The 55639-nt window shown below is 58.8% G+C and carries 59 protein-coding genes, 1 tRNA gene and 1 pseudogene (1 of these 61 only partly in view); 23 read left to right on the top strand and 38 right to left on the bottom strand.

Features of this window, described 5'->3' with window-relative positions; all coding sequences use genetic code 11:
- Both AACY19_RS20735 and AACY19_RS20730 read left to right on the top strand, forming a co-directional pair.
- On the top strand, nt 1-13 hold the end of the coding sequence (locus tag AACY19_RS20735) for a methyl-accepting chemotaxis protein (protein WP_445262318.1). 1760 nt of this gene lie to the left of the window's left edge; only the last 13 of its 1773 coding nucleotides appear in the window; the start codon falls outside the window, past its left edge; it ends in the stop codon at nt 11-13.
- Between the two features lie 85 nt (nt 14-98).
- Nucleotides 99-1007 carry a DMT family transporter gene (locus AACY19_RS20730; RefSeq protein WP_339453477.1) on the top strand — a complete coding sequence of 303 codons (909 nt, stop codon included), beginning with the start codon at nt 99-101 and terminating at the stop codon, nt 1005-1007.
- Between the two features lie 118 nt (nt 1008-1125).
- On the opposite strand, the gene AACY19_RS20725 is transcribed toward AACY19_RS20730, so the two are convergent.
- From AACY19_RS20725 to cysK, 4 genes are all read right to left on the bottom strand, one after another.
- Nucleotides 1126-1989, bottom strand: coding sequence for a DMT family transporter (locus tag AACY19_RS20725; RefSeq protein WP_339453475.1), 864 nt, complete (start codon nt 1987-1989; stop codon nt 1126-1128).
- A 95-nt stretch (nt 1990-2084) separates the two neighbouring features.
- On the bottom strand, nt 2085-2249 hold the full coding sequence (locus AACY19_RS20720) for a hypothetical protein (RefSeq protein WP_339453473.1): 165 nt from the start codon (nt 2247-2249) through the stop codon (nt 2085-2087).
- 573 nt (nt 2250-2822) lie between these two features.
- Entirely contained in the window at nt 2823-3761 is a 939-nt protein-coding gene (locus tag AACY19_RS20715) for an aspartyl/asparaginyl beta-hydroxylase domain-containing protein (protein WP_220558283.1), read from the bottom strand.
- A gap of 185 nt (nt 3762-3946) precedes the next feature.
- On the bottom strand, nt 3947-4921 hold the full coding sequence (gene cysK / locus AACY19_RS20710) for a cysteine synthase A (RefSeq protein ID WP_339453469.1): 975 nt from the start codon (nt 4919-4921) through the stop codon (nt 3947-3949).
- Nucleotides 4922-5048: 127 nt separating this feature from the next.
- Here cysK and AACY19_RS20705 point away from each other — a divergent pair, with 127 nt between their 5' ends.
- The 3 genes from AACY19_RS20705 to AACY19_RS20695 all read left to right on the top strand — a co-directional run bounded on the left by AACY19_RS20705 (nt 5049) and on the right by AACY19_RS20695 (nt 8367).
- Nucleotides 5049-6125: a DUF748 domain-containing protein gene (locus AACY19_RS20705; RefSeq protein WP_339453467.1), complete on the top strand. Its 1077-nt coding sequence runs from the start codon at nt 5049-5051 to the stop codon at nt 6123-6125.
- 205 nt (nt 6126-6330) lie between these two features.
- Nucleotides 6331-7176, top strand: a complete 846-nt coding sequence (locus tag AACY19_RS20700) for an AAA family ATPase (RefSeq protein WP_180699195.1) — start codon at nt 6331-6333, stop codon at nt 7174-7176.
- A gap of 12 nt (nt 7177-7188) precedes the next feature.
- On the top strand, nt 7189-8367 hold the full coding sequence (locus AACY19_RS20695; protein ID WP_007956512.1) for a vWA domain-containing protein: 1179 nt from the start codon (nt 7189-7191) through the stop codon (nt 8365-8367).
- 110 nt (nt 8368-8477) lie between these two features.
- On the opposite strand, the gene AACY19_RS20690 is transcribed toward AACY19_RS20695, so the two are convergent.
- From AACY19_RS20690 to AACY19_RS20675, 4 genes are all read right to left on the bottom strand, one after another.
- Nucleotides 8478-9398, bottom strand: coding sequence for a 5-oxoprolinase subunit C family protein (locus tag AACY19_RS20690; protein WP_339453461.1), 921 nt, complete (start codon nt 9396-9398; stop codon nt 8478-8480).
- Nucleotides 9395-10099 carry a 5-oxoprolinase subunit PxpB gene (gene pxpB, locus AACY19_RS20685; protein ID WP_339453459.1) on the bottom strand — a complete coding sequence of 235 codons (705 nt, stop codon included), beginning with the start codon at nt 10097-10099 and terminating at the stop codon, nt 9395-9397. The genes AACY19_RS20690 and pxpB overlap by 4 nt, the downstream gene beginning before the upstream one ends.
- On the bottom strand, nt 10096-10848 hold the full coding sequence (locus AACY19_RS20680) for a 5-oxoprolinase subunit PxpA (RefSeq protein WP_339453457.1): 753 nt from the start codon (nt 10846-10848) through the stop codon (nt 10096-10098). Before AACY19_RS20680 ends, pxpB begins: the two co-directional genes overlap by 4 nt.
- Before the next feature lie 62 nt (nt 10849-10910).
- Complete coding sequence (locus AACY19_RS20675; RefSeq protein WP_339453455.1) at nt 10911-12197, bottom strand: MFS transporter; 1287 nt, start codon at nt 12195-12197, stop codon at nt 10911-10913.
- Nucleotides 12198-12356: 159 nt separating this feature from the next.
- On the opposite strand from AACY19_RS20675, the gene AACY19_RS20670 reads away from it, so the two are divergent.
- The gene (locus AACY19_RS20670) at nt 12357-13271 is read left to right on the top strand and encodes a LysR family transcriptional regulator (protein ID WP_339453453.1); all 915 of its coding nucleotides are present in this window, start codon (nt 12357-12359) and stop codon (nt 13269-13271) included.
- Between the two features lie 51 nt (nt 13272-13322).
- On the opposite strand, the gene AACY19_RS20665 is transcribed toward AACY19_RS20670, so the two are convergent.
- The 3 genes from AACY19_RS20665 to AACY19_RS20655 are packed head-to-tail and all read right to left on the bottom strand — an operon-like array spanning nt 13323 to nt 15167.
- Complete coding sequence (locus AACY19_RS20665; protein ID WP_277761087.1) at nt 13323-13865, bottom strand: DUF2937 family protein; 543 nt, start codon at nt 13863-13865, stop codon at nt 13323-13325.
- A 12-nt stretch (nt 13866-13877) separates the two neighbouring features.
- A complete protein-coding gene (locus AACY19_RS20660) occupies nt 13878-14654 on the bottom strand; it encodes a class II glutamine amidotransferase (RefSeq protein WP_339453448.1) in 777 nt (258 codons plus the stop codon).
- A gap of 15 nt (nt 14655-14669) precedes the next feature.
- Nucleotides 14670-15167 carry an MFS transporter gene (locus tag AACY19_RS20655; RefSeq protein ID WP_339453446.1) on the bottom strand — a complete coding sequence of 166 codons (498 nt, stop codon included), beginning with the start codon at nt 15165-15167 and terminating at the stop codon, nt 14670-14672.
- Between the two features lie 226 nt (nt 15168-15393).
- Between AACY19_RS20655 and AACY19_RS20650 the strand changes: the two genes are divergently transcribed.
- Both AACY19_RS20650 and AACY19_RS20645 read left to right on the top strand, forming a co-directional pair.
- Entirely contained in the window at nt 15394-17448 is a 2055-nt protein-coding gene (locus tag AACY19_RS20650) for a S9 family peptidase (protein ID WP_339453444.1), read from the top strand.
- 120 nt (nt 17449-17568) lie between these two features.
- Nucleotides 17569-18042 (top strand): Crp/Fnr family transcriptional regulator, encoded by a 474-nt coding sequence (locus AACY19_RS20645; protein ID WP_339453442.1) that lies wholly within the window; start codon nt 17569-17571, stop codon nt 18040-18042.
- On the opposite strand, the gene AACY19_RS20640 is transcribed toward AACY19_RS20645, so the two are convergent.
- Nucleotides 18039-18323: a hypothetical protein gene (locus AACY19_RS20640; protein WP_316917809.1), complete on the bottom strand. Its 285-nt coding sequence runs from the start codon at nt 18321-18323 to the stop codon at nt 18039-18041. The two genes, AACY19_RS20645 and AACY19_RS20640, sit on opposite strands and share 4 nt — an antisense overlap.
- An 81-nt stretch (nt 18324-18404) precedes the next feature.
- Here AACY19_RS20640 and AACY19_RS20635 point away from each other — a divergent pair, with 81 nt between their 5' ends.
- The 4 genes from AACY19_RS20635 (at nt 18405) to AACY19_RS20620 (ending at nt 20613) form a co-directional block, all read left to right on the top strand.
- Nucleotides 18405-19091: a spermidine synthase gene (locus AACY19_RS20635; RefSeq protein ID WP_339453438.1), complete on the top strand. Its 687-nt coding sequence runs from the start codon at nt 18405-18407 to the stop codon at nt 19089-19091.
- 48 nt (nt 19092-19139) lie between these two features.
- Complete coding sequence (locus AACY19_RS20630; protein ID WP_003222612.1) at nt 19140-19511, top strand: YajD family HNH nuclease; 372 nt, start codon at nt 19140-19142, stop codon at nt 19509-19511.
- Between the two features lie 173 nt (nt 19512-19684).
- Nucleotides 19685-20155, top strand: a complete 471-nt coding sequence (locus AACY19_RS20625; RefSeq protein ID WP_007911337.1) for an RNA methyltransferase — start codon at nt 19685-19687, stop codon at nt 20153-20155.
- 80 nt (nt 20156-20235) lie between these two features.
- Entirely contained in the window at nt 20236-20613 is a 378-nt protein-coding gene (locus AACY19_RS20620) for a YgaP family membrane protein (protein ID WP_339453436.1), read from the top strand.
- A 129-nt stretch (nt 20614-20742) separates the two neighbouring features.
- Here the strand turns inward: AACY19_RS20620 and AACY19_RS20615 are convergent, their stop codons facing one another.
- From AACY19_RS20615 to AACY19_RS20590, 6 genes are all read right to left on the bottom strand, one after another.
- Nucleotides 20743-21972 carry a hypothetical protein gene (locus AACY19_RS20615; RefSeq protein ID WP_339453434.1) on the bottom strand — a complete coding sequence of 410 codons (1230 nt, stop codon included), beginning with the start codon at nt 21970-21972 and terminating at the stop codon, nt 20743-20745.
- Between the two features lie 35 nt (nt 21973-22007).
- Nucleotides 22008-22457, bottom strand: a complete 450-nt coding sequence (locus AACY19_RS20610) for a YcgN family cysteine cluster protein (protein ID WP_047292311.1) — start codon at nt 22455-22457, stop codon at nt 22008-22010.
- 148 nt (nt 22458-22605) lie between these two features.
- Nucleotides 22606-23538: a D-2-hydroxyacid dehydrogenase gene (locus tag AACY19_RS20605; protein ID WP_339453431.1), complete on the bottom strand. Its 933-nt coding sequence runs from the start codon at nt 23536-23538 to the stop codon at nt 22606-22608.
- Nucleotides 23539-23643: 105 nt separating this feature from the next.
- Nucleotides 23644-23937 (bottom strand): YcgL domain-containing protein, encoded by a 294-nt coding sequence (locus AACY19_RS20600; protein WP_007911350.1) that lies wholly within the window; start codon nt 23935-23937, stop codon nt 23644-23646.
- On the bottom strand, nt 23934-25067 hold the full coding sequence (gene rnd, locus AACY19_RS20595; protein ID WP_339453429.1) for a ribonuclease D: 1134 nt from the start codon (nt 25065-25067) through the stop codon (nt 23934-23936). Before rnd ends, AACY19_RS20600 begins: the two co-directional genes overlap by 4 nt.
- A 174-nt stretch (nt 25068-25241) precedes the next feature.
- The gene (locus AACY19_RS20590; RefSeq protein WP_339453427.1) at nt 25242-26891 is read right to left on the bottom strand and encodes a phosphoethanolamine transferase; all 1650 of its coding nucleotides are present in this window, start codon (nt 26889-26891) and stop codon (nt 25242-25244) included.
- A gap of 374 nt (nt 26892-27265) precedes the next feature.
- Here AACY19_RS20590 and AACY19_RS20585 point away from each other — a divergent pair, with 374 nt between their 5' ends.
- Nucleotides 27266-28459 carry a cyanate transporter gene (locus AACY19_RS20585; RefSeq protein ID WP_339453425.1) on the top strand — a complete coding sequence of 398 codons (1194 nt, stop codon included), beginning with the start codon at nt 27266-27268 and terminating at the stop codon, nt 28457-28459.
- A gap of 177 nt (nt 28460-28636) precedes the next feature.
- Entirely contained in the window at nt 28637-29572 is a 936-nt protein-coding gene (locus AACY19_RS20580) for a LysR family transcriptional regulator (RefSeq protein ID WP_339453423.1), read from the top strand.
- A gap of 3 nt (nt 29573-29575) precedes the next feature.
- Here AACY19_RS20580 and AACY19_RS20575 read toward each other — a convergent pair whose 3' ends face one another.
- The 6 genes from AACY19_RS20575 to AACY19_RS20550 all read right to left on the bottom strand — a co-directional run bounded on the left by AACY19_RS20575 (nt 29576) and on the right by AACY19_RS20550 (nt 35216).
- Nucleotides 29576-29941 (bottom strand): 5-carboxymethyl-2-hydroxymuconate Delta-isomerase, encoded by a 366-nt coding sequence (locus tag AACY19_RS20575; protein ID WP_339453422.1) that lies wholly within the window; start codon nt 29939-29941, stop codon nt 29576-29578.
- A gap of 112 nt (nt 29942-30053) precedes the next feature.
- A complete protein-coding gene (locus AACY19_RS20570; protein ID WP_339453420.1) occupies nt 30054-30974 on the bottom strand; it encodes a LysR family transcriptional regulator in 921 nt (306 codons plus the stop codon).
- An 86-nt stretch (nt 30975-31060) separates the two neighbouring features.
- Nucleotides 31061-33157 carry a DUF6311 domain-containing protein gene (locus tag AACY19_RS20565; RefSeq protein ID WP_339453418.1) on the bottom strand — a complete coding sequence of 699 codons (2097 nt, stop codon included), beginning with the start codon at nt 33155-33157 and terminating at the stop codon, nt 31061-31063.
- The gene (locus AACY19_RS20560) at nt 33154-33540 is read right to left on the bottom strand and encodes a GtrA family protein (RefSeq protein WP_339453416.1); all 387 of its coding nucleotides are present in this window, start codon (nt 33538-33540) and stop codon (nt 33154-33156) included. Before AACY19_RS20560 ends, AACY19_RS20565 begins: the two co-directional genes overlap by 4 nt.
- Complete coding sequence (locus AACY19_RS20555; RefSeq protein WP_339453414.1) at nt 33537-34247, bottom strand: class I SAM-dependent methyltransferase; 711 nt, start codon at nt 34245-34247, stop codon at nt 33537-33539. The genes AACY19_RS20560 and AACY19_RS20555 overlap by 4 nt, the downstream gene beginning before the upstream one ends.
- 3 nt (nt 34248-34250) lie before the next feature.
- Nucleotides 34251-35216, bottom strand: a complete 966-nt coding sequence (locus AACY19_RS20550) for a glycosyltransferase family 2 protein (protein WP_339453412.1) — start codon at nt 35214-35216, stop codon at nt 34251-34253.
- 277 nt (nt 35217-35493) lie between these two features.
- On the opposite strand from AACY19_RS20550, the gene AACY19_RS20545 reads away from it, so the two are divergent.
- Complete coding sequence (locus AACY19_RS20545; RefSeq protein ID WP_339453410.1) at nt 35494-35685, top strand: YegP family protein; 192 nt, start codon at nt 35494-35496, stop codon at nt 35683-35685.
- A 362-nt stretch (nt 35686-36047) separates the two neighbouring features.
- Here the strand turns inward: AACY19_RS20545 and AACY19_RS20540 are convergent, their stop codons facing one another.
- Nucleotides 36048-37067: a DUF4238 domain-containing protein gene (locus AACY19_RS20540; RefSeq protein ID WP_339453408.1), complete on the bottom strand. Its 1020-nt coding sequence runs from the start codon at nt 37065-37067 to the stop codon at nt 36048-36050.
- Nucleotides 37068-37584: 517 nt separating this feature from the next.
- Between AACY19_RS20540 and AACY19_RS20535 the strand changes: the two genes are divergently transcribed.
- The 4 genes and pseudogenes from AACY19_RS20535 (at nt 37585) to AACY19_RS20520 (ending at nt 40603) form a co-directional block, all read left to right on the top strand.
- Entirely contained in the window at nt 37585-38130 is a 546-nt protein-coding gene (locus tag AACY19_RS20535; protein WP_339453406.1) for a PAAR domain-containing protein, read from the top strand.
- 10 nt (nt 38131-38140) lie between these two features.
- Nucleotides 38141-38923, top strand: a complete 783-nt coding sequence (locus AACY19_RS20530) for a hypothetical protein (RefSeq protein ID WP_339453404.1) — start codon at nt 38141-38143, stop codon at nt 38921-38923.
- A complete protein-coding gene (locus AACY19_RS20525) occupies nt 38908-39270 on the top strand; it encodes a DUF7079 family protein (RefSeq protein ID WP_339453402.1) in 363 nt (120 codons plus the stop codon). Before AACY19_RS20530 ends, AACY19_RS20525 begins: the two co-directional genes overlap by 16 nt.
- 173 nt (nt 39271-39443) lie before the next feature.
- A pseudogene (locus AACY19_RS20520) lies at nt 39444-40603 on the top strand (IS3 family transposase).
- 141 nt (nt 40604-40744) lie between these two features.
- Here the strand turns inward: AACY19_RS20520 and AACY19_RS20515 are convergent.
- The 5 genes from AACY19_RS20515 to dapA all read right to left on the bottom strand — a co-directional run bounded on the left by AACY19_RS20515 (nt 40745) and on the right by dapA (nt 44439).
- Nucleotides 40745-40834: transfer RNA gene (locus AACY19_RS20515), tRNA-Ser, on the bottom strand.
- Nucleotides 40835-40917: 83 nt separating this feature from the next.
- The gene (purC, locus tag AACY19_RS20510) at nt 40918-41631 is read right to left on the bottom strand and encodes a phosphoribosylaminoimidazolesuccinocarboxamide synthase (RefSeq protein WP_339453400.1); all 714 of its coding nucleotides are present in this window, start codon (nt 41629-41631) and stop codon (nt 40918-40920) included.
- A gap of 28 nt (nt 41632-41659) precedes the next feature.
- Complete coding sequence (locus AACY19_RS20505; RefSeq protein WP_339453398.1) at nt 41660-42421, bottom strand: MBL fold metallo-hydrolase; 762 nt, start codon at nt 42419-42421, stop codon at nt 41660-41662.
- A 6-nt stretch (nt 42422-42427) separates the two neighbouring features.
- Nucleotides 42428-43543 (bottom strand): outer membrane protein assembly factor BamC, encoded by a 1116-nt coding sequence (gene bamC, locus AACY19_RS20500; protein ID WP_339453396.1) that lies wholly within the window; start codon nt 43541-43543, stop codon nt 42428-42430.
- Nucleotides 43544-43560: 17 nt separating this feature from the next.
- The gene (dapA, locus tag AACY19_RS20495; RefSeq protein ID WP_339453394.1) at nt 43561-44439 is read right to left on the bottom strand and encodes a 4-hydroxy-tetrahydrodipicolinate synthase; all 879 of its coding nucleotides are present in this window, start codon (nt 44437-44439) and stop codon (nt 43561-43563) included.
- A gap of 327 nt (nt 44440-44766) precedes the next feature.
- On the opposite strand from dapA, the gene AACY19_RS20490 reads away from it, so the two are divergent.
- A complete protein-coding gene (locus tag AACY19_RS20490; protein WP_339453392.1) occupies nt 44767-45327 on the top strand; it encodes a glycine cleavage system protein R in 561 nt (186 codons plus the stop codon).
- Nucleotides 45328-45337: 10 nt separating this feature from the next.
- A complete protein-coding gene (locus AACY19_RS20485; RefSeq protein ID WP_100847527.1) occupies nt 45338-45811 on the top strand; it encodes a peroxiredoxin in 474 nt (157 codons plus the stop codon).
- Between the two features lie 138 nt (nt 45812-45949).
- Here AACY19_RS20485 and AACY19_RS20480 read toward each other — a convergent pair whose 3' ends face one another.
- Together AACY19_RS20480 and AACY19_RS20475 are read right to left on the bottom strand one after the other, a co-directional pair.
- A complete protein-coding gene (locus tag AACY19_RS20480) occupies nt 45950-47020 on the bottom strand; it encodes an AI-2E family transporter (protein WP_339453388.1) in 1071 nt (356 codons plus the stop codon).
- 32 nt (nt 47021-47052) lie between these two features.
- Nucleotides 47053-47292 carry a sulfurtransferase TusA family protein gene (locus tag AACY19_RS20475; protein WP_339453386.1) on the bottom strand — a complete coding sequence of 80 codons (240 nt, stop codon included), beginning with the start codon at nt 47290-47292 and terminating at the stop codon, nt 47053-47055.
- 98 nt (nt 47293-47390) lie between these two features.
- Here AACY19_RS20475 and AACY19_RS20470 point away from each other — a divergent pair, with 98 nt between their 5' ends.
- Nucleotides 47391-48824: a M48 family metalloprotease gene (locus tag AACY19_RS20470; RefSeq protein WP_339453384.1), complete on the top strand. Its 1434-nt coding sequence runs from the start codon at nt 47391-47393 to the stop codon at nt 48822-48824.
- Nucleotides 48825-48906: 82 nt separating this feature from the next.
- Here the strand turns inward: AACY19_RS20470 and AACY19_RS20465 are convergent, their stop codons facing one another.
- The 4 genes from AACY19_RS20465 to rpoE form a co-directional block, all read right to left on the bottom strand.
- Nucleotides 48907-50337: a DegQ family serine endoprotease gene (locus tag AACY19_RS20465; protein WP_339453382.1), complete on the bottom strand. Its 1431-nt coding sequence runs from the start codon at nt 50335-50337 to the stop codon at nt 48907-48909.
- 210 nt (nt 50338-50547) lie between these two features.
- Complete coding sequence (locus AACY19_RS20460; protein WP_339453380.1) at nt 50548-51513, bottom strand: MucB/RseB C-terminal domain-containing protein; 966 nt, start codon at nt 51511-51513, stop codon at nt 50548-50550.
- Nucleotides 51514-51521: 8 nt separating this feature from the next.
- Nucleotides 51522-52109, bottom strand: a complete 588-nt coding sequence (locus tag AACY19_RS20455; RefSeq protein WP_339453378.1) for a sigma-E factor negative regulatory protein — start codon at nt 52107-52109, stop codon at nt 51522-51524.
- 30 nt (nt 52110-52139) lie between these two features.
- On the bottom strand, nt 52140-52721 hold the full coding sequence (rpoE, locus tag AACY19_RS20450) for an RNA polymerase sigma factor RpoE (RefSeq protein ID WP_003172477.1): 582 nt from the start codon (nt 52719-52721) through the stop codon (nt 52140-52142).
- A gap of 557 nt (nt 52722-53278) precedes the next feature.
- Between rpoE and nadB the strand changes: the two genes are divergently transcribed.
- On the top strand, nt 53279-54895 hold the full coding sequence (gene nadB / locus AACY19_RS20445; RefSeq protein ID WP_339453376.1) for an L-aspartate oxidase: 1617 nt from the start codon (nt 53279-53281) through the stop codon (nt 54893-54895).
- Here nadB and AACY19_RS20440 read toward each other — a convergent pair.
- Both AACY19_RS20440 and AACY19_RS20435 read right to left on the bottom strand, forming a co-directional pair.
- Nucleotides 54864-55316 (bottom strand): protein YgfX, encoded by a 453-nt coding sequence (locus tag AACY19_RS20440; protein ID WP_339453374.1) that lies wholly within the window; start codon nt 55314-55316, stop codon nt 54864-54866. The two genes, nadB and AACY19_RS20440, sit on opposite strands and share 32 nt — an antisense overlap.
- Nucleotides 55300-55554, bottom strand: coding sequence for an FAD assembly factor SdhE (locus tag AACY19_RS20435; protein ID WP_007911418.1), 255 nt, complete (start codon nt 55552-55554; stop codon nt 55300-55302). The genes AACY19_RS20440 and AACY19_RS20435 overlap by 17 nt, the downstream gene beginning before the upstream one ends.
- Nucleotides 55555-55639 lie beyond the last annotated feature (85 nt).

Here is a 55639-nt window from a genome sequence, read left to right as displayed (position 1 = left end):
TTTTGTGATCTGAGCCCGCAGTTCAATGCCCCAATAGCGGTTGCCATCGACAAGGCACTCGGCAACACTCTCGTCCCGATCAAGGAAGGAGACCCGCCGTGAGCCCTGTCGATATTTTCCGTATGTTGTCGCTGGCTGCCATCTGGGGCGCGAGTTTTCTGTTCATGCGTGTGATTGCGCCGGTGATCGGCTCGATCCCGACGGCGTTTTTTCGCGTATCGATCGCCGCCGCCGGGCTGCTGGTGATTCTTGGGCTGATGCGTATCAGTCGGGATTTCAAAGGCAAACTGAAAACCGTGATGCTGCTGGGCGTGATCAATTCCGGGCTGCCGGCAACGCTCTATTCAGTCGCCGCGCAAGTGCTGCCCGCCGGCTATTCGGCAATATTCAATGCCACCACACCGTTGATGGGCGTGCTGATCGGCGCGTTGTTCTTCAGTGAGAAACTCACTGTCGCCAAGTTCAGCGGCGTGTTTCTCGGCCTGTTCGGCGTTGGCGTGCTGACCCGTGCCGGTCCCGTGGCGTTCGATCTGCAACTGCTGATGGGCGCCCTCGCCTGCCTCCTGGCAACGACTTGCTACGGTTTTGCCGGGTTCCTCGCGCGGCGCTGGCTGGATCAGGCCGGCGGTCTCGACCCACGCCTGTCGGCACTGGGCAGTATGCTCGGGGCGACGTTGTTCCTGTTGCCGCTGTTCGGCTACAGCGTAATCACCGCGCCACCGGTCAGTTGGGGCGGCTGGAGTGTCTGGCTGTCGCTGCTCGGTCTGGGCCTGGGGTGCACGGCGTTTGCGTACATCATTTATTTCCGCTTGCTCAGTGCCATTGGTCCGGTGAAATCGATGACCGTGACCTTCATGATTCCGCCGTTCGGCGTGTTGTGGGGGGCGCTGCTGCTGGATGAGCCATTATCGATGGCGCATGTGTATGGCGGGGTGCTGATTGCGGCGGCGTTGTGGCTGGTGTTGAAGCCTGCGACGGTGAAACCCGCCGAGGTGTCAGCGCGCTGATTGCGGAGTTGCTGAGCAAGTCTTCGCGAGCAAGCCTGCTCCCACATTGGGAATGCGATCCCCTGTGGGAGCGGGCTTGCTCGCGAAGATGACGGCACACTCACCGCCCCTCTATCGGCTAACGGGTTTTACGAAATACAAACGCCAATCCGACAATGATCAACGCCATGCCCAGCACACTCAACGCCGCCAGACGATTGCCGAAAATCAGGTAATCCAGCACCGCCGTCACCGCCGGCACCAGATAGAACAGGCTGGTGACATTCACCAGATTGCCCTGCGCGATCAGGCGATACAGCAACAGCGTCGCCAGCACCGACACCACCAGGCCCATCCACAACACCGGCACTATAAAACCGGCGCTGTGCTCGAAGTGGAACGGCTGGAACGGCACGAAGATCCCGCACAGCAGCAGCCCGGTCAGATATTGCACCGGCAGCGTGCCGAGGGGATTGTCGGTGATGCGCTTCTGCATGATCGAACCGCCCGTCATACTCCCCAGCGCCAACAAACCAAACAGTATTCCGGCCCACGACATCCCGGCCAGACCGATGCTCTGATAGACCACCATGATCAGCCCGGCCAGCCCCAGCGCCAGCCCGAACAGGCGACTCGCCGAACGCTGTCGTTCCATCAAGACCACGGTGAGAATCGGCTGAACGCCCATGAGGGTCGCCATCACCCCCGGGGTGACCTTGGTGTTCAGCGCCAGCAGATAGAAAATCTGATAGGCCCCCAGCAACACCACGCCCGTAGCCATTGCATACAGCATCGGCTTGCCGCCCTTGGGCAGCTTCAGCTTGAGCAACGGCGCCAGCAACACCAACCCGCACAGGGCAATGACAAAACGGATCAGCAGAAAGGCAAAGGGCGAAGCGTGGGCCAGGCCCCATTTGGAGAAGATCGCACCGCTGCTCCACAGCAGAACGAACAGGCTCGTGGACATCGCCGCGAGCGCGGATTTTTTCGACAGGACAAACATGAATACCACCTGTAGTCAGGCAAGAAGCCAACTCAGCCGAAGCTGAAATTCAGTAGGTTTTTCTGGCGGGCGCAGGGGTCAGCAACGAATGCCGATCAGCCCGAAACGCCAACGCCCGGCGGCGATACGAATGCGCACACCGGCGTGCTACTGACAGGTGGGGGGTAATGACTGATCTGCTTGGGCTGCTGATTCCCGCACGGCACGACGCCAGCGTTGACCGCTGAATCGACTACCGCGTTGATGAGGGATGCAGGCATTGGGGCAGATCTTTTTTGAGGGACTTGGAAGTGAATCGCCAGATTCACGAGCGCCGACTATAACCAGCGTGGGACATGGATTGCAATGAGTTGGGCAAAGGGCCGCTAGCGACAGATGGATGAGAGCTCATTAGGCTGCTGAGTAACGGCTAGATCTATCGATGGGGAGACATGGAATGCTCGAAATCACATGCCAAGGGAACGGACGTATTTGCGGTATCAGTTGTATCGGTCGCAGGCCAGGAAGCAGGCAAGTCTCGCCACTGCTCAATTACAGCTACCCGCGGGACAAAACTTATCGAGAGTACGCTTTGAACCTATCGATACCAAAACACTTAGTGCGTTTGAGTTTTGGGAAAATCCGCACGTTTGCTGGCGAGAGATTGCTGGAAAAGATCAATCAAAACGGACGAAAAGCTTAACTCGTCCATGCTATCAGCCAATCAGCAACGTTTTCTTCAGCTACTGATTACAGGCATCGACGACGAACCCAACGTTCTCGCTGGACGGCGCTGACTCGCAGGCAAAAAAACCGCTCACAAGGAGCGGTTTTTTTCATTACAACATCCAGCCTCAGCCAAACAGCCAATACCCCAATAACGTCAACACCACCACCGCCAGCACCGGTCGCATTACGCGGTAGGCTTTCGGATGGCGGCGTTTCCACTGTTTGACCACACCACTGAATTTGTCGCTGAAACTCTTGCTCCAGGCGTAAGCCTGATTGATCCCGCCGACGCGTTCGTCGTCGAGGTTCTGCGGTGCGGTGGCTCGCCCCAGCCAGGCGCTGATCGAGCGGTTGATACGGGTCATCAGGCGGTTGCTCAGCGGACGCTCGACGTCGCAGAACAGGATCACCCGGGTCTTTTCGGTTTCGTTCTTGACCCAGTGCACGTAGGTCTCGTCGAACATCACATCCTCACCGTCACGCCAGGCGTAAACCTGCCCGTCGACGAAAATCCGGCAGTCGTCGGAGTTCGGCGTCGATAGGCCAAGGTGATAACGCAGGGAGCCGGCGAACGGGTCCCGGTGCGGGTTGAGGTGACTGCCGCCCGGCAGCAGGGCAAACATCGCGCCCTTGACGTTGGGAATTGCACTGACCAGCGCCACGGTTTTCGGGCACAGGGTTTCGGCCGAGGGCAGCGGTTTGTCGTACCACTTGAGGTAAAAACGCTTCCAGCCTTTTTTGAAGAACGAGCCGAAACCCGCGTCGTTGTTCTTTTCGGCGGCGCGAATGTAACCCTCGTCAAACAGGTGCATCGCTTCGTCCCGAATGGTTTCCCAGTTATCACGCAGCACATCCAGTTCGGGAAATTTGCTGCGATCCAGATAGGGTTTCGACGGCACGCCGGAAAACAGGTACATCAAGGCGTTGTAGGGGGCGAACAACGCCGAGTGGTTGACGAACTGACGCAGGACCGGCAGACGCGCCTTGCCGCGCAAATGCACATAGAGCGTGCTGCCCAGAAACAGCAACAGCACAAACGCCTTGGCGGCAAACGAAAAGGTCATCAACAACTCCTTGAATAAAGACAACGCTGCGCGATGCCATTCACCCGGCATGGCAGCCGGCCATGATAAACACTCCCGGCCTCGGGCAAAACCCGGTCAACCCAAGATTCAGTGTTAAGGATTGCGCAACAAAGCACTTGTTAACATGACGACCCTGAACCCTGGCTGATCTGAATCAAATGGATTTACTGCTGATTCTCCTGCTCGGTAAACAGATCACTGAAGAGCATGCTCGATAGATAACGCTCACCAGAGTCCGGCAGAATCACCACAATGGTCTTGCCCTGCATTTCCGGGGTCTGCGCCAAACGCACTGCGACCGCCATCGCAGCACCGCAAGAAATACCGCACAGAATCCCTTCTTCCTGCATCAGGCGCAGGGCCATGGCCTTGGATTCTTCGTCCGTGACCTGCTCAACCCGGTCAACCATCGACAGATCAAGGTTTTTCGGCACAAAACCGGCGCCGATGCCCTGAATCTTGTGCGGACTCGGCTTGATTTCCTGCCCCGCCAGCGCCTGGGTGATCACCGGAGATGACACCGGCTCCACAGCCACCGACAGGATCGGTTTGCCCTGCGTATTCTTGATATACCGCGAAACACCGGTGATGGTTCCACCCGTGCCGACGCCCGCCACCAGCACGTCGACCGCGCCGTCGGTGTCGTTCCAGATTTCCGGTCCCGTGGTTTTTTCGTGAATGGCCGGGTTGGCCGGATTATCGAACTGCGCCGGCATGAAATATTTGTCGCCATCGCTGGCGACGATTTCGGCAGCCTTTTCGATTGCGCCCTTCATGCCCTTGGCCGGCTCGGTCAGCACCAGCTCGGCGCCCAGCGCCTTGAGGACTTTACGACGCTCGATGCTCATCGACGCCGGCATGGTCAGCATCAATTTATAACCGCGCGCGGCGGCGACAAAGGCCAGACCAATCCCGGTATTGCCCGATGTCGGCTCGACGATGGTCATCCCCGGCTTGAGTTTACCGCTGCTTTCGGCGTCCCAGATCATGTTGGCGCCGATCCGGCATTTGACCGAATAACCGGGATTGCGCCCCTCGATCTTGGCCAGAATGGTAACGCCACGCGGCGCGATACGGTTGATCTGCACCAACGGTGTATTACCGATGGAATGGGCGTTGTCAGCAAAAATGCGGCTCATGGCTGGATCCTTATGCAGCGGTGAATTCAGCGCTCCAAGGTATGCCTGTTGCCCATCACAGTCCAGTCGGGGCGAACGTCTGCAACCGGTAACAGTCAATCGCTTACATCGTTCGGGAATTACCACCATGAAGCGTCGCTACAGTTGGCCGTTGTGGACACTCGCGGGAGTCGTCGTGCTGCTGATCGCATTGCACATCGCCCTGCCCTATATGGTGCGTGACTACCTCAACGACAAACTGGCGAACATGGGGGATTACCGTGGGCAAGTCACCGATGTCGATCTGGCACTGTGGCGCGGCGCCTACACAATCAATGGACTGAAAATCGTCAAGGTCGACGGCAAGGTGCCGGTGCCGTTCGTCAATGCTCCCGTGATCGATCTGTCGGTCAGCTGGCATTCGCTGTGGTACGACCACGCCGTGGTTGCGCAGGTGAAGTTCTTTAAACCTGAAGTCAATTTCGTCGATGGTGGGGGCAACAAGCAGAACTCGCAGACCGGTCAAGGCACCGATTGGCGCGCGCAACTGGGTAAGTTATTGCCAATCACCCTCGACGAAGTGCAGATCAATGAGGGCAAGATCAGTTTCCGCAATTTCAACTCCAAACCGCCGGTGAACATGGACGCCACCAACGTCGACGCGAGCATCTACAACCTGACCAACGTCGTCGACAAAGAAGGCAAGCGCGATGCGCGCTTCGAAGGCAAAGCCCTGTTGCTCGGCCACGCACCGCTGGAAACCACTGCCACCTTCGACCCGCTGAGCAACTTCGAAGACTTCGAGTTCCGCCTGCGCGCCAAAGACATCGAACTCAAAAGCATGAACGATTTCGCCTCGGCCTACGGCAAGTTCGACTTCAACGCCGGCCACGGCGACGTGGTCATCGAAGCCCAGGCCAAAAAAGCCCAGGTCAACGGTTACATCAAACCGTTGCTGCGTGACGTTGAAGTGTTCAACTGGCAGCAGGACGTGGAAAACCAGAACAAGAGCATCTTTCGCTCAGTCTGGGAGGCGCTGGTGGGCGGCACTGAAACCGTGCTGAAGAATCAGGCGAAAAACCAGTTCGCCACCAAGGTCGAACTCAGCGGCAACGTGCATCAGCAAAACATCAGCGCGTTCGAAGCGTTCTTGCAGATTTTGCGCAATGGCTTCGTGCAGGCATTCAATGCGCGGTATGAGCGACCCAAGCCGGATGCGGGTTAGTTTTTGAAATGGGAGACCCATTCCCTCGCCACAACCGTGTTGTCTGGCGTCAGGCCGAGACCGAGTCAACATGTGACGCCCCATTCAGAGACTGAATAAGCCGTCTGCGTTCACAGTCGACCGGCCTGCGCGTTATAGTCGGGCATCCGATTATTTCGCCCCCGCCCTGCCCGTCAGGTCGGCGTTACCGTTCGAGGATTAGCAGATGAAGTTCGAAGGCACCCAGGCCTACGTCGCCACCGATGACCTGAAGCTGGCGGTCAACGCCGCCATCACCCTGGAGCGGCCGCTGCTGGTCAAGGGCGAACCGGGCACCGGCAAGACCATGCTCGCCGAGCAACTGGCCGAATCGTTCGGCGCCAAGCTGATCACCTGGCACATCAAGTCCACCACCAAGGCCCATCAAGGTCTGTACGAGTACGATGCGGTCAGCCGCCTGCGCGACTCGCAACTGGGCAATGAAAAAGTCCACGACGTGCGCAACTACCTGAAGAAGGGCAAGCTCTGGGAGGCGTTCGAGTCCGAAGAGCGGGTCATTCTGCTGATCGACGAAATCGACAAGGCCGACATCGAGTTCCCGAACGACTTGCTGCAAGAACTCGACAAGATGGAGTTCTACGTTTACGAGATCGACGAGACCATCAAGGCCAAAAAGCGCCCGATCATCATCATTACTTCCAACAATGAAAAAGAGCTGCCGGACGCCTTCCTGCGCCGCTGCTTCTTCCATTACATCGCCTTCCCGGATCGCCCGACCCTGCAGAAAATCGTCGACGTGCACTACCCGGACATCAAGAAGGATCTGGTCAGCGAAGCGCTGGACGTGTTCTTCGACGTGCGCAAGGTGCCAGGCCTGAAGAAGAAGCCGTCGACCTCGGAACTGGTCGACTGGCTGAAGCTGCTGATGGCCGACAACATCGGCGAAGCGGTACTGCGCGAACGCGATCCGACCAAGGCAATTCCGCCGCTGGCCGGTGCCTTGGTGAAGAACGAACAGGATGTGCAACTGCTTGAGCGTCTGGCGTTCATGAGCCGTCGCGGTACCCGCTAAGAGGCTGATGCCATGTTGCTCAACCTGTTCAATGAAATGCGTGCAGCCAAGGTGCCGGTGTCGGTGCGCGAGTTGCTCGACCTGATCAACGCGCTGAAACAGCGCGTGACCTTCGCCGACATGGACGAGTTCTACTATTTGTCGCGGGCGATTCTGGTGAAGGACGAACGCCATTTCGACAAGTTCGACCGCGCGTTCGGCGCCTACTTCAATGGCCTGGAAAAGCTCGACGATCACCTGCAGGCGCTGATTCCCGAAGACTGGCTGCGCAAGGAGTTCGAGCGCTCGCTGACTGACGAGGAACGCGCGCAAATCCAGTCCCTCGGCGGCCTGGACAAGCTCATCGAAGAGTTCAAGAAGCGTCTGGAAGAACAGAAGGAACGCCACGCTGGCGGCAACAAGTGGATCGGTACTGGCGGCACCAGCCCGTTCGGTTCCGGCGGCTTCAACCCGGAAGGCATCCGGGTCGGCGACGCCGGCAAGCGCCAGGGCAAAGCGGTGAAAGTCTGGGATCAGCGCGAGTACAAGAACCTCGATGATTCGGTGGAACTGGGCACACGCAATATCAAGGTGGCCCTGCGTCGTCTGCGCAAATTTGCGCGCCAGGGCGCGGCGGAAGAGCTCGATATTGACGGCACCATTGATCACACCGCCAAGGACGCCGGGCTTTTGAATATCCAGATGCGTCCGGAGCGCCGCAACACGGTGAAGCTGTTGTTGCTGTTCGACATCGGTGGTTCGATGGATGCCCACGTGAAGATTTGCGAAGAACTGTTCTCGGCCTGCAAGACCGAGTTCAAACATCTGGAGTATTTCTACTTCCACAACTTCATTTATGAATCGGTGTGGAAGAACAACATGCGCCGTACCTCCGAGCGCACGTCGACCCAGGATCTGCTGCACAAGTATGGCGCCGACTACAAGGTGATCTTCATCGGGGACGCCGCGATGGCGCCTTATGAAATTACCCAGGCCGGCGGCAGTGTCGAGCACTGGAACGAAGAGCCGGGTTACGTTTGGATGCAACGGTTCATGGAGAAGTACAAGAAGCTCATCTGGATCAACCCGTACCCGAAAGACACCTGGGGCTATACCTCTTCCACCAACATCGTGCGGGATTTGATCGAGGATCAGATGTATCCGTTGACGTTGCGTGGGCTTGAGGAAGGGATGCGGTTTCTGTCCAAGTGATTTGTGTTGGCAATCAAGGCCCCTCGCGAGCAAGCCCGCTCCCACCAGTGCAATGCATTCCGATGGTGGCAACGGGCTTGCTCCGGGCGGCGTTCCGACGACGCTTTCAGCTACTCGGAAAAGCGCTGCAAATACTCGACATGCTCGCGGTGCGCAACGTCCTGCACCACCGGCCGTAACCGCACCTGCGTCCCCGGCAGACACTGCGCCAGCCGCGCCAGCGCCAACGGCGTCAAAGCCCCCAATCGCGGATAACCACCAATCGTCTGCCGATCATTGAGCAACACAATCGGCTGTCCGTCCGGTGGCACTTGCACCGCGCCCAATGGAATCCCCTCGGAAATCATCGGCTGGCCCTGATATTCCAACGCCTTGCCCAACAAGCGGATGCCCATGCGATCGGCGCGGCTGTCCAGCGTCCAGGCACTGTTGAACACATCAAACAGACTCTGCCCGCTGAACTGGCCGATCTGTGCGCCAAGCACCAGATCCAGAGGTGCTGTCGATTTCAAATCGGGTCGTAACGCCAACGGCACTTCCCGTAACCCCAGCGATTCCCCGTAATAACTCAGGGTCGCCCCCCTAACCAACGGCAGCCCCATGCCATCCAGCCCGCCGAGCTCTTCACGCACCACCGTCGCGCTGCTGCCCAGCACCTTCGGTGCCTGAAAACCGCCAGGCGCCGCCAGATAGGCCCGGGCCCCGAGCAACGGCTGCGTGAACTGCAATCTCTGTCCTTTGCTCAATTTGAAACTGCGCCACGGTGCCAACGACTGACCCTCGATCTGCGCCCCCAGATCCGCCCCCGCCAGCGCCAGCAAACAATCCTCTTCAGCCACCACAGAGAATCCGCCAAGCGTGATTTCGACCACCGGCACATCCAGACTGTTGCCCAGCAACCCGTTGGCCCAACTCATCGAACACCAATCCGCCGCGCCGCCCTGGGTCACGCCCAGATGCCTGACGCCAAACCGCCCGGCATCCTGCAACAGGCACAGCGGCGTGCTCGCCTCAATCGTCAGTCGGCTCATGCCAGTGCCTCCAGTGGCGTATCGTCGCCGCCGAGGTTGATGAACTCGGCGTGGCTGACCGCTTCGAAGCGCACCGTGTCGCCGGGTTGCATCAGGCTGTAGCCGTCACGCTGGCGGTCGAACAGTTGCGCGGGCGTGCGGCCGATCAGGTTCCAGCCGCCGGGAGACACGACGGGATAGGCAGCGGTCTGCCGCTCGGCAATGCCGACGCTGCCGGCAGCGACTTTCTTGCGCGGGGTGTTCAAACGCGGCGCCGCCAGGATTTCTTCGACCAGTCCCATAAACGCAAAACCTGGCGCAAAACCAAGGGCGAACACCTGATATTCACGAGCGCTGTGACGGCGAATGACGTCCTCCACCGCCAGCCCGCTGCGCTCGGCGAGCACGCTCAACTCTGGCCCGACGCTCAAGTCATACCAGACCGGCAGCACATGGCATTGCCCAGCGTTTCGCGCATTCGGCGACAGGTCGACCAGCGCCTCAGCGATCAGTGCCCGCGCCTGATTCGGGGTCAGAACCGTCAGGTCGTAATGCACCATCAACGTCGTATAGGACGGCACCAGATCAATCAACTGCGCCCCGAATACCGTGCGCAAGCGCTCACTGGCCGCGAGCATCCACGGCATGTTGGCTTCGCTGATCTCATCGAACAAACGCAGCATCAGACAATCCAGTGCCACCACTTCAATCCTTGGGTTCATGACGCGCTCTGCTGATTCAAGGCCTCGCGGATGCGCTGCACGGCTGACACCGAACTGGCGTTGTCGCCGTGTACGCACAGGGTGTTCGCGTGCAGTTGCAAGGCGCTGCCGTCGCTGGCGGTCAGGTTGTCACCTCGGGCAATCGTGAGCGCTTGCTTGATGATGGATTCGGGGTCGTGATGCACCGCGCCCGGCAGTTGTCGCGAAACCAATCGGCCAGCGCTGTCGTAGGCACGGTCGGCGAAGGCTTCAAACCACAGGGTCACGCCGTGCTCGTCGCCGATTTGTTGGGCAGCCGAATTGTCGCGGGTCGCCATCAGCATCAGCGGCAAGTCGCGGTCGTAAGCCGCCACGGCCTGCACCACTGCGCGCAATTGCGCCGGGTTGGCCATCATGTCGTTGTACATCGCGCCGTGGGGTTTGACGTAACTCACCCGCCCGCCCTGCGCCTTGCAGATGCCGTCGAGGGCGCCGATCTGGTAATGCAGGATGTCTTTCAGTTCTTGCGCCGAATACGCCATGGCGCGGCGGCCAAAGCCGACCAGATCCTGATAAGCCGGATGCGCGCCAATCTGCACGCCATGACTCAGGGCCAGGCTGACCGTCTTGCGCATGATGCTCGGGTCACCGGCGTGAAAGCCGCAGGCGACGTTGGCGCAATCGATGAAGGGCATGACCTCGGCGTCCAGACCCATGGTCCAGCTGCCGAAGCTCTCGCCGATGTCGCAATTCAATAGCAGGCGGCTCACGGTGAACACTCCTGTGGCTTCTTGTCTTTTTATCGGTAGGACTTTGCGACGCAGGTTATCAGTTACTGCGCATCGAGTTGCTTGCCACGGGTTTCCGGCAGGCTCAATGCCGCGAGAATCACCACGCCGTAGGACACCGCCGCGAAGGCGCCGATGCCCACGCTCAGCGGCACTTTCTGGCTCAGCAGACCGATCAGCAACGGAAACAGCGCCGCCAGTGCCCGGCCAATGTTGTAGCAAAAGCCCTGGCCCGAACCGCGAATCCGCGTGGGGAACAGTTCAGTGAGAAACGCGCCCATGCCGCTGAAGATTCCCGAGGCGAAGAAACCCAGCGGAAAGCCCAGCCACAGCATCACGCCGTTGCTGACCGGCAGTTGCGTATAAAGCAGAACGATGGTGAACGAGCCGACGGCGAAGAGGATGAAGTTCCTTTTGCGGCCCAGCAGATCGGTCAGATAAGCGCTGATGACGTAACCCGCGTAGGAGCCGACGATCACCATCGCCAGATAACCGCCGGTGCCGAGTACGCTCAAGCCGCGCTCATTCTTGAGAAAGGTCGGCAGCCACGAAGTGATTGCGTAATAGCCACCCAGCGCACCAGTGGTCAGCAGTGAAGCGCGGAACGTGGTGAAGAGCATGCCGGGGGCGAAAATCTCGTAGAACTTCGCCGGGTTCTGCGGGGTTTGCGCAGCCTTGGCTTGGCGATAGATCTCCGGATCTTTCACCAGTCGACGGACGAAAATCACGAAAATCGCTGGCACGATGCCGAGGATGAACAGTGCACGCCACGCGTCTTCCGGCGGCAACACCGAGAACAGCAGCGCATACAGAATCGCCGTCAGCCCCCAGCCCAGCGCCCAACCGGATTGCACCATGCCCACCGCTTTGCCGCGATCCCTGGCGCGGATCACCTCGCCGATCAGCACGGCGCCAGCGGTCCATTCACCGCCAAAACCGAAACCCATCAACGTGCGGGCGATCAACAGTTGTTCATAGTTTTGCGCAAAGCCGCAGAGGAAAGTGAAGAAGGCGAACCACAGCACGGTCAGTTGCAGGGTACGCACACGGCCGATGCGGTCAGAGAGAATCCCTGCCACCCAGCCGCCAATCGCCGAAGCGATCAGGGTGCTGGTGTGAATCAGCCCGGCCTCGCCGGTGGTGATACCCCACATCGCGATCAGGGTCGGCACGACGAAGCTGAGCATCTGCGTGTCCATGCCGTCCAGGCCGTAACCGATCTTGCAGCTCCAGAACGTGCGGCGCTCCTGCTGGTTGATGTTGCGATACCAGTCGAACGGCCCCGGACGTGCCGTTGCCGTGGATGCTTCTAGGGTGTCGGGAGCACTCATGGCTTATCTCCGCAGGTTTTTTATTGGTCTTGTTCATAGCCCCGACGACGCCTATCGTGGGGACCGGATGCGTCGATTTTTCGTCGCGCAGCCCGGCTGCGTCCAACGAATAAAAACCCGCCTTAGCCATAAGAAAAATTTGTCACCCGAGCCTTGCCCATGAACCTGAAGTTTCTCGAGACCTTTGTCTGGGTCGCCCGACTGAAGAGTTTTCGCCTGACCGCCGACAAGCTGTTTACCACCCAGGCGTCGATTTCCAGTCGCATCGCGGTGCTGGAAGGCGAACTCGGTGTGAAGCTGTTTTTGCGCGATTCGCGCGGCGTCAGCCTGACGCCCGAAGGCCTGAAAGTGCTGGAGTATGCCGAGCAGATGCTCGACACCATGCAGGCACTGAAGCAATCGATCGAGACCCGCTCAAGCAAGATCGGCCGTGTGCGTATCGGCGTGATGGACACGGTGATTCACACCTGGCTCAGCCCGCTGGTGGCGCAGATGACCGACCTGTATCCGCGAGTGGAAATCGAGCTGGTGGCGGATACCTCGCTGAACCTCTGCGATCAGCTGCAAAAAGGCTTCCTCGACATCGTTCTGCAAACCGACCTGATCCGCCATGAAAGCGTGCGCAGTCTGGAGCTGGCCAGTCATCCGCTGGGCTGGATCGTCGCGAGCAATTCGATCTACAACCGCGACTACGCTGACCTCGCCGAACTGGCACAGGAGCGGATCATCACTTATTCGAAAAACTCCCGACCGCATCAGGATCTTCTTGCGTTGATGCAGGCGAACGGCGTGATGGCGCCGCGCTTGAATTGCGTGAACTCGGTGTCGGCGATCACGCGGTTGTTGCGCGATGGATTTGGTGTTGGTGTGTTGCCGCCGGTGCTGGTGGCCGAGGAATTGGCGCGGGGGGAGTTGACCTTGTTGCCCATCGATCAGTGTCCACCGAACTTGCAGGTGGTGGTGTCCTGGAGAATCGGCGTGGAGTGGGTCGAGGAGATTGTGAAGTTGTGTCAGCAGGTATTGGCGGGGTATGCGCGCAAAGCGGGTGAAAACTACATCATCCTCTCTGACTGACACTTCGTGGCGAGGGAGCAAACGCCCTCGCCACAGGGGATCGTATCAATCCTAGAGACCGCGCACGTCGCGGTCTTCGATTGGCCGGCTCTGGCGCAGGCGTCGGCCACCGAGAACGACCCAGTCGATCAGACGGAACAGGCATTCAATCCCGAACGACAGCAGCAACGCGCCGCTCATGCCCCAGATCATCGCTTCCGGAGTCAGCAGAATCTGGTAGCTGTAGCCGTTCCAGGTTTCCTTGCGAATGTCCGGATCGGCGGCCAGCACCACTTGCAGGAAGCGGATGTACCACGGGCCCTGCATGGCCTGGAACTGCTTGTCCAGAGCGAGCTGGCGATTGAGCAAGGTGCTCAGGCTGTCAGCATCGCTGCGAAACACCGGGTCTTCACTGGCACGGTAATGCGCGACCAGCGCCTGCATGTCACCCTTGAAAAATTGCTCGGCAGTGCCCTGGAAACCACGCAGACCGGTCTGCGCCTCGATCAGATGCGCCTCGACCCGTTTCGCGTAATCGTTGATGAACCCCGGCACCTGGACACCGATCAACAGGCCCGCCGCAAACAACACCAGCCTTACATAACTGAGCAACATGGGGTGCAATCCTTATTCGGTCTTGCCCTGACTGACGCATTCGCCGCGTCGCCACAGGCTCCATTGGCCCGGTTCGTAGCGGGTCCAGGTTTCGTTTTCGGTCAAAGGCTCGGTGGCAATCACCGTGACCACGTCGTTAGGCGTGGTTTCGGCCTGGAAGTCGACGATCACATCGACATCCTTTAGCCGCGCCGGGCCAAAGGGTGCGCGCCGGGTGATCTGTGCGAGTTTGGTCGAGCAATAGCAGAACAGCCAGTCGCCATCGCTGAGCAGGCAGTTGAACACGCCTTTGCTGCGGTATGCGGCGCAGGCCGCGACCAGATCGGGCAGCAGCGCTTCTATATCGACCGGTTCTGGAAACGCTGCACGCACGCGATTCAATAAATCGCAGAAGGCCGCCTCGCTGTCGGTATCGCCGACCGGGCGGTAGAAACTCTTGATCGGGGTGAAGTCGGCGAGTTGGCCGTTGTGCGCGAAACACCAGTTGCGGCCCCACAGTTCGCGCACGAACGGGTGGGTGTTGGACAGGCAGACCTTGCCGACGTTGGCCTGGCGGATGTGGCCGATGACCACTTCGCTTTTGATCGGATAGCGCTGGACCAGATTGGCGACTTCCGACTCGCTGCTCGCCGCCGGGTCCTGAAACAGACGCAAGCCACGTCCCTCATAGAAAGCGATGCCCCAGCCATCTCGGTGCGGGCCGGTGCGACCGCCGCGCTGCATCAGCCCGGTGAAGCTGAACACGATATCGGTCGGCACGTTGGCACTCATGCCCAGTAATTCACACATGTGCGGACTCTCGGCTTACAGGCGCGGCTCGACCCGCATGCGCTGCGGATTGTTGGGCAGAGGTGGACGGCCGTAACGGTCATCACCGGCACCGCCGAACGGTTGATCATCGTCGCGATCATCGGCACGGGCTGCGGCCTTGGCCGCTTCGGCCTGTTCACGACGGGCGCGGGATGCACGCTCTATCGGGAAGCGGATCAGCACGAAGATCAGGTAGATGCCGAAGGCGATCATGCCGTACATGAACAGATCGGAGACCGCACGCCAGGCGTTGTTGCCGACCTTGAAGGCCAGGTCCAGCGCGGTGATGGCGATGGACGGTGCGACCTTGGCTTTCACCGGGTCAATGATGGTCGGGCTGAACAGCAACACCACCATCAGCACGCGCAGCGGCTCGCGCAACCAGCGCCACATCCAGCGGGTCAGGCGCATCCATACCAACAGGCAGCCCACGGCGGCAAAGGCGTAGAGGCCCCAGGCGATCAGATAGTCGTTCTCGGTCATGGTGTCCATGGCAAGGCAGGCAAAGAGGCGCTTATAGTAACGACTTTTCGCCCGTCAGGCTTGTCCCAATAGACATGCGACCTGTGGGAGCGGGCCCGCTCGCGAATGCGGCCTGTCAGTTGAAACATTGTCGTCTGACCCAGCGCTTTCGCGAGCGAGCCCGCTCCCACAGGGGTATGCGGCGGTTTCGAGCGCTGCGAAAAACCCTATTACGTCATTTGTCCGAGAGCCTTTCATGCCCGAATCTGCCAACGTCATCAGTGCCCCGATTGCCCGCAAGGCGGCCGGTGCTGACCCGTATGCCTGGTTGCAGGAGCGCGACACCGACGCGGTGCTCGATTACCTAAAGGCCGAAAACGCCTACCAGGAGGCGCAAACCGCCGATCAGGCCGAGTTGCGCGAAACCCTGTTCGAAGAGATCAAGGGCCGCATCCTCGAAACCGACTTGTCCCTGCCCTCGCCGTGGGGACCGTATCTGTATTACACCCGCACCACGGCGGGCGACGAATACGCGCGCCATTATCGCTGCCCGCGTCCGGCGGACGACAGCCTGACCCTCGATGAAAGCCGCGAACAACTGCTGCTCGACCCAAACGTGCTGGCCAATGGCGGTTTTTTCTCGCTGGGCGCGTTCAGCATCAGCCCCGACCACCAGCGCCTGGCCTACAGCGTCGACGCCTCGGGCGACGAGATTTACACGCTGTTCGTCAAGGAACTGTCCAACGACAAGGTCAGCGAGCTGGAATTCGAAGACTGCGACGGCAGCATGACCTGGGCCAACGACAGCCTGACCCTGTTTTTCGGCGTACTCGACGACACTCATCGCCCACACAAACTGTTCCGCTACCGTCTCGATGGCACCGCTGCTGAAGAAGTGTTCAACGAGCCGGACGGCCGTTTCTTCCTGCATTGCTACCGCGCCAGTTCCGAGCAGCAACTGTTGCTGTCGCTCGGCAGCAAAACCACCAGCGAAGTCTGGGCGCTGGACGCCAATCAGCCGCACTTGCCGTTTACCTGTCTGGCACCACGGGTCGAGGATCACGAATACGACGTCGATCACGGCCTGCTCGACGGCGTATGGACATGGTTTATCCGCACTAACCGTGACGGCATCAATTACGCCCTGTATCAGGCGCCGGACACCGGCACCGCGCCGACCGAAGCCGAATGGAAAAACCTGATCCCCCACAGCGATACAGTGATGCTCGATGGCGTCAGCCTCAACACCAAGGCCATGACCCTGAGTCTGCGCGAAGGTGGGCTGCCCATCATCGAAGTTCACCCACAGGGCCTGACGCCGTATCGCGTGCAATTGCCGGACGCGGCCTACAGCCTCTATGTGCAAAACAGCCTGGAATTTGAGAGCGACCGCATTCGCCTGCGTTACGAGGCGTTGAACCGCCCGGCGCAGGTGCGCCAGTTGATCCTCGCCAGCGGCGAGCAGACGGTATTGAAAGAAACCCCGGTACTCGGCCCCTTCGACGCCGATGCCTACGTCAGCCAGCGTCTATGGGCGACGGCGCCGGACGGCACGCAAGTGCCGATCAGTCTGGTGATGAAGCGCGAAATGGTCGGCAAAGCGGTGCCGTTGTATCTCTACGGTTACGGCGCTTACGGTTCGAGCCTTGATCCGTGGTTTTCCCATGCGCGCCTGAGCCTGCTTGATCGCGGCATGGCCTTCGCCATTGCCCACGTGCGCGGCGGCGGTGAACTGGGCGAAGCCTGGTATCGCGCCGGCAAGCAGGAACACAAGCACAACACCTTCGGCGACTTTATTGCCTGCGCTGAATTCCTCATTCTCAACGGCATCACCACTGCCGACAAACTGGCAATCAGCGGTGGCAGCGCCGGTGGCCTGCTGATTGGCGCGGTGCTGAATCAGCGTCCAGACCTGTTTGGGGTGGCGATTGCCGAAGTGCCATTCGTCGACGTACTCAACACCATGCTCGACCCCGAACTGCCGCTGACCGTCACCGAATATGACGAGTGGGGCAACCCGCAAGAGCCCGACGTTTACGAGCGAATCAAGGCTTACGCGCCCTATGAAAATGTCACTGCGCAGGCTTATCCGCCGACGCTGGTGATCGCCGGCTACAACGACAGCCGCGTGCAATATTGGGAAGCGGCCAAGTGGGTGGCGAAACTGCGCGCGACCAAAACTGACGACAACGTGTTGCTGCTCAAGACTGAATTGGGCGCCGGGCATGGCGGGATGAGCGGGCGTTATCAGGGATTACGTGACGTAGCGCTCGAATACGCATTTGTTTTCAAGGTTCTGGACCTGGCCTGAGGAACTCCGTCGGTCACTCGGGTCTTAATTCCAGACCCGAGAGGCCGATATCCCCCAGATCCCATGGTGGGAGCGGGCAATGCCCCGGAATCAGTGAAAACAGAACAAGACCGTGACGACATGTCAGAACCGACCTTCCTGAACAATGAAATCCGCGACTGGCTGATGGACTGCGGCCTGTTCGATCAATTGCAACTGGCCGACTTCGCGGCCGCTTCCGGCTACTTCAGCATCACCACCGTGGCTGAAGGTGAAGCGATTTTCCGCGAGGGCGATGCCGGCAGCTTCATGTGCATCATTCACACCGGTCAGGTCGCCGTGCAGAAAACCGGCGCCGACGGCCAGGTCATTACCATGGCAACCCTGCGCAGCGGTCGCGCCTTCGGCGAAATGGCCGTGCTCGACGGCGAGCGCCGCTCGGCCACCTGCATTGCCGCAAGCAATTGCCAATTGCTGAGCCTGGGCAAGGACTCGCTGGAAAAAATGCTCAACGACGCACCGAAGATCGCCGCGAAGATCATCCGCGCCCTCGCCGTTTCCCTGTCCAAACGCCTGCGCATGGCCGACGGCCAACTGGCGGCGCAGCAGGTTTAACCGCCGGGGGATTTTGCCTTGGTACCGGTCGGTTCAATGCCCGGCACCGGTTGATCCTTGCTCGGCGGGCTGGGCATTTCGATTGGCACCAGCGGCGGGCTGCCACTGCCGGCGCCGGACTTGGGAATGTTGATCGGCGTGATCTGCGGATACGGCGTCGGTGTCGCGGTGCCGGGCGAACCGGGCTGCGGCGCCGGGCTGACCGGTATGGTCTGTTGCGCCTGCACCGCAGTAATCGAGAGCGCGGCAAGGGCAATGACCGTTAGAATGGTGCGCTTCATCAAGAGCTCCGTTTGGCCTCTAGTCTGCGCTCAGGCTACTCCCAACGGGCCTGCTTGCCTTCCCCCCTCGTAGAGATTTCCATGAAACGTTTCGTTCTGCTCGACACCACCCCGATCCCGGAAAGCGGCGGTGCCCTGTGCCTGTTCGAGTATGGCGAGGATTTCGTCATCAAGATCCAGGGCGGCGATGGCGGGCAATTGATGAACACGCGCATGCACGGTTCCGAAGATGCGCTGGCAGAAATTCCTTGCCGCAAGGTCGCTGGCCGACCCGATTCGCGGGTGCTGATCGGTGGTTTGGGCATGGGCTTCACCCTCGCCTCCGCGCTCAAGCATCTGGGCAAGTCTGCCGAAGTGGTGGTCGCTGAACTGGTGCCCGGCGTTGTCGAATGGAACCGTGGCCCGCTCGGCGAAAAGTCCGGTCGCCCGCTGCTCGACCCGCGCACGGTGATCCGTCAGGACGACGTGGCCAAGGTGCTGCAAAGCGAGCCGAACGGCTTCGACGCGATCATGCTCGACGTCGACAACGGCCCTGAAGGCCTGACCCAGAAGGCCAACAGCTGGCTGTACTCCGCCGCCGGTCTGAACGCCTGCGCCAAAGCGTTGCGCCCGAAAGGCGTGCTGGCGGTGTGGTCGGCCAGCGCCGACAAGCAGTTTTCCGACAAATTGAAGAAGGCCGGGTTCAAGGCCGAAGAAGTCCAGGTCTTCGCCCACGGCAACAAGGGCACGCGTCACACGATCTGGATTGCCGAGAAGCTCAAGGGCTGAGCTAAACTCTGCGCATAACCGTCATTAGTCTTTTACAAAGGTGAACCCATGAGTTCGTCCACCCCAACCAACACGTCGAAGCTGGATCGCATCCTCGCCGACAACCAGCGCGACAAGGAAATGGGCTACCGCGACAAGGCCCTGAAAATGTACCCGCACGTCTGTGGCCGTTGCGCCCGTGAGTTTTCCGGCAAGCGCCTGAGCGAACTGACCGTGCACCACCGCGACCACAACCACGACAACAACCCGCAGGATGGCTCGAACTGGGAATTGTTGTGCCTGTACTGCCACGACAACGAACACTCGCGTTATACCGACCAGCAGTATTTTGGCGACGGCTCGCTGAGCACTCCGAAAATTGCCAAGGCGACGCATAACCCGTTTGCCGCGCTGGCCGGGTTGATGAAAAAAGAAGACTGAAGATCTTCAGCGCCGGTATTGGCCCAATCGCGAGCAGGCTCGCTCCCACACAAACCTATGTGGGAGCGAGCCTGCTCGCGAAGGCGGCCGCCCAGACACCACAGATCTCGAATCTGCCCGCCCACCCCCAATCCCCGTATAATCGCCCTCTTTTTCCCGAAGGCACCCCGCTCGTGGCAGACAAACGGTACAGCTGCATTGGTTTGTATAACCCCAAATCACCGGAGAACGTCGGTTCGGTGATGCGCGCCGCAGGCTGCTATGGCGTGGCCTCGGTGTTCTACACCGGCAAGCGTTATGAACGCGCCGCCGACTTCGTCACCGACACCAAACGCGTGCACTACGACATCCCGCTGATCGGCATCGATGATCTGAAAAAGATCCTTCCGCTCAACTGCGTCCCGGTTGCCGTGGAGCTGGTCGAGGGCGCCCGCCCGCTGCCGGAATACACTCACCCGGATCGCGCCCTGTACATCTTCGGCCCGGAAGACGGTTCGCTGGATAAAGAGATCCGCGACTGGTGTGAAGACGTCGTGTACATCCCGACCACCGGCTGCATGAACCTCGCCGCCACGGTCAACGTCGTGCTTTACGACCGTATGGCCAAGGGCCTGAACACCCGTTCAGGGCCAAAATTCCGCTGAAACGTCGCACATCCGATGGAACGAGCAGACCGCCCAGGCAGTCAGCTTGTGTATCCATTACTCATTGCCGGAGACAGATCATGACCGAGCTCAAACGCGTCGAACGTATCGAATCCACCCCGTTTCAAAGCCGTTCCGAACAGAACGTCGAAGGCTGGGAGCGCATCGGCTCGCTGGCGGGCGGTGTGATCATGGTCGGCAAGGGCCTGCGCCGTGGCGGGGTGTTCGGGTTGATTCAGGTGGCGATTGGCGGCGTGGCCATGGCGCGCGGGATCACCGGGCACAGCTCGATGAAAAGCCTGCTGGAGAAAAGCCGTCAGGACATGAACAACGTGCGCGCCAGGATTGAACGGGCCGGGGAAGAGCTGAGCAAGCTCAAGGCCAATGCCGAGGCGGCGACCGGCACCGCCACGGTGACCGGCAATGATTCGGTGAAGTCGCCGAAGGCCGGGGTTTGATCCAGCATCTGACGCGGGGCTGACGGCTCCTTCGCAAGCAAGCCCGCTGCCACAGGTTTTGTGGGTGAGCACATGATTTTGTGTCCAGCCTGAAACACTGTGGGAGCGGGCTTGCTCGCGAAAGCGGTATTACTGCAGTAACGCGGTATCAAGGACATTCGAGGATTCGCCGAGAACGCTCTCGGCCAGTTGCACAAATTCCTTGGTGCTCACCGTCCCAAGACGCATCGCCCCACGCAACACATCATCCAGCGAGCGCTTGTTGCGCGTCTTCAAGCGAATCTCGTTGTCCAGTTCCTGCAGCAAAACGACCGCTTTTGACACCTGCGCCGGGCTGATCTGCTCGCCGCGCAAGGTCGTGACTTTCTGGCTGTCCTTGATCAGTTTTGCCTGCAACGCCTGATAACGCTCATCGCTCATGCCGCCGGCGCGGCGCACCAGCTCGATGGCGTAATACTCGGCAAATCCCTCGCTGACCCAGTCGCTGCGCTGCTCATCGTTGATCCGCCCGAACACCTGCGCCAGTTCGCGCACCAGCGCGCTGCTGCCGCTTTCGCTGACCAGCGGCAATCGCGTGTTGACGTAGATCGATTCATGCGCGCCGAGGCTGCCGCGCCACATCGGGTCGTTGGCGCCGACGATCAACAGTTTGCCTGGATGCCGTGGATAAACAGCCTGCAGTTGCGGCCAGACGAAGGTCAGCAACGTCAGCACATCCATGCGGCGCATGCCCTGCCCTTGCGGCGAGGCCACGGTGACTTCGGTTTCGCCCAGACGTGTGCGGCGGCTGCCGAGGTTGCCGGCGAGCATCCAGCCGGTCGGGCGATCAAACAGGCGTGACGGGTTGTCGATGCGGAATTTGTTCTTGCCGATGCGCGGCCAGGCGGTTTCGACACTCTTCCAGCCGTCGGGCAATTCGAATTGCAGGCGCGCGACCAGTTCAGTGCCGTCCTGCTGATCGAGTCTGGCTGGCGGCACCAGATCATCGCCGCGCATCAGCGCCCAGGCTGGGGTCATGCGCGCGTCGAAACTGCCGTTCCTGCGACCGAGGCTGAGGCGAACGCGATAGGTCAGACTGGCTTTGTCGCTGGCGGGACGCCACACCCCACGGGCCTGCTTGCCAGGGTTGAGGAGCCATTGGCCATCCGCCTTGAAGTCGCTGTAATGGCTGCCGTCGCCGAGGTCGAAATCAAGACTGCGCACCGCTTCGCCCTTGGTCAGCGTCAGCCGTACTTCGGCCTGATCACTCTGCGGCAACAGACGCACGTGATAATCCAGATCGACTTTCTTCGCCGCCCAGACGGGCGCGCTCAACGCCAGCAGCGCAATCATCGACGCTCGCTGCAATCCGCCAGCCATACACACTCCTTGGCAAAGCCTGATTCGGCGGACGCTCAGCCCGCGCGGAAAATCAGGTGATCTTCCCAGTCATCTTCCGGCACGCTGCCCTCGGCGAGCATGCGCCCGGATTGGGAAATACGTTCGTGATGCACGGCATCGCGATCGCCGCAGACGAGGTGGTGCCACAACGGCAAGTCCTTGCCTTCGCTGACCAGGCGATAACCGCAGGTCGGCGGCAGCCACTTGAATGCTTCGGCCTGGCCCGGGGTGAGCTGGATGCAGTCCGGGACAAACTTGATGCGATTGGGATAATCGCTGCACTGGCAGGTTTTCAGATCCAGCAGTTTGCAGGCGATGCGCGTGTAATAAACGCTGTTGTCCTCTTCATCCTCGAGTTTTTGCAGGCAGCACAGACCACAGCCGTCGCACAGCGATTCCCATTCCTCGTGATCCAGTTGATCGAGGGTTTTGCGTTTCCAGAACGGTTCGACTTTGGCGGCCATGGCTCAAGCATCAACATCAGGTGGTGAAAAGGCCGCCAGTCTAGTGCCCAAGTCGCGGCGGGCCAAGCGCTAGCGACTGCCGGTCAATCGCGCCGTCCGCTAAACGAGCTGGCGGCGGAACCGCTCCCACACCTGGATCGGGAATAATTCAATAGCCGCGACTGAAATCCACTTCCCCGCGTAACGCTTCACCCGCTTGATACGCCTTCAGGTTCTCGACAAACAGCTGCACCATCAACGCCGGCGACGTCGGCGCCGAGCTGTGGCCCGTCAGCAGCAAGCCCCAGGCGGTCCAGAACGGATGGCGCTGCGGCAGTGGCTCCTGACGGCAAACGTCGATCACTGCCCCCGCCAGATGACCTTCCTTCAACGCGGCCACCAGATCCGCATCCACCACCGCAACCCCGCGCCCGGCGTTGATGAACAACCCGGTCGGCTTGAATTGCTTGAACAGCGCCGCGTCGTAGATATCGTGAGTGTGTTCGGTGTTCGGCAGGAGATTGACCACGTAATCCACCTCGCCCACCAGTCGTGGCAGATCAGCCATCGAACCGACTTCGACAAACGGAGCCTGCTCGCGGGCGCTGCTGGCGATGCCATACAACTCAATGCCGAATGGCAACAGAAACTGCGCCACGCTCTGGCCGATGTCGCCAGTGCCGACGATCAACACCTTGCGCCCGACCAGGCTCTGGCCGCTGCGGTTGTCCCATTTGCGCTCGACCTGGCTGACCAGTCGTGCCAGCACCTCGCGTTCGTGGCCGAGTAGGTAAGTGAGGACGTATTCAGCCATGACCTGACCAAAAATTCCCACCGCGCGGGTCAAGCGATAATCGCGGCGCAAACCATCGGCGAGCAACGGCGTGATCCCCGCCCAGGTCGATTGCAGCCATTGTGGTTGATGACCTTGGCGCAACAGGGTCGCCAGCAGATCCGGCTGGCCCAGCCACACCTGGCAATCGGCCGCCTGACGGGCCAGTTCGGCGGAGTCGCCGCTGGTCAGCACTTCAAGCTCTGGCGCTGCCTGACGCAGCAGCCGGGCGTATATCGCGTGGTCGTGTTCAGCAATCAGAACGCGCATCTTCAAACCTTTCGCAAACCGTGCAGACGGCCGCCGGATTTCGGCTGGCCATCGCGGTAAAAACAGTTCAAGGGTCAACCGGGGCCCAGAACGGGACCCCGCAGATCAGACCGGATCGTTGCGTCGCAGCAACTCTTCGGGCAAGTGCTCGATGTACTCGTCCTCGGCCGGTGGCATCTGCAGGTGGTAGCCCTGCTTGTCGAGGTTTTCCAGGACCACGACGATGTCCTCGCTGGCCAGCTTGCGCTCGGGCGACAGCACCAGGTCGAAGGAATGCTTCGGCTTGCCGAACGCCAGCATCAGCGCTTCCGGCACACGCTCGAGCGCATCGCTTTTGAGCACATAAAGGTACATGCCGCTGCGCTTGGAGCTTTGGTAGATGGAGCAAATACGTTTCAAGGCTGTTCTCCGGCGGTGGCCAGGCTGTCGAGCAGCTTCTGGCCCATGAGTTCGCGGCGCCAGCCACGCAACGACTCAGGCAATTGGTAAGGGCCCTCAGGGAAGCCGCTTTTGACCAGCGCTTCGAGGGTTTTCTTGCGCAGCATCAGTTCCGGGGCGATGCCCAGACGCTCGGCCTCAGCCTGGCCCAATGCGCGCAGTTGTTTGATCAACGCAGCGGCTTCAATCGGCAATGGCTCCGGTACGGCGGGCGGCCATTGATCAGGCCCCACACTGCCAGAGCGCTTGATCAGATCAAGCAGAAATTGGCCGTCCTGACGCACGGTACGCGGGTGCATGTCTTCGATCTTGCCCAGCGCCACGAGATTGTCCGGCTGCGTGCGGGCCAGCGGCCACAGCGAATGCTCCCGAACGATGCGATTGCGCGGCAGATCGCGTGCGCGGGCTTCTTTCTCGCGCCAGGCACACAGTTCGCGCAGCACCGCCAATTGTGCGCGGGACAGCTTCCACGCCAGTTTGGCGTCGCGGTAGACCTCGTAAGGATCGGTTTCGCGGCGCAGGTTGGCGACCAGTTCGGCGCCGTCCTCCAATACCCAGGCGAATTTGTCGTCGGACAGTTTCGGCCGCAGTTGTACGAAAACTTCCGCGAGATGCACGGCATCTTCGGCGGCGTAGCTGATCTGGGTTTCCGACAACGGACGCTGCAGCCAGTCGGAGCGCGTCTCGCCCTTCGGCAGTTCGATGCCGAGCACTTCCTGCACCAGCCGCGAATAGCCCATCGAGAAACCGAGATTGAGATAGGCGGCAGCCAGTTGGGTGTCGAACATCGGCGCCGGCAGACTGCCGGTCAGACGCAGCAGCACTTCGAGGTCTTCGCTGCACGCGTGCAGGACTTTGAGCACCGCCGGGTTTTCCAGCAGCGCGGCCAGGGGCTGCCAAGCGTTGATGGTCAGCGGATCGATCAGGTAGGCGCGTTTGCCGTCGCCCACCTGCAACAGGCCGGCAATCGGGTAGAAGGTGTCGACCCGCATGAATTCGGTGTCGAGGGCAACGAACGGCAATTGCTGCCACTCGGCGCAAAACTGCGCGAGGCTTTCGTTGTCGCGAATCCAGTGAATATCGATGGCCACACGGCTCTCCCTTGAAGAATGGCGCGCAGTATATATCGCCACTGGCGATTTACGCGCCTGCGAAGGGCAAGAGCTGTAACGAAATGTCCTGCCAGCTTGAAAGAATAGTCTGACAGCGGGATTGGAACGGGCCTGCAGAAACTGCCGCAGACGGTTCCTACAGAGGTAGCGGCTTCATTCTTTGGCCAGTACGCCGTCGATGACGGCACCACGGCAACCGGCGAACATGTCCAGATCCGCCTCATACACCTTGCTCTTGACCTCCAGCAGACCCAGCATCGAATGGAACAGGTTGTCCTGGCTCAGCGGTTTGTCACGGCTCATTTGCAGGCAATGGGTGTCGACCGAGTAAGCCTTCTGATAGCTGTCGGAGAACCACGCCAGCATCGCCACATGTTTCTGTTGCTCAGGCGCCAGCATGTAAGGCGTGCCATGCAGGAACAGGTTGTATTCGCCCAGGGACTCGCCGTGATCCGACAGGTACAACATGGCGGTATCGACTTTGTCCTGATTGTTGCGCAGGACATCGATCAGGCTCGACAGCACATGGTCGGTATACACCAGCGTGTTGTCATAGCCATTGACGATACTTTCGCGGCTGCAGTTGTTCAGCGCATTACTTTCACACACCGGGGTGAAGTGCTCGTATGCCTTTGGATATCGCTTGAAATATTCCGGGCCGTGGCTGCCCATCTGATGCAGCACCAACACCGTGTCTTTATCCAGATGATCAATAAAACCTTGCAGGCCTTGCAGGAGGATTTCATCACGGCATTCGCTGTCGGCGCACAGTGCCGGGTCTTTCAGGTTGCTGACATCCTGCAGGGTGACCCGGTCGCAGGTGCCTTTGCAGCCGGACTGGTTATCGCGCCAGATCACGTCGATGCCGGCACGCTTGAGCACGTCGAGCAGACCTTCTTCATTCTTCGCCTTGCTGGCGTTGTAACCCTTGCGCCCCATGTTGGAAAACATGCAAGGCACCGACACGGCGGTTTCCGTGCCGCAGGAGTGCACATCGGTAAATGCGATCAACCCGGCTTCCTTTTCCAGTTGCGGCGTGGTGTCCCGGTCGTAACCGAGAATGCCGAAGTTCTCCGCCCGGGCACTTTCGCCCACCACCAGCACGGTCAGGGATTTGCGTGGCTGAAGTTTCACTTGGGGATCGCGCTCGGCATCTTCGCCGATCTTGACGAAGGGTTGCTTGGCCGAGGCGACTTGCTCAAGCAAGTAACCCGCCGACGCGCCGATGTAATTGCTCGGCACCAGCATCAAACGAATTTCATGGTGATTGCGAAACAGTGATGACAGGCCCTGATAGTTGGCCAATGCGACACCCCCAATAACCGCCACCGAAGCCACACTGACTATCACTTTACTGAACAACTCATGATGCCAGCGCCGATACTTTACAGGAACTTTCCACAACAACCAGGACGGTAAAACCCCCAGCAACAGGATATAGACAAACAACTTCAACGAGAGCAAATCACGAACTTCCGTAACATTGGTCTCGGCAAAGTTACGGAACATGCCGGCGTCAATCATCACGCCATATTGGCCCATGAAATAAGCCACGCCCGCACTGATCAGAAACAACAATGTCAGCAGCGGCTTGAGCACCGGGCGAAAGGCCAGGAATGTCAGGACCGTATTGAACGCCGCGAAGATCATCACTGCAAACGCCAACCGCATGGCAATGCCCTTGCCATCGGCGGAGGTGATCTCTAACAGGTGCTGCCAGAGTGCAAAATTGAAGCCGAACAAAAGAAAGGCACTGGCAAACAACGTCACCCATTCCGGGCGCACGGCTTTTAACTTCAACATAATGAATGGCGTTCCTGAAAGAAGAACCCGGGTTAATGATGAACGTCTCGAATGTGAAATTTTCATTAACTACGGCGTGACAAACTTTAGGCAGGAATGCATCAATTTTTTGTGAAAAAGACGCCAACGAATAGTTGGACTGATAAATAAATCGACAACTTTCGAAGTATTTGAGAATGATTCAGCCAGGGTTCAGTTGAAGACTTCTGCAGGAGCTGCCGGAAGCTGCGATTTTTTGATCTGGCTTTAACGTTCGCGGCCTGCGGTAGCACCTGAAGGTGATATTTGATTTTTCGCTAGCTGGATGGGTTTTCTGGTTTGCGGGCGGTTGACGCTCCTGCGCTAAATCGACAGCTCCGCTCAAAGGTCTGATGATGGAAACCGTCCGCACCACTTCGCGCCCCGCTGTCTGGCTGATGCTCGCAATCAGTCTGGTTGCACTCAACTTACGTCCCTCGATGGCGGCCGTCGGGCCGTTGCTCTCTGCGATTCGCGGCGACATTGCGCTGAGTTTCAGCCTCGCGTCGCTGCTGACCATGCTGCCGGTGATGGCGATGGGACTGGCGATGTTTTTCGGTATAGGTATCAGTCAGCGTCTCGGTGAACAGCGCACCGTGCTGATGTCGCTGTTGATCATTGGTCTGGCGACGGTATCGCGGCTGTTTGTCGACTCGGCCGGGCAATTGATTGCCAGCGCGGTGCTGGCAGGCGTCGGTATTGCGCTGATTCAGGCATTGATGCCGGCGCTCATCAAGTCGCGCTTTCGCGACAACGTGGCGCTGTGCATGGGTTTGTATGTCACCTCGATCATGTGCGGCGCAGCCATTGCAGCCTCGTTTGCACCGCTGGTGAAGGTGCAAACCGGCAACTGGCGCAGCGGTTTGGCGATCTGGGCGCTCCTCGCTGTGCTCGCACTGCTGTTCTGGTGGTCGCAACGCGGGCACTTGCCTGCGAGCATGGCAACCGCAACCCGGACTGAATCCTTCTTCAATAATTCCCGCGCCTGGTTACTTGCCATCTTCTTCGGATTAGGCACAGCGTCCTACACCTGCGTACTTGCGTGGCTTGCGCCGTATTACGTGGAAAAGGGCTGGAGCGAAGAACAGGCCGGTCTGCTCCTGGGTTTTCTGACCGCCATGGAGGTGATTTCCGGCCTGGTGACACCCGCCATCGCCAACCGCAGCCGTGATCGGCGTGTGGTGTTGATGAGCCTGCTCGGGCTGATCATCATTGGATTCTGCGGATTGATCATCAGCCCGCAGCACTTGAGCCTGCTGTGGCCATGCCTGCTGGGCCTGGGCATCGGCGGGCTGTTTCCGATGAGCCTGATCGTCTCGCTCGATCACCTTGAGGCGCCGCAACGAGCGGGAGGCCTGACGGCTTTTGTACAAGGCATTGGTTATCTGATTGCAGGTCTGTCGCCACTGGGGGCCGGATTGATCCGCGATCAACTGGGCAGTTTCGAGTGGGCGTGGTGGTCACTGACGGCGGTGATGGTGATCATGTTGCTGATGGTCACGCGCTTCGATCCCGTGCATTACGCACGACACTTTGCCCAGCCAGGCTAAAGGCATCTGGCCACCTTTCAACGCATTTGATTAACGCCGTCGTGTTGCTAAAACTTTCTGTCCCACAACTGTCCGTGAAATGTCCTACAAAGCTTTGTCCTGGCACCATCGTTCCGTTAGGATCGTTCGCACACGTTTGCGCGGATTCAGCGCAAGGAGCACAGCGAGACAGAACGGATGCTGAACAGTAACTTGCTAAGAAAGCTCGACATGCAGGACCTCATGGTGTTTATCGCCGTGTATGAGCAAAGCAGCGTCACCGATGTGTCGGAAACATTGTTCGTCAGCCAGTCCACTGTCAGTTATTGCCTGAAGAAACTGCGCACCAGTTTCGAGGATGAGTTGTTCATCAACACCCGCACCGGCATGCGCCCGACCTACAAGGCCTGCAACATGTACGGCCATGTGCAGAAGATTCTCGAAAACATCAATCTGTGCCACGCCGGCGCACCGGCGTTCGACCCGACCCAGCAAGCGGTCACGTTCAATATCTGCGCCCCGGAATACTTCGAGCAACTGCTTCTGCCACGTCTGTTGAAGCGCTTCGACTTCGATGACTTGCCGGTGATGGTCAACATGCGCAAGTTCGAAACCGATGTACCGGCTGAAGAACTGCGCGACGGCAGCCTCGACCTGGTGATCAGCTTCGGCCCCGACTTCCATCGTCATCACGCCGACCTGAAATCAAAAATGCTGCTGGAAGACGATCTGGTCTGCGTCTTTGACAAGCGCGCCACGCCGCTGGAACCGCGATTGAGCTTGCAGGCCTTCACCGAGCGTCGCCATGTGTTCCCGACCCCGTGGACCTCCACCACCAACATGGTCGACGGCTGGCTGGCGCGGCAAGCGCAGAAGCGCCAGATCGTCGCCCGCTCGAACAGCTACAGCGCGGCACTTAAAATGATCACCGGCACGGACTTCATCCTTACCCTGCCTCGGCGGATTCAGCGCTTGCTGACCAATGAGGCGGTGTTCAATCACTGTGAGGCGCCAAACGGCTTGCCGGGGTTTACCCTTGACATGCAATGGAGCCAGCACGCTGACCAGGACAGCGCCAACGTCTGGCTGCGCGAGCAAGTCATCAAAGTCTGTAGTGAGCTGGAAGCTGGCTGAGTCCTACACGCCGATGGCGGTTTTACTGTAGGACTCGCGATCTATGTCGAGCAGCTCGACACACAGTTGCACTTCGACACCCGCCGGCCATTCACACAACTCCTGCAGCACTGCCAGCAGACTCTGCGACAGTTGCTTCTTGACCTCCGGGGAGCGGCCGCTGAGCAGCGCCAGCTTCACATGTACGAACGCCCGCTCCGCCATGGCGGTGCCGACCTTGAACGTTTCGACCTTCACCGCACGGCTCTTGATATCGAACTCGGCGGCGAACTGACCGGACCCCACCAAGGTGTTGTTGAGCCGAATCAACGCCACGTCGGCGTTCAGTTGCGGCAGGTTGGCGGTGTATTCCATGTGCAGGTGTGGCATCGGGAGGCTCCAGTCGGTCGGCGGAAAGGTCGTACATATAACACAGCGCCATCCTGCTCTCCTGCGCCTTTTCCGACGCCACCGGCATCCCCCGGCTTGACGCCGCGATTGTTCAGTCGGATGTGGTCGGGCGTTCGCTCATGAATTGCTCCAGCCTGGATCGCAACCAGCGCTCCGCCGGGTCGTTGTCGACGTGGCTGAGCCAGACCATCGACAGGTCCAGCGTCGGCGTCTTGAAGGGAAACGGCTCCTTGAACAACAGGCCCGAGGCGGCCATTGCTTCGGCGGTGTAGTCCGGCAGGCTGGCGATCAGATCGGTTCCGGCCAAAAGCGCCGGCAGCGCGCTGTACTGCGGCACCGAGAGCACCACTTGGCGGGTGCGGCCGAGCTCCGCCAGCCACTCATCCGCGAAGCCACTGACATTCGCCGTGTGGGACACCAGCACATGCGGACGGGCGCAATATTCATCAAGGGTCAACGGGGTGTCCGAAACGTCGGCGCGCAGGATGCTCGGCTGAATATGGCGCAGCAATTTGCGCTTGGCATTGGCCGGCAGGCCACGGGTCTGGCTGATGCCGACCGTGATGTCGCCGGACGCCAGCAGATCGGGAATCCGCCAGTAATCGACATGCTGCACCACGAACACCACGGTGGGTGCCTCTTGGCGCAGCGCCCGCAACAGTGGCGGCAGCAGACCGAACTCAACGTCGTCGGACAAGCCGATACGGAAGGTCATGGTGCTGACGGCCGGGTCGAACTCCCGGGTCAGGCTCAGTGCCATCGACAACGAATCCAGCGCGGGCTGCAGATGGCGGAAGATTTCTTCGGCGCGGGCAGTCGGTTCCATGCGATGACCGACGCGAATAAACAGCGGATCATTGAGCATCGTCCGCAGACGATTGAGCGCCGAACTGATGGTCGGTTGACCGAGAAACAGTTTCTCCGCCGCCCGGGTCACGTTGCGTTCGAGCATCAAGGTCTCGAACACCACCATCAGGTTGATGTCAGCCTTGCGCAGTTCATTTCGGTTCATCCATTGCCCCCGCTCCCCGGAATACGGGCAGTGTAGAAAGGCCTTGGGCCCGGCGTCCATCAACCTTTGGGTGTACGACTGCGCATTCATTGCACGGTCAGTGTTTTCAACCCCAGTCCCATCACGCGCGGATCATCGTTCAGGCCCAATTGCTGTGCGCTCACCGCATCGGGAAGATGCAGTTGAAGCGTCAGCGAGCCGTCACCGCCCAAGGTCTCCCGTGCAGCAGCAGTGATCGGGATGTGCAACTGATTGCCCTGAACCTGAGTCAGGCGAGTCGACAACACCTGAATTCCATTGATACTGACGATGACTCGCTGATTCAGGTTTGGCGGCATCACGAACGCCAATGCATCCATCACGATCAGACGCGCCTCAGGGGCGACACGCAGGGCGATTTCAGCGTCCTTGCCCTCACTCCAGGTTCCCCAGGGTTCCGGCGTCGACCAGCCCTTGAGCAATTGCCGGGTCTTGCGATTGAAGGTCTGCACCAGCCCTGGCCGACTCAAGGGTACGACGGACATTGCGCGCCCCTGATCAGCCATGGCCGGGCATTGCCCGCAGCGCTTCCAGCCCGGCGCCAGTACGACGAAGTCGTCGACCCGAGTCAGCAGGTCCGTGTCGCTGTGGACGCTTTTGATCGCCAGATCCATTGCATCCTCATCGAGGATGTAGAGGGAATCGCTCGCGTATTCTCCGCTCGCCAGTCGGCGCAGTGCTTCGCGCTGCGCTGTGTCCTGCGCTTTGGGACTGACCCGGCCCATGTACACCGCATCGGTTTTCAGCCCGTGGGTGGCGGCAAAATCGGCGATGACCTGCCACTGATCCGATTGATTTTTCGGCATCAACGCACGGATGTTCTTGTAGTGACTGGCGGCACTCTCCCAGAAAGGATCGCGCATGGGACTGTCCCAGGCCGACGTTTCAGGGATCATTTTCGCCGCCCTCAAACCGGCCCAGGCGATGCGGGTGTCGACGACTTGCGCCACCAGCGCCAACGCCAGCAAAACCACGGCGACTGGTGCTCGATAACCGCGCACCACAAGATAAATGACCAACACAAATAACGCGTAGAACACCGGCCAGAACAGACGTCCCGAGGCGCGAAAAATACTTGCCAGCCCCTCAATGAACCTGGGCAGTGGATAACTGAAACTGTGCGTACCCCAGCCGATATGGTTCGACAAGGCAAACAGCGTCAGCCCGAACATCGCCAGCAATAGCCACGGGCGTCTGGTCAGCAGTGCTTTCAAGGAAATGTCACGCTGGAACAAAGCGATGCCGGCCACGGGCAACAGCAACAGGCCGCCAAGGCCCAGATAGTTGAAGCCCTCGTAATCACCGCCGTCCATTTTGATGTCCGGCAATACGAACGACCAGCCATCGGGATCGAACAATGCCAGCAGGTTCATCCGATACCAGCCGAATCCGCCCCCGCCGGCACCGTCGACAATGCTGAAATAGCCCGCCTGCCAACAACACACGCTGACCAACGCGAACAGACTGGCAAACTCGAACCCGCCCTGACGACGGGTCAACTTGCCAAGGCTCACCTTACCCAGCAGATCGGCCACCCAGAGCAACGCGACCATGATCAACAGATACGCGTGAACCAGGGCCGTGACCGCCAGCAAGGCGCCCCACGCCCAGCGTCGCCGCTGAATCGCTGGATGCAGCGCCAGATACAGCGCAGCCAGAATCAGGAAATGACCGGCCAGCGACAAGTGCCCGCCGGTGCGAACCAACAGCGGTGGCGAAAACACCAACAGCCCCGCGCCCAACAGGCGCAGCACGGGGTTGTCGGTGATCAGCCCCAAGAGTTTCCAGGCGAACCAGGCCTGCAGAACGAAGCAGGCCAACAACCACAAGCCTAAATACTGAAAGGTCTCGGGCAGTAACCCGCTAAAGGGCTTGAACAACAGCGCCGGCAGCGGATTGGAGTCGGAGAAAATGATCGCACTGCCCAACTCCAGACCGTAGGACGGGTTGAGCCCGAGCGGAAAGGTCCACGGCGAATGGCGGAAATATGCCCAGCCCAGATAGTGCGTGGCAGGATCGCCATCCTTCAGCCAGGCGATGTTTTGCGGGTCCAGCGCGCGCGGTCCGATCACCAGGAAAAACGCCAGCGCACCGAGCAGCAACGGCAGCAGCGCGAGAGCCGGATGCTTGTTCACGTCCCTCATCGATACGTCCAGAAATTATGCAACACAAAGGTGAATGCCGGGATCGTCAGCGCCACCGCAACGATACCCAGCAAATAGTGAAGCCCGGCGATCTGCGCCACCCAAGCGACCAACACCGCCAACAGAAACCCGCCGGCGGAGACCAGCAGAAAACGCAACAAGGTTCGGCCATGCAAGCGGGCGGAAAAGCTCCAGGTGGTGTTGATCACATAGGAAACCACCGTCGCCACGGCAAATGCCACACCATTGGCAAGGGGCGGTTGTGCGGCAATGAAATTGATGAACAGCACCGCCACCAGCGCGTGCAACGCCGTGACAAACAGACCGGTCACGGCAAACCGCAGGCCACGCTGGATCAACGCCGACTTTTCGGCCGAGGTCACGGCTTTTGCGCCAACACAAAGACACTGAGACCCGCGAGGCGGTTGCAGGCCATCAGCGGCAGTTCGAGGCTGCACAGCGTGTTGAGCACGCTGTTCACCAGCGGATGATGACGTTTGAGCTGCGAGCGCGGCACCGAGGCCTGCGGCCCTTGCGGCAATAGCCGCAACAGCGCCGCAATCGGGAACACCGCGCCGAAATAGTAGGCGCCGCGCTGCACGGTCAGCCCGGCATCGCGCGCCAGGGTTTCGAATTGCGCCAGAGTGTAACGGCGCTTGTGCTCAAGGAAGTCATCGTGCCCGCTCCAGAGAAACTGGAACGCCGGCACCGTCATCAGAAAGCGGCTGCCGGACGGCACTTTGTCGACGTACATCCTCAGCAGGCCAAGGTCGTCATCGACATGCTCCAGCACGTCCATCAGCAGCACCAGATCGGCGTCGAGGTTGTCGATCCCGCGGCGGTAATGCACCGGCTTGCCGGCAGTCGTCGCACTGGAGTCGGCGGGGTAACTGATGTCGACACACCACGCTTCCCGCGCATCGGTATGGGTCAGCAGGTGATGGGAGAAAAACCCGGAACCGGCGCCCACATCGAGAATTCGCCCGATCGGCGCAGCGCCCAGCAAGCGCCGGGTCGCGGCGGCTTTCGAACGGTAATACCAATGCTCGCCGATGGTGTCGCCGAGGATGTCGGTTTCCTTGAGGTCCATGTTTCAATCCTTGGAGTCGTAGACACGACGCACCAGAAAAACCGGCCGGCGTTTGGATTCGATATAAGTGCGACCCAGGTACTCGCCGAGCACGCCGATGCCAATCAACTGCAAGCCCCCAAGGAAGGTCACGGCCACCATCAGGGAGGCATAACCGGGCATGTCGACGCCGTGAATCAACGTGCGCAAGACAATGAAAATGGCGAACGCAAACGAAACCAGCGACACCAGCGCACCCACGTAAGTCCAGACCCGCAACGGTTCGGTGCTGAAACTGGTGATGCCTTCCAAAGCAAAATTCCACAGCCGCCAGCCATTGAATTTGCTCTGCCCCGCCACGCGTTCGGGACGCTCGTAATCAACGTGCGTGGTGCGGAAGCCGACCCAGGCAAACAAGCCCTTCATGAAGCGCCGGGACTCGGGCAGGGTCAGCAAGGCATCGACCACGCAACGGTCCATCAGGCGAAAATCACCGACGTTCTCGGGCAATGGCTGTTCGGCAATCTTGTTGTGCAGACGATAGAACCAGTGCGCCGACGTCTGCTTGGCCCATGTGTCGCTGCGGCGGCTGACGCGGTGACCCAGCACCACTTCAAAGCCTTCACGCCAGCGCTCGATCATGAGCAGAATGATTTCCGGCGGGTCCTGCAGATCGGCATCAATGGGCACCACGACCTGCCCGGTCGCGATCTGCAGACCGGCAGACAATGCCGCTTCCTTGCCGAAGTTGCGACTCAGGTCGACGATACGCAGGCGCGAGTCCTGCTGCTGGCATTCCAGCAGGCGCTCGAGCGTGGCGTCGGTACTACCGTCGTTGACGAAGACCATCTCAAGATCAATCAACGGCTGCTGTTGAAAGACTTCATTGATGCGCTGCAAAAACGTATCGAGGCTGTCCTCTTCGTTAAAAACGGGGACAACCAGTGATAACGTCACGTGCCCGGCCTGCTGCGTTCCATGCTTGGTCAAGGGAGTGCTCTTTTTATAGTGTTTGTCGGTCGTCGAACGATTGTCGACACCATGAGCCGTCCCGTATTAAGCAGTAGCGATGACGCTGTTGCAAGGGTCAGACGGCGTCATATTGGCCAATCCAGCGGTCGATCCATACGCTCTAGCCCGCATGCTTCGGAAACATTCGCGAACGATTGGAAACAAATGTCCGATAGCCAAAAAACCCGCCTGAGCTAGGCTTGCGTCGATGCGCCACACAGGCTGTCGCAATAATAAATCGCATGGAGCGAACTGAATGTATTTCGAGATTTACAGACAATCCAAAGGCACCCCGAGTACCGGCAAAGGGCAATGGCGCTGGAGGCTGAGGGCGGGCAATCACGAGACCATCGCCAGTGGCGAGTCCTATGTGAACAAGGCGGATTGTCTGCACGTGATCGGGTTGATCAAGGCTGTGCAGGGGGAGACGCCGGTCAGGGAAATTTAAATGCCTGAACACTGCGCGGCGCCGCATCCTCGATACCCTGAACAATTCGCCGTTGTGCGGACTTGTTGTGGATGGGGGGTGTAGATCCCGCTGAAATGAAACTGCCCTACAGGTGTCCTGCCTGTAGGGCCTTGCCATTTACCTTCCGCGCAAAAACGAAAAAGCCCCGTAGATTTTCATCTACGGGGCTTTTTCTATGTAATGGCGGAGAGATAGGGATTCGAACACCTTCGCCTATCACCATAGACCGCTCCAGCCCACCAGATACGCGTTTTTCGCTAATCGCGTATGGCCTATCGCGGCCCTGATTCTGCCCTGATTTTTGCCCTAAACGGATTCCGCTCCAGCGTAGGTTCCTCAAGCTAACGCAGAAGCTCAGCCTCAGCTTGGCACTGTTCATCCCGCCAATTTCCCCATTCATCTTGCTCACGTTTGAACGTTTCTGAACAAACCGTTCGAGGCCGAATAAGATGGATATCGCTCTGGTCTCGAGAAAAAACGTAGCGATCAGCGTGCTCAATTATGATCTTCCGCATTAGTTGAGCATTCTCTTCGTCAAGCATCTTTCCTCGATACCAAGGGCGCTTGCCGATGCACGTATAGAGAAGGTGTTTCGGACTCAGCGGAAGAAGTATCTCCCCGTTTTCAACTCCCCAGCCGCCCCCAAAGTTATAGTTTCGAGCATCATGGAAATTGAGACGAATCAGTGGGTTATCCGAGGTTGGCCATGATATGCCCTGTGGTGCATGGAGTATCGTCCACCGATGCCTCGGCAGACGACCTAAAGTCTTGGTCAGTAGATGCCTTATGTTCCATAGCCATAACCGCCTGCCTATGATGACTTCTGCATTGAGCAACCCACTGCCGTCCAACTCCTTTTCGATTGAAACTTTCATTGGAAAGCCGTCGGTATAAATTTTAGATTCTGGAAGCGCCCCCCTGCCTCGGACAGCCCTTTCCATCATATGAACAGAACGCTCAACGGAATCTTCCAGCATTGATGGCAGTATCTCGCGTTGCCGTCCGAGAAACTCTCTAAGCCGCGCAGGCGTTCGCACATCCTGAGCAGCAGCGAAACGCACTAACTTCTTCCAGTGCTCTGGCGAAAGACTTCGCTCATTGACGACACGCTCTATAGCTTCCTGCGCTGGGTTTTCAAACTCTTGATCAAGCCACTTTTCAAATTCGTCAGTCTCTTCCTGCCCAGCCAGGTAGGTATAGAGATGTTGGTGAAATGCAATACCTTTGAGAGATTGCTCTTTCCACAATGGATATTTTTCGTTGGGAACTAGTAATCGGTAGGTGGGGATAAAACCGTCATGTGACCACTGCTTCAAATAGAGCTTCGGTACATAGTGGTTGTCCCTACGCAGATTCGCCATCAGTAGTTCCTACTTGTGCAGTGCTTCAGACTGTTCGGAAGTAATCTTGGCTGTTACATAGCATGGCCGGAATTATGATACAACACGGACAGACGAGCTATTAACGGCCTGCGATGGTTACACCGTACTCGAAATTAACAACCTGCAGCTTCCCAAGCTGATAACGAGGGTTCGATTCCCTTCACACGCTCCACTGTTTTCAAGGCTTCCAGCCTGCCTCACAAATCCAAGGTGTCTGTTGAGGTGTCTGTTTCCAGTTTTCACCGCTTGCTTGCCAAAACAGACACCAACACTAAGTAAAGCGCCGAAGTCAGTTCTGCCCCATCGGCACACCTTCAGCCAATGCTCCGCTCTTGCACTCCACCTTCCCCTCTAATCAAGCTTGGCAATAGCACCTGGGCCCCATCAATTCCCATCGCACGTCCTAGACATCACTTTGCGAACATTTTCGCGAACCATTTCTCAAAGCAGGTCTGATACAGTTATTCCCGTTAAATTCTTTGACAGGGAGTCAATCATGGCAAAGCCAGCTGCACGCATCACCGACCCAACCAGTTGCCCCATACCCGGGCACGGTCCCAAAGCTATCGCGTCCGGCTCTCCTGATGTGTTCTTCGACGGTCTTGCAGCCGCCCGCAAAGATGACACGTGTACCTGCGGCAGCGCGCTAGCCTCGGAAGTGTCCGGCACCGTGTTTATCAACGGAAAAAACGCTGCACTAGTCGGCACTGTCGGCACCCATGGCGATGTCGTGATAGGCGGTTCGGGCACAGTCATCATCGGCAGCGCGCATACCCCCACCCACTTTATTCCTCCCACGCCCATGGTCATCCACGGAAACTGGATCGGCTTTAAAATTCCTGCGGAAGAAAGCTATGAAGGATTTTCCTGCACAGCTCACTTTGACGACGGCTCCTCCATGCCCGGCGTCTTCGACGCGAACAACTCAGTCAAATTCTCCAACCCCACCGGAAAGACATGCCATACCTTGGCATTTGCCCAAGACGAGAGCACCTGCACAGTCGCAGGTATCGACGGACTACTGAACGATATTTTGGGATAAGGATATTCTCGTGAGCGAACCGAACTTGGTAACCGGAAGTTATGTTGTCAAAAGCGAACATACGCTCGAGCAGTCTCCGCTTGAGATGGCGGTTGCAGGTATGGAGGGGGCGGCGAGTCGATTTTCCATCGATGCCATCAAGGACGAACGCGTCCGTGCAAGCTACGAGGGCAATATTCGACGAATGTCACAGCAGATATTCGCTGACGTGAAAGCCGGCAATATCAGCGTCGAGGAAGCGACAAAGTTCAGCAACGAGATGCGCAACAAAATCATGTACGAACACCGCAAGCTGACCTCTGCACAGGGCTTGGCCATCGTGCAAAAAAAGAAAAAGACTGGAAAAACATACAGCGAAATCCTCGACGGAAAGTCTCAAACCCAATTCAACAAAAATTACGAACAACTTTCTAAGGCCCAACAGAAAGAAGTCTTGTACAAAGCACTAGAGCGGTCTGGCAGTGCCAATGCCAAGTTCTCTGCTGGAACCAAAATCATGTCTGTTATGGGCAAGGTTGGCATCATCATGACAGCGGTGCTTGCCACATACCAAATACTGAACGCAGACGACAAGGCCAAGGAAACGGCCCGTCAAGCCACCATCCTCGGTGGTGGTGCGGCGGGCGGATTTCTGGCGGGGTTGGGCATATCCGCTCTTTGTGGTCCTGGAGCTCCGGCCTGTGCCATAGCCGTTGTTCTCATTGGAAGCATCGCCGGCGGCATTGCTGGCGGGGTCGCGGCTGATACGTTCGACGCAGAGTTAGAGGAGCTGGCACATTGGGACATATTCTGACTCCTGCGGAACGAGCAAGTATCCAGATCGCACTGGCAGAAGCCTTCGTAGACAGCGCTGTCGACTATGCCTCTATCGCAGAACGAATCCAGGGCTACGACCCAAAGGTCGTTGAAGACATCTTGTATTCAGAGGTAGCTCCCGTGTGTTTCACCAATTTAGAAGCGCCCGTCCCTCCTGTTTGGAGTGGGTTTCAGGATGAATGGTTACTAGAAGAAATAGCCAAAGAACTTAAAGCGCGAGAAAACAGCTGGCTACGACGTAGCTTCGACCGGTTAAAAATTACTTGGCTGCGCTTCAGCTATGGTTACATCTGGAAGGAGCTTTTGAAGTTTCATCACGCCTAGTAATTAGGGCTTCCATACGAATCCCCTCAACCGGCTCAGTGATCCGCAGATAGGGATTCGCCCCCCTTCTGCCGCCCCCAGGTCGCTTCTGGCCATGGAATACGGACACTGTAGTGGTCTAATGAAACCGGACACCCATTTAGGCGAGAATGCTCGCCAGATCGAGGTGTCAGATGACCAAACAACGCCGCTCCTTTACTGCTGAATTCAAACGCGAGGCTGCCGACCTCGTGCTCAAGCAAAACTACAGCTACATCGAAGCCAGCCGCTCACTCGGCATTGGTGAGTCAGCGCTGCGCCGCTGGGTTGACCAGGTTCAGAAAGAGCACCAAGGCGTTACTCCGCAGAGCACGGCGCTGACCCCGGAGCAGCAGAAAATTCAGGAACTGGAAGCTTGGGTCGCCCGGCTTGAGCGAGAAAAATCCATACTAAAAAAGGCTACCGCACTCTTGATGTCGGAAGATCACGAGCGTTTGCGCTGATTGATCAGTTGAGTGCCCATGAGCCGGTTGATTGGCTGTGCAAGGTGTTTGAAGTCACCCGCTCGTGTTTCTACGCCCAGCGTCTCAGACGCCGGACTCCTGATGTTGAGCGGCTTCGGCTGCGCAGTCGGGTCAATGAACTGTTCACGCAAAGTCGCAGTTCTGCGGGCAGCCGCAGCATCTTGTCGATGATGCGTGAAGACGGTGAGCAACTGGGCCGGTTCAAGGTACGTAGCTTAATGCGCGAACTTGAGCTTGTGAGCAAACAGCCTGGCTCTCATGCGTACAAACGAGCAACAGTCTAACGACTGGATATCCCGAATACGTTAAATCGGGAGTTCGATGTTCCTGCGCCCAACCAGGTCTGGTGCGGCGACATCACTTACATCTGGGCTCAAGGTAAATGGCATTACCTGGCTGTCGTGCAGGATCTTTGCGCGCGCCGGATAGTGGGCTGGGCACTGTCGGAAAAACCGGACGCTGAACTCGTGATCAAGGCCCTAGATATGGCCTACGAGCTGCGTGGCAGGCCTTCGGGCCTGCTATTCCACTCGGATCAAGGGTCGCAATATGCAAGCCGTTTATTTCGCCAACGGTTGTGGCGATACCGGATACGCCAGAGTATGAGTCGCCGGGGAAATTGCTGGGACGCACCGATGGAGCGAGTGTTCCGGAGTTTGAAAACTGAATGGATACCGACCTTAGGCTACAGAACTGCGCAGGAAGCACAGCGCGACATCAGCCATTTTTTGATGCATCGGTATAACTGGATTCGGCCTCACCAATTCAATGGTGGGCTGGCGCCAGCTCGGGCCGAGGAAAAACTTAACGTCGTGTCCGGGATTAGTTGACCACTACACCCCGAATCCGTGCTGGAGAAAATAACTCAGCACTTAGGGCAGCCAGCGGGCAGATTGAGTAGTACAAACGAGTAGTACAACCCAAAAAGAAAAACCCCCGTAACTCATTGAATTACAGGGGTTTTCTGAATATGGCGGAGAGATAGGGATTCGAACCCTAGGTACCGGTGAAGGTACAACGGATTTCGAATCCGTCCCATTCGGCCACTCTGGCATCTCTCCAACGGCGCGCATCATAACAACACTTTTACCGAAAGCAAACCCTCTTTCGAAATTTTGTTCGTGCTATCAGATGCTTGCGTCGATTAAAGCGGTACGCCCAGACGATTGGCGACTTCTTCGTAGGCTTCGATGACGTCACCGAGGCCCTGACGGAAGCGGTCTTTGTCCATCTTCTTCTTGGTGTCCTTGTCCCACAGACGGCAGCCGTCCGGGCTGAACTCGTCACCGAGGACGATGGAGCCGTCGCTGAACACGCCGAATTCCAGCTTGAAGTCGACCAGCAGCAGACCGGCGTCGTCGAACAGCTTGCTCAGCACTTCATTGACCTTGAGCGACAGTTCTTTCATGCGAACCAGTTGCTCGGCGGTGCCCCAGCCGAATGCCACGACGTGGGATTCGTTGATGAACGGGTCGCCCTTGGCGTCGTCCTTCAGGAACAGTTCGAAGGTGTAAGGATTGAGCTTCAGGCCTTCTTCGACACCCAGACGCTTGACCAGGCTGCCGGCGGCGTAGTTACGCACGACGCACTCGACCGGGATCATGTCGAGTTTCTTCACCAGGCATTCGTTGTCGCCCAGCAGTTTGTCGAATTGGGTCGGTACGCCGGCCGCTTCGAGTTTCTGCATGATGAAGGCATTGAACTTGTTGTTCACCATGCCTTTGCGGTCGAGCTGCTCGATGCGCTTGCCGTCGAACGCCGAGGTGTCGTTGCGAAACAGCAGGATCAAGCGGTCAGCGTCGTCGGTCTTGTAAACCGATTTGGCTTTGCCGCGGTAGAGTTCTTCACGTTTTTCCATGATGGGCTCCGCTTGCTAAGTAGGTGGGCTAGGCGATATGGCGCCAGTCGAGCCCTGAATCTTGATCGGCCAGTTGCAGCCAGTCCGGGTCGCACCCGAGGGTGTCGACAAAACATTGCCGGGCCAGCTGCGGCATGTTGTTCTTGCTGCTCAGATGGGCCAGGACCAGGTGTTGCAAGCCCTGCCACCCCAACTCGGACACCAGGAATGCCGCCTGATGGTTGTTCAAATGTCCCAGCTCGCCGCCCACCCGCTGCTTGAGAAAGTACGGGTAATGCCCACGAGCCAGCATGTCGCGGCAATGGTTGGACTCGATCATTAACGCATCGAGGTCCCGATAGCCATCCAGCACCCGCTCGCAGTAGGAACCCAGGTCGGTCAGCAGGCCGAAGCGCCGCTGCTCTTGATCACTGAAGACGTACTGGGTCGGTTCATGCGCATCGTGGGCCACGGCAATGACCCCGATGTTCAGTGCTCCGATCTGCAGTTGCTCGCCACCGGCCAGAAAGCCTGCGGGTTCAATCGGTTTGCGCATCCCGCGCAATGTGCCGCGACTGAGGTAGACCGGTAGATTGTAGCGCCGAGACAGCAAACCCACGCCATGCACATGGTCGGCATGTTCGTGGGTTACGAGTATCGCGCTCAGTTGCGCCGGATTCACACCCAGGCGCAACAGGCGTTTTTCGGTTTCCCGCAGGGAAAAACCACAATCTACCAGCACATACGTATCAGCACTGGCGATCAGCGTGCCGTTCCCTTGGCTACCGCTGCCGAGAACGGCAAAACGCATGGTTGATCAGCCCAGGTTGTCCTGAATCACGCTCAACACTTTACGCGCCACTTCAGCCGGTGCGACGGTGTTGATGTTTTTCTCGACGGTCACCTGAATGTTCTCGCCAACCTTGCTCAGGCGAACCTGATAACGCTCGGCGCGGGCTTCAACTTCTTCCTTGCTCGGCGCGCTGCCGAACAGGCTGCTGAAGAACCCAGGCTTGTCGTCTTTCTTCTCGGCTTTTTCGGCCAGGTTGATGTAGTACAGGCCCAGACTGCGGTTGATGTCCTCAACGCGCCATTCGCCTTGTTCCAGTGCACGACCAACGCTCGACCAGGCACGGTCCAGGTCAGTGCCGACGTTCAATACCGGGTTACCGCTGCCGTCTTCGCTGAGGCTGACGCGGCTCGGGGTATCGAAATCACGCGAAGCCAGCATTGATACCGAACCGCCCTTCTCGGAGATACGGCTCATGCTCGCAAGCATGTCGTCGACCAGGGCGGCATCCAGACCGGTATTGACCGAACGGTTGGTGAAATCGACGTCGGCGGTGCTGCCGGCAGGACGCTCGGCGCTGACCACGTAGATTTCACTGGTGTTGCGCTGCACGCCCGGCTCGATCCGCACACGCACGCGGGTTTCGCTGTCGCTGGCGACGCCGGCCGCGCTCAGGCGCTTGGCCATGGACGCCGACAACTCATCGGAATGCTGCCAGGTGGTGGTGAACTCACCGGTTTGCGGACGTTGTTCATCCAGACGGAAACCGTTGTCCTGGAAGAACTGCACCGCCACTGGCCAGACTTCGGCCGGTGGATGCTGTGCCATGACCCAACGCGAATCGCCGCTTTTCTGCAGCGAATAATCGGTGGCATCGGCGATGGCCGACAACGGCTGAGGACGCGGAACCACGTACTCGCCCGTTGCAGTGTCATCAGCCACGTTGCGCGGGATCGGCAACAACGGGTCCAGACGCTTGGAGGTGCTGACATCCGGTGGCAATTGCATCGGTGCAGTCTGTTGCGCTTGCAGGTAATCGCTACCACGGTCGCGGAAATAACCTTCCGGCCCCCAGACCCATCCGCAGCCGCTGGTGCTGGAGATAATCAAGGCAAGTGCGGAAAGTCCGGCCATTCGCTTCATGCGTTGTACTTCCTCAATTAAACCAGGACGCTGCACTGGCGCAGGGCCGAGCGAAGCGTTTCATGACAAGGTGCGCTCAGCCAGGTGAGTGGCAGGCGGATGCCTTCGTGCATCAGACCCATTTCAACCAAAGCCCACTTGACCGGAATCGGGTTGGCTTCGATGAACAGGTCTTTGTGCAGCGGCATCAGTTTTTCGTTGATCGCCCGCGCGGTGTCGGCGTCGCCTTTCAGCGCGGCCTCGCACAGGTCGGCCATTTCGCGCGGAGCGACGTTGGCGGTAACAGAGATGTTGCCTTTGCCACCCAGCAGGATCAGCTCGACCGCGGTCGGATCATCACCGGACAGCACGATGAAGTCCTTGCTCACGCCGTCGATGATGGTCTTGGCGCGCTTCAGGTCGCCGGTGGCTTCCTTGATACCGATGATGTTCGGCACGGTGGACAGGCGAATCACGGTCTCGGCCTGCATGTCGCAAGACGTGCGGCCAGGAACGTTGTAGAGAATCTGCGGGATGTCGACCGCTTCAGCGATGTGTTTGAAGTGCTGGTACAGGCCTTCCTGAGTCGGCTTGTTGTAGTACGGCACTACCAGCAGGCAGGCATCGGCACCGGCTTCCTTGGCGTTGCGGGTCAGCTCGACGGCTTCGCGGGTCGAGTTGGCGCCCGTGCCGGCGATGACCGGAATACGTCCGGCAACCTGTTTGACCACGGCTTTGATGACGGCGATGTGCTCTTCTACATCAAGAGTCGCCGACTCGCCGGTAGTACCGACCGCGACAATGGCATGGGTGCCGTTCTTGAGATGGAAGTCCACGAGTTTGCTGAGGCTGTCCCAGTCAAGACGCCCTTCTGCATCCATGGGAGTGACCAGTGCCACCATACTGCCCGCAATCATGAAACCGCTCCTGCCGGAAAAAGAGAGCGGTAATGGTACTGGCGCCAAGATGCTTGCACAAGCGAAGTACTGCGCTGCCGCCATTCCCCTTGGCGTCGCTTTTCGCTACCCTTCAGACTTTGATCGGTACTGATCAGCTTGTACGCCGGGTTCCAGCCTCCCTTTTCGGCCCCCAGACCCCGTTCCAGCGTTGCTGTCGCGCGCTCCCGCTATATTGGAGAGTGCCGTGCAATGCGCTCCGGAGTTTTCTGAAGGGGCAGGCACAGGCACTTCCCGGCGGCTGACGCCCGTTAACCTACCGACCGCTCATCGCTTTAGGAATGCTGCATGTCCACCCCCACAGTTCGCGAACAATTCCTTGTCATCAGTGCCCTCGGCGCCAACCCCATGGAGCTGACTAACGTCCTGTGCCGCGCCAGCCATGAAAACCGCTGCGCCGTGGTCACTTCACGTCTGACCCGCCACGGCGAGTGCAGCGCACTGGTCCTTGAGGTCTCGGGTAGCTGGGACGCCTTGGCGCGCCTGGAAGGCAGCCTGTCGGGCCTCGCCAAGAAGCACGCGTTCACCGTCAACGTGGTACGTAGCGCCGCACTGGAAAATCGCCCACAGGCGTTGCCATACGTGGCTTACGTCAGCTCGGCGTACCGCCCGGACATCATCAATGAGCTGTGCCAGTTCTTCATGGATCACAACGTCGAGCTGGAAAACCTCACGTGCGATACCTATCAGGCGCCACAGACCGGCGGCACCATGCTCAACGCCACGTTCACCGTCACCCTGCCGGCCGGCACCCAGATCAGTTGGCTGCGCGATCAGTTCCTCGACTTCGCCGATGCGATGAACCTGGATGCGCTGATCGAGCCGTGGCGCCCACAAAACCCAATGTAAGGAAGCTTTCATGGCCGTTGTCATCGATCAACCGGTTGCGGATTTCGAAGCACCTGCCACCAGCGGGCAGACCGTCAGCCTGTCTGCACTCAAGGGCAAGCAAGTGGTGATCTACTTCTATCCGAAGGACAGCACCCCGGGCTGCACCACCGAAGGCCAGGGTTTCCGTGACCAATACGCGGCGTTCAAAGCTGCCAACACGGAAATCTTCGGCATTTCCCGCGACAGCCTGAAGTCCCACGAAAACTTCAAGTGCAAGCAGGAGTTTCCGTTCGAGCTGATCAGCGACAAGGACGAGGCCGTCTGCCAGCTGTTCGACGTGATCAAGTTGAAGAAGCTGTACGGCAAGGAATACCTGGGCGTTGATCGCAGCACCTTCCTGATTGACAAGGACGGTGTGCTGCGCCAGGAATGGCGCGGCGTGAAAGTGCCAGGGCATGTGGATGCGGTTCTGGCTGCGGCTCAGGAACTGCACAAGGCCTGATGTTTCTCTGGCGTCTTCACTGACGCCTTCGCGAGCAAGCCCGCTCCCACATTGGATCTGTGGCGTTCACAACTCCAATGTGGGAGCGGGCTTGCTCGCGAAGAGGCCCTACCCCCACCTAACAATCTGAATCAGCCACTAAAGCAGCGGCGCCACCACCGGTTCCTTGCGCGGCCACGCATCCAGTACCGCCTTGAACAGCGTCGCCAAGGGAATTGCGAAGAACACCCCCCAGAATCCCCACAACCCGCCAAACAACAGCACTGCGCAAATGATTGCCACCGGGTGCAGGTTGACCGCCTCCGAGAACAGCAGCGGCACCAGCACGTTGCCATCCAGTGTCTGAATGATCCCGTAGACCGCCATCAGATAAATGAACTGATCACTCCAGCCCCACTGGAACAGCGCAATCAACAGCACCGGCACGGTCACCACCACCGCGCCGACATACGGCACCACGACCGACACGCCCACCAGCAACGCGAGCAGCGCCGCATAATTGAGCCCGAGGGCGACGAAGGCGATGTACGTCACGCCGCCGCAGATCACGATCTCGATGACTTTGCCGCGAATATAGTTGGCAATCTGCCGGTTCATTTCCTGGGCGACCCGGGTAATCAAAGCGCGCTCGCGTGGCAAATAGCCGCGCACCCACTCACCGATCATGGCCCGATCCTTCAGAAAGAAGAACACCAGGATTGGCACCAGCACCAGATAAATCATGATGTTCACCAGCAACGGCAGGCTCGACAGCGAGAACGTCAGCGCCCACTGGCCGAATTTACCGATCTCGCCGCGCGCCGCTTCGATGGCTTGCAATACTTGCTCATCGGACACCAGATGCGGATAACGCTCTGGCAGCAGCAACAACAGCGACTGCCACTTGGCGAGCATGCCCGGCAACTCGTTGAACAGCGTGATCAACTGATGCCAAAGCAACGGCATGACCACGACGATGAACAGCATCAACACGCCCATGAACAAGGCGAATACCAGACCCACCGCCGCACCACCGGGCACGCGCAAGCGCTCAAGGGTGACCACCAGACCTTGCATCAGATACGCCAGCACCATGCCCGCCAGCACGGGCGCGAGCATGCCGCCAAGGGTGAGCACGGCGGTAAAGGCCAGAAACAACAGCACGGCCAACACCACGGCTTCTTCATCGGAGAAGTAGCGCTGAATCCAGTCGCGTAACACTTTGAACATCAATAATCCTTAGGTCTTTTACGCTGTCGGCGTCAGGCTTTTTTCAACCAGTAGCGGTAAATCCCCGCTTCGTCTTCTTCGCGCAGCAGCGTATGACCGGCCAATTTGGCGAAGGTGCGGAAGTCGCGTTGCGAGCCCGCATCGGTGGCGATCACCTTGAGGACAGCACCACTTTGGAGTTTGTTGAGCTCCATTTTTGCCTTGAGCAACGGCAACGGACAATTCAGGCCACTGGCGTCCAGTTCCACGTCATGGGCTACAGCGTCAGTCATTGCGTCACTCCGGTTCGGGTCATCGAGCTGCCTAGAATATCTGGTCGCGGGCCCGGTGTCCGGCTACAGTAAGGTCTTTGTCTTCTAAGGCTTTGTGCATGACTTTTCTGCGCCCTACCCTGCTGACGCTCGCTTGCCTGCTCGCCTCACCGGGCTTCGCCGACGATCTGCCGTCACTTGGCGACGCCAGTTCTGCCATTGTCTCTCCACAACAGGAATATCAGCTCGGTCGCGCATGGCTCGCCATGTTGCGCAGCCAGGTCTCGCAGCTCAATGACCCGCAACTCAAGGACTACGTCGAATCCAGCGTGTACAAGCTGGTGGAGACCAGCCAGGTCACGGACCGCCGCCTTGAATTCATTCTGATCAACAGCCCGCAGCTCAACGCCTTCGCAGCACCGGGCGGTGTGGTCGGGGTCAATGGTGGCTTGTTCCTCAATGCGCAGACCGAGGGCGAGTACGCGTCGGTACTTGCGCACGAACTGGCTCACTTGTCGCAGCGCCACTTTGCTCGTGGCGTCGAAGCTTCGCAGCGCATGCAGGTGCCAATGATGGCCGCGCTGCTGGCGGGTATCGTTATTGCGGCGGCGGGTGGCGGTGATGCAGGGATCGCGACCATTGCCGGCACGCAGGCTGCAGCGATTCAGTCGCAACGGACGTTCTCCCGTCAGAACGAACAGGAAGCCGACCGCATCGGCATCCTCAATCTGGAAAAAGCCGGGTACGACCCACGCTCGATGCCGACCATGTTCGAACGCTTGATGCGCCAATACCGTTTCGATGCCAAGCCGCCGGAATTCCTGCTGACTCACCCGGTCACCGAATCGCGTATCGCCGACACCCGCAACCGTGCCGAACAGGCCAGACCGGGAGGCATCGAAGACTCCAAGCGCTATCAACTGATCCGCGCACGCGTGCAACTGATCTACGAAGAAACCCCAGGCCTGGGCGCCAAGCGCTTCCGCGCACAGCTGGATGAAAACCCGAAAAATGACGTGGCACGCTACGGTCTGGCGATTGCGCAGATCAAGGGCGGCCAGTTGAATGAGGCACGCGAGAATCTCAAGCAATTGCTGGCGACCTCTCCGAACGAAATCATCTACAACCTCGCGCAGGTCGATCTGGACATCACCAACAATCGCCTGCCCGACGCACAATCTCGGGTGGACCGGATGCTCGCACAGTATCCCGGCAACTATCCGCTGAATCAGATACGGGTCGATCTGTTGCTCAAACAGAACCGCGCCCCCGAGGCCGAGAAAGCACTGGAAGGTTTGCTCAAATCACGCCCGGATGATCCGGACGTCTGGTATCAGGTCGCCGAGACTCGTGGCTTGTCGGGCAACATCATCGGACTGCATCAGGCGCGCGCCGAATACTTCGCGCTGGTTGGTGATTACCGCCAAGCCATCCAGCAACTGGACTTCGCCAAGCGCAAGGCCGGCAACAACTTCCCGCTGTCCTCGCGGATTGATGCCCGTCAGCGCGAGCTGATGGAGCAGGAGCGCATGATCAAGGACATGATGGGCTGAGGTTCGTCGACTCGAAACAAAAGCTTCAGGCATAAAGAAACCGCCTCTTTCGAGGCGGTTTCTTTTTTACCCTGGCGCTGGATTATTCAGCCAGCTTGAAGGTGATGAAGCTGGCACGACCTTGACGCAGGACGCGCATCGACACCGAACGGTTCTTCGGCAGCGCCTTGGCGATCTCGGTGAACTCCTTGGTGGAGCCGATGGCCTGGTTGTTCAGGTGAGTGATGACATCGCCCGGTTGCAGACCGATCAGGACGGCAGGACCGTCCTGTACTTCCTTGATCACCACACCACCCTTGAGGTCGTAGGCTTTCTTCTGCTCGGCAGTCAGTTCGCCCACGGCAACACCGAGACGGTTGCTGGTGGTTTCAGCGCCGGACTTCGGCAGTGCATCCAGTTCTTTGTCTTCATCCGGGATCGCGCCAACCGTCAGTTCGACGTTCTTGCGCTTGCCTTCACGAATCACTTCCAGATTGGCTTTGGCGCCAGCCTTGAGTGCGCCGACCAGATGCGGCAGGTCAGCAGACATGACGATTGGCTGGCCATTCATGCTCAGGATCACGTCACCCACTTGCAGGCCGCCCTTGGCAGCAGGACCGTCATCCTGAATTTGCGCAACCAGCGCGCCGGCCGGCTTATCCAGACCGAACGACTCGGCCAGATCCTTGTTCACTTCCTGGATGACCACGCCCAGCCAGCCTCGGCTGACTTTGCCACCGCTCTTGAGCTGGTTGGAAACATCCATCGCCACATCGATAGGGATCGCGAAGGACACGCCCATGAAACCGCCGGAACGGGTGTAGATCTGCGAGTTGATGCCGACCACTTCACCGTTCAGGTTGAACAGCGGGCCGCCGGAGTTGCCCGGATTGATCGGCACGTCGGTCTGAATGAACGGCACGTAGTTTTCGTTCGGCAGACTGCGACCTACGGCGCTGACAATGCCTTGAGTCACGGTGTGGTCGAAGCCGAATGGCGAACCGATTGCCACGACCCACTGGCCGGCTTTCAGGTCCTGGGACTTGCCGAGCTTGAGCACTGGCAAATCCTTGCCTTCGATTTTCAGCAGGGCCACGTCGGAGCGTGGATCGGTGCCGATCAGCTTGGCTTTCATTTCACTGCGATCAGCCAGGCGCACCAAAATTTCGTCGGCGTCGGCAATCACGTGGTTGTTGGTGAGGATGTAGCCATCCGAGGAAATGATGAAGCCCGAACCGAGCGATTGTGCTTCACGCTGACGATCACCGCGCGGTGAACGCTGCTGAGGCGGCATGCCGCGCTCGAAGAACTCCCGCAACATCGGCGGCAGACCTTCAAGGTCAGGCATCTGCTGGTTCACTTTGCGATCCGGCAGTTTCTGCGTGGTACTGATGTTCACCACTGCCGGCGAAGCCTGTTCGACCAGTTGGGTGAAGTCAGGCAGATCGGCCGCTTGCGCAGCAGGAACCGCCTGACCGAGCACCAGCACGGTGGCGAGGATGGAGAGATAAGATTTCAAGCTAGGTATCGACATACAGCTCCCGTTACGACGAGCAGGTTTTAAGCGATATGGAACAGGATTCAGCGCAAACCACCGACTGAGACTTTTGTTCCAGCAACAACAAACAAGGCCAGAGCCGTGAGGCTCTGACCTATAAAAAACTTTCGGGGTATTTGCAAATGAAAATGCTCAGCAAACATTTCATCAACGCCTGAGTGAAGACGTGGTAATGACTGAATCAGCTCACTGCTTGCTGGTTGCAGCGCCACTGTTATTACGCATCGACAAAGCGATTCGCTCGGCTGTACCGATCGGGATTTCACCGACCACTGTTACCATCATTTCGCCTTCAGGCGTGGTCAAGCGACGGGAAACAGCCACGGTTGGCCCGAGTTGAGTCCGCGTATCGGTGACTGTTGCACCGTTTAGCGGTTCAAGGAAGACCGAGAAGCGCGCCAACCCATCGTCATACAGAAGGCTGTTGACCTGAGTCTTGGTTTCCGGATCTTTGTGTGAAGTGCTGCTGGTCAGTTCGAAACCTGGCGGCAGCCAGTCTGAATGCCAGACCTGGGCAGTCTTGACGGCCGATGCCTTGTCACGGTCGAGGGTAATCGCCTTACAGTCGGCGTCCGCCTGCAGATCCTTGTCCGATGGAACTTCATCAGTATCAAGGCTGGTGAACTGGAACCGCTCGAGCAACTGGCCCTTGTCGTTCAACAACAACGATTTCAAGGGCAGACCGGTCTGTTTGTCCAGGTGCAACTCAAAACCGTAGCGATGCTGGTCACGAGGCGTCAGCGATATGATCACGGCTTCTCGTCCGGCCACGCGTGACTTGCCGATGACGGCAAGGTCATACCAGTTCTTCAGTTTCTGCGGATCGAGAGGACGAGCCGCGGAATTGGGTGAATCTCCCAACCCGGCAATCAGGGTGCCGCTGACGCATTGAGTATGTCCATCAATGCGCACGACTTCCTGAGCCGAACCGTCGAGCTGGAGTAAACGCTCGCGGACCTGGCCATTCTGGACGCGATGCCAGATGTTGTGGGTAGAAAAACTACCGTTCCGCTCGTAAACGAAGGTACCGTGAAAGCTTTGCTGCTGCTCGGCCCGGCCCAGACGGGTCAACCAGTCCTGGGCCTCATCGGCATGGGCTGGGACAACGAACCAGCCGCTCAGCAGAAGCGAGAGTAGAGGAATGGCGCGCATGATCCTCCTTAACGGTTTTCCATACTTGCAGCACGTGCGTATGGCAGCGCGCTTTCAGTACCCTTCAGTGCAGCCTGTTGAGCGTGTTGGCGCAAGTAGCCTGGCAGACGCTGATCGTGCCAGCCTGGTTGACCTTGCAGCACGCCGTTGGCCATCGGGCCAGTGGCTTCCGAACTTTCAGTGTAGCCTGCCAGAACCGCCGGGCCTTTGACCTGGGGAGTGGCCAAGGTTGGCTGATTCGATTGCTGGGCCAGTTCAACGCCAGCGATTTCGTCCTGGTTGTACAGGCGAACACCGGCCAGAACGGCGACAGTCACCGACGCGGCAACGGCCAGGCGACCAAGGCTACGCCATGGGCTGCGCGTTACTTTGGCTGGGGTCGCTTCATCTTCCAGTGCAGCAGACACTGCCGCAGCGATATCCAGACGTGGAAGCAGCAGATCCTTGTGCATGGCTGCCCGAGCGATCTGGTAACGAGCCCAGGTTTCACGGGTATCAACATCATCCAGTGCACTGAGCACTCGACGCAATTCCAGTTCGTCCGCTTCGTTATCCATCACTGCGGACAGCGATTCCTGCAGGGCTTCACGACTCATGGCGTTCCTCTCTTGGCTGTCGCCGCTGTCTCAGTTTTCCTGCAACAACGGCTGCAGGGCTTTATCGATGGCCTCCCGGGCGCGGAAAATCCGGGAGCGCACGGTACCCACCGGACACTGCATGACGCTCGCAATGTCCTCGTAACTCAGACCATCGAATTCACGTAAAGTTAAAGCAGTACGCAAATCCTCTGGCAATTGCTGGATAGTTCGATGGACAGTGCCTTCGATCTCATCCCGCAGCAGTGCACGTTCTGGTGATTCGAGATCCTTGAGGCCGTGATCGCCGTCGTAGAACTCTGCATCCTCGGAACTTACATCGCTATCCGGCGGCCGACGGCCGCGTGAAACCAGGTAATTCTTTGCCGTGTTAATGGCAATACGGTACAGCCACGTATAAAACGCACTGTCGCCGCGAAAGTTTCCAAGTGCTCGATACGCCTTGATGAAGGCTTCCTGAGCCACGTCCTGGGCTTCATGGGTGTCGTGCACGAAACGCACGATCAACCCGAGAATTTTGTGCTGATATTTCAGCACCAGCAGATCGAAAGCTCGCTTGTCGCCACGCTGAACGCGTTCGACCAGCTGCTGATCCTCTTCCTGGGTTAGCATGAACACTCCTCGATAAGCCCGGAGGAGACTTGCATAACTAAACGACCAGACTTGCAAACATAGACTCGGGCTTTTCGCAAAAGTTCTCCCCCTCCAAGCAAGTTTCCTGCGAGCTCTGATTTGGCACGCACGAAAAACGCAGCGCGGGATAAACCGGCTGCGCGAATAATCTTGTCATCGGTTTCTCCAGCAAGGATCGAATGACTGATTCCGCACTGAAGCCGACACTGTCCCTTGTTTTGGCAACCGTCTATTGATCTTGGGCCTTTGGCAAAAGTTCCAATTATTTATAGCCGTAGCCAACAGGCATTGGGCAGCCCTGCGCAGAAAAACCCTGTTTCAGCAGCGATACAGTCGTCTTTCCCGCTGTCGCCGAAAAAAACATCCGACGAATCACACGGACTTTCCCGTCACAGTAGTTTCACAATGCCATCTGGGCCCGGCTATTGTGCCGCTCCACCCCTCTATATACTAGTGGGCTGTGTGGCTGTCTTGACTTGCCGATCCAGCTGTCTTGCGCCAACCCCGACCCGGGTCGCTTTGAGCGGAATCCTGTAATGAGCCAACAATTCCAACATGATGTTCTGGTCATAGGCAGCGGTGCTGCCGGTTTGAGTCTCGCGCTGACCCTGCCGGGTCATTTGCGCATTGCCGTATTGAGCAAAGGCGACCTCGCCAACGGCTCGACCTTCTGGGCCCAGGGAGGTGTCGCCGCCGTGCTGGACGACACCGACACTGTCGAATCCCACGTCGATGACACCCTCAATGCAGGCGCTGGCCTGTGCCATGAAGACGCGGTGCGCTTCACCGTCGAGCACAGCCGCGAAGCCATCCAGTGGCTGATCGACCAAGGCGTGCCCTTCACCCGCGACGAACAGTCCGGTACGGAAGACGGCGGCTTCGAATTTCACCTCACCCGCGAAGGCGGACACAGCCATCGGCGCATCATCCATGCCGCCGATGCCACCGGCGCAGCCATTTTCAAGACCTTGCTGACCCAGGCGAAAGAGCGCTCGAACATCGAATTGCTCGAGCAGCACGTCGCCGTTGATCTGATCACCGAACGCCGTCTGGGCCTGGCGGGTGATCGCTGCCTTGGCGCCTATGTGCTTAACCGAAAGACCGGCGAAGTCGACACCTACGGCGCGCGCTTCGTGATTCTGGCCTCGGGCGGTGCCGCCAAGGTCTACCTCTATACCAGCAACCCGGACGGCGCTTGCGGCGATGGCATTGCCATGGCCTGGCGCTCCGGCTGCCGGGTGGCGAACCTGGAGTTCAACCAGTTCCACCCTACCTGCCTGTATCACCCGCAAGCCAAAAGCTTCCTTATTACTGAAGCACTGCGCGGCGAAGGCGCACATTTGAAGCTGCCCAATGGCGAGCGTTTCATGTATCGCTTCGACAAACGCGCTGAACTGGCACCGCGCGACATCGTCGCCCGGGCTATCGACCATGAAATGAAGCGTCTGGGCGTCGATTGCGTCTACCTCGACATCAGCCACAAGCCTGAAGACTTCATCAAGACTCACTTCCCGACCGTGTACGAGCGCTGCCTGGGCTTTGGCATCGACATCACCAAACAGCCAATCCCCGTCGTTCCCGCCGCGCACTACACCTGCGGCGGCGTCATGGTCGATCAACAGGGCCGCACCGATGTGCCCGGTCTGTACGCCATCGGCGAAACCAGCTTCACCGGCCTGCACGGTGCCAACCGCATGGCCAGCAATTCGCTGCTGGAATGCTTTGTTTATGCCCGTTCGGCCGCAGCGGACATCTTGGCGCAACTGGATGCTGTCGCCGCGCCAAGCGCCCTGCCCGCTTGGGACGCCAGCCAGGTGACCGACTCCGACGAAGACGTGATCATTGCGCACAACTGGGACGAACTGCGGCGATTCATGTGGGACTACGTTGGCATCGTGCGCACCAACAAGCGCCTGCAACGGGCGCAACACCGCGTGCGTTTGTTGCTGGATGAGATTGATGAGTTCTACAGCAACTATAAAGTCAGCCGTGACCTGATCGAGCTGCGTAACCTGGCGCAAGTCGCCGAGCTGATGATTTGCTCAGCCATGGAGCGCAAGGAAAGTCGCGGCCTGCATTACACCCTCGACTATCCCGACCTGCTACCCGAGGCGCTCGACACTATTCTGGTGCCGCCCACCTACGCCGGCTGAACTTGAGCCTCACTCGCAGGCGTCGGTGCACATCCGCCGCCTGCGAATCACGCGGCACACAGATCGATCTGACCCGCCATTCCCCGCGCAAACGAAAGCGCAGCACCACGATCAGTGGCAGCGCCAGGCTGTCCGGGCGCAATTGCGCCGCTTGCCAGCCATGCGCCTGATTCCACACTTGCCAGCCATCAGCATCGCGGCGCAAGCCGCGAAATGCCTGGGGATGACTCAGCAGAATCTGCCGGGGCAGCACCCAAAATCCATGCAGCAGACAGGCAAAAGCCCCGAGCAGACTGACCCAGAGTGGAATGGAAAGCAGCAACAAGGCACCCAGGGCGAACGCCTGGGCCAACAGATACGCCGCCAGCAACTGCCGTGAGGCATGCCAGCGGCATTCGAATGGGTTACTTGGGCTGGACACGATCCAGGATCATGCGAACCATGCGTTGCAGCTCAGGATCTTCAGACTCGCTGCGCTCCATGAACCAGCCGAACATGTCCTGATCCTCGCACGTCAGCAGACGCACATACAGATCGCGATCCACCTGGTTCAACGTCGCGTAAACCTCCTGCACGAATGGCACCAGCAATACGTCAAGCTCAAGCATGCCGCGACGGCTGTGCCAAAACAGGCGATTCAGTTCAACTTGTTCGACCATGGGGCCCTCCTCAAATTTGCCGGCAAGTATACAGACCCCAAGCGCACCGCACAGTCGGCTTTGGTCGGGCGCCATCGATCCTTTA

It is taken from the genome of Pseudomonas sp. EA_5y_Pfl2_R50, assembly GCF_963970475.1.
In the GTDB taxonomy this organism is placed as follows: domain Bacteria; phylum Pseudomonadota; class Gammaproteobacteria; order Pseudomonadales; family Pseudomonadaceae; genus Aquipseudomonas.
Note: the sequence above shows the minus strand (reverse complement) of the source record. Positions and strands in the feature narration are given on the sequence as shown.

What these genes read in the sequence shown, in the direction of transcription:
- AACY19_RS20725 (WP_339453475.1), bottom strand. Translation starts at nt 1,989, where the DNA reads ATGTTTGTCCTGTCGAAAAAATCCGCGCTCGCGGCGATGTCCACGAGC.
- AACY19_RS20720 (WP_339453473.1), bottom strand. Translation starts at nt 2,249, where the DNA reads ATGCCTGCATCCCTCATCAACGCGGTAGTCGATTCAGCGGTCAACGCT.
- AACY19_RS20715 (WP_220558283.1), bottom strand. Translation starts at nt 3,761, where the DNA reads ATGACCTTTTCGTTTGCCGCCAAGGCGTTTGTGCTGTTGCTGTTTCTG.
- cysK (WP_339453469.1), bottom strand. Translation starts at nt 4,921, where the DNA reads ATGAGCCGCATTTTTGCTGACAACGCCCATTCCATCGGTAATACACCG.
- AACY19_RS20705 (WP_339453467.1), top strand. Translation starts at nt 5,049, where the DNA reads ATGAAGCGTCGCTACAGTTGGCCGTTGTGGACACTCGCGGGAGTCGTC.
- AACY19_RS20700 (WP_180699195.1), top strand. Translation starts at nt 6,331, where the DNA reads ATGAAGTTCGAAGGCACCCAGGCCTACGTCGCCACCGATGACCTGAAG.
- AACY19_RS20695 (WP_007956512.1), top strand. Translation starts at nt 7,189, where the DNA reads ATGTTGCTCAACCTGTTCAATGAAATGCGTGCAGCCAAGGTGCCGGTG.
- AACY19_RS20690 (WP_339453461.1), bottom strand. Translation starts at nt 9,398, where the DNA reads ATGAGCCGACTGACGATTGAGGCGAGCACGCCGCTGTGCCTGTTGCAG.
- pxpB (WP_339453459.1), bottom strand. Translation starts at nt 10,099, where the DNA reads ATGAACCCAAGGATTGAAGTGGTGGCACTGGATTGTCTGATGCTGCGT.
- AACY19_RS20675 (WP_339453455.1), bottom strand. Translation starts at nt 12,197, where the DNA reads ATGAGTGCTCCCGACACCCTAGAAGCATCCACGGCAACGGCACGTCCG.
- AACY19_RS20670 (WP_339453453.1), top strand. Translation starts at nt 12,357, where the DNA reads ATGAACCTGAAGTTTCTCGAGACCTTTGTCTGGGTCGCCCGACTGAAG.
- AACY19_RS20665 (WP_277761087.1), bottom strand. Translation starts at nt 13,865, where the DNA reads ATGTTGCTCAGTTATGTAAGGCTGGTGTTGTTTGCGGCGGGCCTGTTG.
- AACY19_RS20660 (WP_339453448.1), bottom strand. Translation starts at nt 14,654, where the DNA reads ATGTGTGAATTACTGGGCATGAGTGCCAACGTGCCGACCGATATCGTG.
- AACY19_RS20655 (WP_339453446.1), bottom strand. Translation starts at nt 15,167, where the DNA reads ATGGACACCATGACCGAGAACGACTATCTGATCGCCTGGGGCCTCTAC.
- AACY19_RS20650 (WP_339453444.1), top strand. Translation starts at nt 15,394, where the DNA reads ATGCCCGAATCTGCCAACGTCATCAGTGCCCCGATTGCCCGCAAGGCG.
- AACY19_RS20645 (WP_339453442.1), top strand. Translation starts at nt 17,569, where the DNA reads ATGTCAGAACCGACCTTCCTGAACAATGAAATCCGCGACTGGCTGATG.
- AACY19_RS20640 (WP_316917809.1), bottom strand. Translation starts at nt 18,323, where the DNA reads ATGAAGCGCACCATTCTAACGGTCATTGCCCTTGCCGCGCTCTCGATT.
- AACY19_RS20635 (WP_339453438.1), top strand. Translation starts at nt 18,405, where the DNA reads ATGAAACGTTTCGTTCTGCTCGACACCACCCCGATCCCGGAAAGCGGC.
- AACY19_RS20630 (WP_003222612.1), top strand. Translation starts at nt 19,140, where the DNA reads ATGAGTTCGTCCACCCCAACCAACACGTCGAAGCTGGATCGCATCCTC.
- AACY19_RS20620 (WP_339453436.1), top strand. Translation starts at nt 20,236, where the DNA reads ATGACCGAGCTCAAACGCGTCGAACGTATCGAATCCACCCCGTTTCAA.
- AACY19_RS20615 (WP_339453434.1), bottom strand. Translation starts at nt 21,972, where the DNA reads ATGGCTGGCGGATTGCAGCGAGCGTCGATGATTGCGCTGCTGGCGTTG.
- AACY19_RS20610 (WP_047292311.1), bottom strand. Translation starts at nt 22,457, where the DNA reads ATGGCCGCCAAAGTCGAACCGTTCTGGAAACGCAAAACCCTCGATCAA.
- AACY19_RS20605 (WP_339453431.1), bottom strand. Translation starts at nt 23,538, where the DNA reads ATGCGCGTTCTGATTGCTGAACACGACCACGCGATATACGCCCGGCTG.
- AACY19_RS20590 (WP_339453427.1), bottom strand. Translation starts at nt 26,891, where the DNA reads ATGTTGAAGTTAAAAGCCGTGCGCCCGGAATGGGTGACGTTGTTTGCC.
- AACY19_RS20585 (WP_339453425.1), top strand. Translation starts at nt 27,266, where the DNA reads ATGGAAACCGTCCGCACCACTTCGCGCCCCGCTGTCTGGCTGATGCTC.
- AACY19_RS20580 (WP_339453423.1), top strand. Translation starts at nt 28,637, where the DNA reads ATGCTGAACAGTAACTTGCTAAGAAAGCTCGACATGCAGGACCTCATG.
- AACY19_RS20575 (WP_339453422.1), bottom strand. Translation starts at nt 29,941, where the DNA reads ATGCCACACCTGCACATGGAATACACCGCCAACCTGCCGCAACTGAAC.
- AACY19_RS20570 (WP_339453420.1), bottom strand. Translation starts at nt 30,974, where the DNA reads ATGAACCGAAATGAACTGCGCAAGGCTGACATCAACCTGATGGTGGTG.
- AACY19_RS20565 (WP_339453418.1), bottom strand. Translation starts at nt 33,157, where the DNA reads ATGAGGGACGTGAACAAGCATCCGGCTCTCGCGCTGCTGCCGTTGCTG.
- AACY19_RS20555 (WP_339453414.1), bottom strand. Translation starts at nt 34,247, where the DNA reads ATGGACCTCAAGGAAACCGACATCCTCGGCGACACCATCGGCGAGCAT.
- AACY19_RS20545 (WP_339453410.1), top strand. Translation starts at nt 35,494, where the DNA reads ATGTATTTCGAGATTTACAGACAATCCAAAGGCACCCCGAGTACCGGC.
- AACY19_RS20540 (WP_339453408.1), bottom strand. Translation starts at nt 37,067, where the DNA reads ATGGCGAATCTGCGTAGGGACAACCACTATGTACCGAAGCTCTATTTG.
- AACY19_RS20535 (WP_339453406.1), top strand. Translation starts at nt 37,585, where the DNA reads ATGGCAAAGCCAGCTGCACGCATCACCGACCCAACCAGTTGCCCCATA.
- purC (WP_339453400.1), bottom strand. Translation starts at nt 41,631, where the DNA reads ATGGAAAAACGTGAAGAACTCTACCGCGGCAAAGCCAAATCGGTTTAC.
- AACY19_RS20505 (WP_339453398.1), bottom strand. Translation starts at nt 42,421, where the DNA reads ATGCGTTTTGCCGTTCTCGGCAGCGGTAGCCAAGGGAACGGCACGCTG.
- bamC (WP_339453396.1), bottom strand. Translation starts at nt 43,543, where the DNA reads ATGAAGCGAATGGCCGGACTTTCCGCACTTGCCTTGATTATCTCCAGC.
- dapA (WP_339453394.1), bottom strand. Translation starts at nt 44,439, where the DNA reads ATGATTGCGGGCAGTATGGTGGCACTGGTCACTCCCATGGATGCAGAA.
- AACY19_RS20490 (WP_339453392.1), top strand. Translation starts at nt 44,767, where the DNA reads ATGTCCACCCCCACAGTTCGCGAACAATTCCTTGTCATCAGTGCCCTC.
- AACY19_RS20485 (WP_100847527.1), top strand. Translation starts at nt 45,338, where the DNA reads ATGGCCGTTGTCATCGATCAACCGGTTGCGGATTTCGAAGCACCTGCC.
- AACY19_RS20480 (WP_339453388.1), bottom strand. Translation starts at nt 47,020, where the DNA reads ATGTTCAAAGTGTTACGCGACTGGATTCAGCGCTACTTCTCCGATGAA.
- AACY19_RS20475 (WP_339453386.1), bottom strand. Translation starts at nt 47,292, where the DNA reads ATGACTGACGCTGTAGCCCATGACGTGGAACTGGACGCCAGTGGCCTG.
- AACY19_RS20470 (WP_339453384.1), top strand. Translation starts at nt 47,391, where the DNA reads ATGACTTTTCTGCGCCCTACCCTGCTGACGCTCGCTTGCCTGCTCGCC.
- AACY19_RS20465 (WP_339453382.1), bottom strand. Translation starts at nt 50,337, where the DNA reads ATGTCGATACCTAGCTTGAAATCTTATCTCTCCATCCTCGCCACCGTG.
- AACY19_RS20460 (WP_339453380.1), bottom strand. Translation starts at nt 51,513, where the DNA reads ATGCGCGCCATTCCTCTACTCTCGCTTCTGCTGAGCGGCTGGTTCGTT.
- AACY19_RS20455 (WP_339453378.1), bottom strand. Translation starts at nt 52,109, where the DNA reads ATGAGTCGTGAAGCCCTGCAGGAATCGCTGTCCGCAGTGATGGATAAC.
- rpoE (WP_003172477.1), bottom strand. Translation starts at nt 52,721, where the DNA reads ATGCTAACCCAGGAAGAGGATCAGCAGCTGGTCGAACGCGTTCAGCGT.
- nadB (WP_339453376.1), top strand. Translation starts at nt 53,279, where the DNA reads ATGAGCCAACAATTCCAACATGATGTTCTGGTCATAGGCAGCGGTGCT.
- AACY19_RS20435 (WP_007911418.1), bottom strand. Translation starts at nt 55,554, where the DNA reads ATGGTCGAACAAGTTGAACTGAATCGCCTGTTTTGGCACAGCCGTCGC.